This window comes from Leptothoe sp. EHU-05/26/07-4, assembly GCF_043421015.1.
GTDB classification, from domain to species: domain Bacteria; phylum Cyanobacteriota; class Cyanobacteriia; order Phormidesmidales; family Phormidesmidaceae; genus Leptothoe; species Leptothoe turfae.
Map to the genome: position 1 here is coordinate 1,903,020 of NZ_JAXSQV010000007.1, position 57,671 is coordinate 1,960,690.

General features: G+C 46.8%; 45 protein-coding genes, 1 pseudogene and 1 CRISPR repeat array (2 of these 47 cut by a window edge). Of the genes and pseudogenes, 21 read left to right on the forward strand and 25 right to left on the reverse strand.

Features of this window, described 5'->3' with window-relative positions:
- The 8 genes in view from cas10d to cas2 are tightly spaced (at most 47 nt apart) and all read left to right on the forward strand, a layout consistent with a single transcriptional unit that may run on beyond the window.
- Positions 1-2,418, forward strand: partial view of a type I-D CRISPR-associated protein Cas10d/Csc3 gene (cas10d, locus tag U2F10_RS32865; RefSeq protein ID WP_499874423.1) — the 3' portion only. The gene continues 543 nt to the left of window position 1, outside the view; only the last 2,418 of its 2,961 coding nucleotides appear in the window; its start codon lies off the left edge, out of view; its stop codon occupies positions 2,416-2,418.
- 47 nt (positions 2,419-2,465) lie between these two features.
- Entirely contained in the window at positions 2,466-3,455 is a 990-nt protein-coding gene (gene cas7d / locus U2F10_RS32870; RefSeq protein WP_163696313.1) for a type I-D CRISPR-associated protein Cas7/Csc2, read from the forward strand.
- Between the two features lie 12 nt (positions 3,456-3,467).
- On the forward strand, positions 3,468-4,199 hold the full coding sequence (cas5d, locus tag U2F10_RS32875) for a type I-D CRISPR-associated protein Cas5/Csc1 (RefSeq protein WP_163696315.1): 732 nt from the start codon (positions 3,468-3,470) through the stop codon (positions 4,197-4,199).
- A complete protein-coding gene (gene cas6 / locus U2F10_RS32880; protein WP_250565576.1) occupies positions 4,183-4,983 on the forward strand; it encodes a CRISPR system precrRNA processing endoribonuclease RAMP protein Cas6 in 801 nt (266 codons plus the stop codon). The genes cas5d and cas6 overlap by 17 nt, the downstream gene beginning before the upstream one ends.
- 40 nt (positions 4,984-5,023) lie before the next feature.
- Positions 5,024-5,635: a hypothetical protein gene (locus U2F10_RS32885; RefSeq protein WP_499061951.1), complete on the forward strand. Its 612-nt coding sequence runs from the start codon at positions 5,024-5,026 to the stop codon at positions 5,633-5,635.
- Between the two features lie 2 nt (positions 5,636-5,637).
- A complete protein-coding gene (gene cas4 / locus U2F10_RS32890; protein ID WP_499874425.1) occupies positions 5,638-6,225 on the forward strand; it encodes a CRISPR-associated protein Cas4 in 588 nt (195 codons plus the stop codon).
- 9 nt (positions 6,226-6,234) lie between these two features.
- Positions 6,235-7,212: a type I-D CRISPR-associated endonuclease Cas1d gene (gene cas1d, locus U2F10_RS32895; RefSeq protein ID WP_499874427.1), complete on the forward strand. Its 978-nt coding sequence runs from the start codon at positions 6,235-6,237 to the stop codon at positions 7,210-7,212.
- Positions 7,212-7,505: a CRISPR-associated endonuclease Cas2 gene (gene cas2 / locus U2F10_RS32900; RefSeq protein ID WP_499874428.1), complete on the forward strand. Its 294-nt coding sequence runs from the start codon at positions 7,212-7,214 to the stop codon at positions 7,503-7,505. Before cas1d ends, cas2 begins: the two co-directional genes overlap by 1 nt.
- Positions 7,506-7,735: 230 nt before the next feature.
- Positions 7,736-11,347: direct repeats of the CRISPR family, unit length 37 nt; unit sequence CTCGCCAAACACTAATCCCGACAACCGGGACTGAAAC.
- 382 nt (positions 11,348-11,729) lie between these two features.
- Here cas2 and U2F10_RS32905 read toward each other — a convergent pair.
- Positions 11,730-12,625: pseudogene (locus U2F10_RS32905) on the reverse strand (hypothetical protein).
- 130 nt (positions 12,626-12,755) lie between these two features.
- The gene (locus tag U2F10_RS32910) at positions 12,756-12,956 is read right to left on the reverse strand and encodes a hypothetical protein (RefSeq protein WP_499061947.1); all 201 of its coding nucleotides are present in this window, start codon (positions 12,954-12,956) and stop codon (positions 12,756-12,758) included.
- 93 nt (positions 12,957-13,049) lie between these two features.
- Here U2F10_RS32910 and U2F10_RS32915 point away from each other — a divergent pair, with 93 nt between their 5' ends.
- Positions 13,050-13,289, forward strand: coding sequence for a helix-turn-helix domain-containing protein (locus tag U2F10_RS32915; protein ID WP_163696326.1), 240 nt, complete (start codon positions 13,050-13,052; stop codon positions 13,287-13,289).
- 252 nt (positions 13,290-13,541) lie between these two features.
- Here U2F10_RS32915 and U2F10_RS32920 read toward each other — a convergent pair whose 3' ends face one another.
- The 3 genes from U2F10_RS32920 to U2F10_RS32930 all read right to left on the reverse strand — a co-directional run bounded on the left by U2F10_RS32920 (position 13,542) and on the right by U2F10_RS32930 (position 14,712).
- Positions 13,542-13,931: a type II toxin-antitoxin system VapC family toxin gene (locus U2F10_RS32920; protein ID WP_163696328.1), complete on the reverse strand. Its 390-nt coding sequence runs from the start codon at positions 13,929-13,931 to the stop codon at positions 13,542-13,544.
- Complete coding sequence (locus U2F10_RS32925; protein WP_163696329.1) at positions 13,921-14,142, reverse strand: hypothetical protein; 222 nt, start codon at positions 14,140-14,142, stop codon at positions 13,921-13,923. Before U2F10_RS32925 ends, U2F10_RS32920 begins: the two co-directional genes overlap by 11 nt.
- 81 nt (positions 14,143-14,223) lie before the next feature.
- The gene (locus tag U2F10_RS32930) at positions 14,224-14,712 is read right to left on the reverse strand and encodes an ureidoglycolate lyase (protein WP_163696331.1); all 489 of its coding nucleotides are present in this window, start codon (positions 14,710-14,712) and stop codon (positions 14,224-14,226) included.
- Between the two features lie 297 nt (positions 14,713-15,009).
- On the opposite strand from U2F10_RS32930, the gene U2F10_RS32935 reads away from it, so the two are divergent.
- Positions 15,010-16,161, forward strand: coding sequence for a pyridoxal-phosphate-dependent aminotransferase family protein (locus U2F10_RS32935; RefSeq protein ID WP_499874429.1), 1,152 nt, complete (start codon positions 15,010-15,012; stop codon positions 16,159-16,161).
- A gap of 204 nt (positions 16,162-16,365) precedes the next feature.
- Here U2F10_RS32935 and U2F10_RS32940 read toward each other — a convergent pair whose 3' ends face one another.
- The 11 genes from U2F10_RS32940 to U2F10_RS32990 all read right to left on the reverse strand — a co-directional run bounded on the left by U2F10_RS32940 (position 16,366) and on the right by U2F10_RS32990 (position 30,800).
- A complete protein-coding gene (locus U2F10_RS32940; RefSeq protein WP_163671351.1) occupies positions 16,366-16,899 on the reverse strand; it encodes a DUF192 domain-containing protein in 534 nt (177 codons plus the stop codon).
- Between the two features lie 115 nt (positions 16,900-17,014).
- Complete coding sequence (nblR, locus tag U2F10_RS32945) at positions 17,015-17,704, reverse strand: response regulator transcription factor NblR (protein ID WP_006518405.1); 690 nt, start codon at positions 17,702-17,704, stop codon at positions 17,015-17,017.
- Positions 17,705-18,352: 648 nt separating this feature from the next.
- Complete coding sequence (locus tag U2F10_RS32950) at positions 18,353-18,502, reverse strand: hypothetical protein (RefSeq protein WP_006518404.1); 150 nt, start codon at positions 18,500-18,502, stop codon at positions 18,353-18,355.
- A 120-nt stretch (positions 18,503-18,622) separates the two neighbouring features.
- The gene (locus U2F10_RS32955; RefSeq protein WP_499874431.1) at positions 18,623-20,722 is read right to left on the reverse strand and encodes an FAD-dependent oxidoreductase; all 2,100 of its coding nucleotides are present in this window, start codon (positions 20,720-20,722) and stop codon (positions 18,623-18,625) included.
- Between the two features lie 279 nt (positions 20,723-21,001).
- The gene (locus U2F10_RS32960) at positions 21,002-21,724 is read right to left on the reverse strand and encodes an RNA methyltransferase (protein ID WP_490793320.1); all 723 of its coding nucleotides are present in this window, start codon (positions 21,722-21,724) and stop codon (positions 21,002-21,004) included.
- Positions 21,725-21,804: 80 nt separating this feature from the next.
- A complete protein-coding gene (locus tag U2F10_RS32965; protein WP_163671348.1) occupies positions 21,805-23,658 on the reverse strand; it encodes an ATP-binding cassette domain-containing protein in 1,854 nt (617 codons plus the stop codon).
- Between the two features lie 121 nt (positions 23,659-23,779).
- Entirely contained in the window at positions 23,780-24,448 is a 669-nt protein-coding gene (locus U2F10_RS32970; protein ID WP_163671347.1) for a response regulator, read from the reverse strand.
- Positions 24,449-24,505: 57 nt separating this feature from the next.
- Complete coding sequence (locus U2F10_RS32975) at positions 24,506-25,603, reverse strand: sensor histidine kinase (protein ID WP_163671346.1); 1,098 nt, start codon at positions 25,601-25,603, stop codon at positions 24,506-24,508.
- Positions 25,604-26,139: 536 nt separating this feature from the next.
- Positions 26,140-26,649 (reverse strand): pentapeptide repeat-containing protein, encoded by a 510-nt coding sequence (locus tag U2F10_RS32980; protein ID WP_163671345.1) that lies wholly within the window; start codon positions 26,647-26,649, stop codon positions 26,140-26,142.
- A gap of 123 nt (positions 26,650-26,772) precedes the next feature.
- On the reverse strand, positions 26,773-28,764 hold the full coding sequence (locus U2F10_RS32985) for a cache domain-containing protein (protein WP_499874432.1): 1,992 nt from the start codon (positions 28,762-28,764) through the stop codon (positions 26,773-26,775).
- Positions 28,765-29,003: 239 nt separating this feature from the next.
- A complete protein-coding gene (locus U2F10_RS32990; RefSeq protein WP_163700084.1) occupies positions 29,004-30,800 on the reverse strand; it encodes a cache domain-containing protein in 1,797 nt (598 codons plus the stop codon).
- 442 nt (positions 30,801-31,242) lie between these two features.
- Here U2F10_RS32990 and U2F10_RS32995 point away from each other — a divergent pair, with 442 nt between their 5' ends.
- The gene (locus U2F10_RS32995; protein WP_499874433.1) at positions 31,243-31,959 is read left to right on the forward strand and encodes a cytochrome b/b6 domain-containing protein; all 717 of its coding nucleotides are present in this window, start codon (positions 31,243-31,245) and stop codon (positions 31,957-31,959) included.
- A 301-nt stretch (positions 31,960-32,260) separates the two neighbouring features.
- Positions 32,261-32,710: a nucleoside-diphosphate kinase gene (gene ndk / locus U2F10_RS33000; RefSeq protein WP_499874434.1), complete on the forward strand. Its 450-nt coding sequence runs from the start codon at positions 32,261-32,263 to the stop codon at positions 32,708-32,710.
- A 95-nt stretch (positions 32,711-32,805) separates the two neighbouring features.
- Here ndk and U2F10_RS33005 read toward each other — a convergent pair whose 3' ends face one another.
- Positions 32,806-34,119, reverse strand: a complete 1,314-nt coding sequence (locus U2F10_RS33005; protein WP_250565238.1) for a cytochrome P450 — start codon at positions 34,117-34,119, stop codon at positions 32,806-32,808.
- A gap of 134 nt (positions 34,120-34,253) precedes the next feature.
- Positions 34,254-34,727: a tetratricopeptide repeat protein gene (locus tag U2F10_RS33010; RefSeq protein ID WP_499061937.1), complete on the reverse strand. Its 474-nt coding sequence runs from the start codon at positions 34,725-34,727 to the stop codon at positions 34,254-34,256.
- Positions 34,728-35,443: 716 nt separating this feature from the next.
- On the opposite strand from U2F10_RS33010, the gene U2F10_RS33015 reads away from it, so the two are divergent.
- Complete coding sequence (locus tag U2F10_RS33015) at positions 35,444-36,202, forward strand: AfsR/SARP family transcriptional regulator (RefSeq protein WP_499061936.1); 759 nt, start codon at positions 35,444-35,446, stop codon at positions 36,200-36,202.
- A 346-nt stretch (positions 36,203-36,548) separates the two neighbouring features.
- The gene (locus U2F10_RS33020) at positions 36,549-38,786 is read left to right on the forward strand and encodes a S8 family serine peptidase (protein WP_499874435.1); all 2,238 of its coding nucleotides are present in this window, start codon (positions 36,549-36,551) and stop codon (positions 38,784-38,786) included.
- 70 nt (positions 38,787-38,856) lie between these two features.
- Here U2F10_RS33020 and U2F10_RS33025 read toward each other — a convergent pair whose 3' ends face one another.
- Both U2F10_RS33025 and U2F10_RS33030 read right to left on the reverse strand, forming a co-directional pair.
- The gene (locus U2F10_RS33025) at positions 38,857-41,802 is read right to left on the reverse strand and encodes a two-partner secretion domain-containing protein (RefSeq protein WP_499874436.1); all 2,946 of its coding nucleotides are present in this window, start codon (positions 41,800-41,802) and stop codon (positions 38,857-38,859) included.
- A gap of 34 nt (positions 41,803-41,836) precedes the next feature.
- Positions 41,837-44,605: a hypothetical protein gene (locus tag U2F10_RS33030; protein ID WP_499874438.1), complete on the reverse strand. Its 2,769-nt coding sequence runs from the start codon at positions 44,603-44,605 to the stop codon at positions 41,837-41,839.
- Between the two features lie 70 nt (positions 44,606-44,675).
- Here U2F10_RS33030 and tnpC point away from each other — a divergent pair, with 70 nt between their 5' ends.
- Positions 44,676-46,166, forward strand: a complete 1,491-nt coding sequence (gene tnpC / locus U2F10_RS33035) for an IS66 family transposase (RefSeq protein WP_499870809.1) — start codon at positions 44,676-44,678, stop codon at positions 46,164-46,166.
- Between the two features lie 6 nt (positions 46,167-46,172).
- Here the strand turns inward: tnpC and U2F10_RS33040 are convergent, their stop codons facing one another.
- Positions 46,173-46,574 carry a two-partner secretion domain-containing protein gene (locus U2F10_RS33040; protein WP_499874439.1) on the reverse strand — a complete coding sequence of 134 codons (402 nt, stop codon included), beginning with the start codon at positions 46,572-46,574 and terminating at the stop codon, positions 46,173-46,175.
- A gap of 303 nt (positions 46,575-46,877) precedes the next feature.
- Between U2F10_RS33040 and U2F10_RS33045 the strand changes: the two genes are divergently transcribed.
- The 5 genes from U2F10_RS33045 to U2F10_RS33065 all read left to right on the forward strand — a co-directional run bounded on the left by U2F10_RS33045 (position 46,878) and on the right by U2F10_RS33065 (position 51,561).
- Positions 46,878-47,567, forward strand: coding sequence for a hypothetical protein (locus tag U2F10_RS33045; RefSeq protein ID WP_499874440.1), 690 nt, complete (start codon positions 46,878-46,880; stop codon positions 47,565-47,567).
- Between the two features lie 198 nt (positions 47,568-47,765).
- On the forward strand, positions 47,766-48,425 hold the full coding sequence (locus tag U2F10_RS33050) for a response regulator transcription factor (RefSeq protein WP_163671334.1): 660 nt from the start codon (positions 47,766-47,768) through the stop codon (positions 48,423-48,425).
- A 12-nt stretch (positions 48,426-48,437) separates the two neighbouring features.
- Positions 48,438-50,312 (forward strand): CHASE2 domain-containing protein, encoded by a 1,875-nt coding sequence (locus U2F10_RS33055; RefSeq protein WP_499874441.1) that lies wholly within the window; start codon positions 48,438-48,440, stop codon positions 50,310-50,312.
- A 128-nt stretch (positions 50,313-50,440) separates the two neighbouring features.
- Complete coding sequence (locus tag U2F10_RS33060; protein ID WP_163671332.1) at positions 50,441-50,674, forward strand: hypothetical protein; 234 nt, start codon at positions 50,441-50,443, stop codon at positions 50,672-50,674.
- Between the two features lie 26 nt (positions 50,675-50,700).
- On the forward strand, positions 50,701-51,561 hold the full coding sequence (locus U2F10_RS33065; RefSeq protein WP_499874442.1) for a DUF928 domain-containing protein: 861 nt from the start codon (positions 50,701-50,703) through the stop codon (positions 51,559-51,561).
- Between the two features lie 41 nt (positions 51,562-51,602).
- Here U2F10_RS33065 and U2F10_RS33070 read toward each other — a convergent pair whose 3' ends face one another.
- Both U2F10_RS33070 and U2F10_RS33075 read right to left on the reverse strand, forming a co-directional pair.
- Entirely contained in the window at positions 51,603-54,200 is a 2,598-nt protein-coding gene (locus U2F10_RS33070) for a CHAT domain-containing protein (protein WP_499874443.1), read from the reverse strand.
- Between the two features lie 287 nt (positions 54,201-54,487).
- On the reverse strand, positions 54,488-54,646 hold the full coding sequence (locus U2F10_RS33075) for a hypothetical protein (RefSeq protein ID WP_499874444.1): 159 nt from the start codon (positions 54,644-54,646) through the stop codon (positions 54,488-54,490).
- Positions 54,647-55,064: 418 nt separating this feature from the next.
- Between U2F10_RS33075 and U2F10_RS33080 the strand changes: the two genes are divergently transcribed.
- Positions 55,065-56,753 (forward strand): ShlB/FhaC/HecB family hemolysin secretion/activation protein, encoded by a 1,689-nt coding sequence (locus U2F10_RS33080; RefSeq protein WP_499874446.1) that lies wholly within the window; start codon positions 55,065-55,067, stop codon positions 56,751-56,753.
- A gap of 63 nt (positions 56,754-56,816) precedes the next feature.
- Here the strand turns inward: U2F10_RS33080 and U2F10_RS33085 are convergent, their stop codons facing one another.
- Together U2F10_RS33085 and U2F10_RS33090 are read right to left on the reverse strand one after the other, a co-directional pair.
- Positions 56,817-57,455 carry a vWA domain-containing protein gene (locus U2F10_RS33085; protein WP_499874448.1) on the reverse strand — a complete coding sequence of 213 codons (639 nt, stop codon included), beginning with the start codon at positions 57,453-57,455 and terminating at the stop codon, positions 56,817-56,819.
- Between the two features lie 113 nt (positions 57,456-57,568).
- On the reverse strand, positions 57,569-57,671 hold the 3' portion of the coding sequence (locus U2F10_RS33090) for a GNAT family N-acetyltransferase (RefSeq protein WP_163671326.1). The gene runs 413 nt beyond the window's last position; 103 of the gene's 516 nt are visible here — the last part of the coding sequence; the start codon falls outside the window, past its right edge — the gene reads right to left on this strand; the stop codon is at positions 57,569-57,571.

Consider the following 57,671-nt stretch of genomic DNA (forward strand, 5'->3'; position numbering starts at 1 on the left):
AACTGGCCAGACTTCAACATACGTAATCGCCGTTTACTCAATCCATTACGACCACTACTTGCTTTTGGTGATGTGGCAGTCCATATGACTAATCCTGCTGAAATCGCCACAACAACCCGTGGTGATCGGCTGCAGGATCATTTAGATAGCCTCGGTATATCAGGGAAGCTTGTTTATCATCGCCTGCGGGATGTCACAGGTATTTTAAGTAATGGTATCCACAACGCTGTTTTAGCCTTTACTGCACAAGAAGACTGGCAGCCTATCTTGTATTTTGCTCAAGGGGCTGTGTACTTAGCCCCCACAGAAACAGAGGTGCCAGAACCTGACAATCTTAAACATGCTCTATGGAACTCTGTTGAGGCAATACTCTCTGGAGCCATGTTAGGAGGAGATATTGGCTTCAAACGTGATGGTAAAGGTGTGAAGGTTTCACCTCAAACGTTAGAGCTATTTCCCCCTGAGCAACTTATTCGAGGGTTGCCAGAAGTCATTATAGCTAAAGTCAGAAATGAAAAAGCCCCAGCAACACCAAAACGACTTGCCAGTCTAGAACTAAGTGAAACTGAGCGAGAACGGCTTGGTGCGGTGGCTGATATTCGCAGTGACCGTTTAGCTGAGCTGATTGGTCTTGTTCAAAAGGAATTTTTTAGTAAAATTTCTGAATTCACACCATGGGTACTAGAGTGGCTAAACATTCAGGATGAAATAACACCTGAACAAACTCAGGTACAAAAAGGTGGTGTCAACTATGGTTGGTACCGAGCTACCGCTGAATATGTTCTGAAACATCAAACATTGGACACAGAGCAGTTTTCTGAAATATTAGAGGAGTTCGTTACAGCCCTTGCTGACTGGGCAACAGAGAAACAATTATTACCAGGAACTGTTAATCCGACTAAAGATGCCTTTCTTAGTTATCTCGATCAGTATCTTGAAATATCGGGTTGGGATAATACAAAAGGATCATTTCAGCAGGAACTAGAACGCTATACCATTGCTAAAACTAAAGCCTCCAAGCAGCCCATTTGCTCTCTAAGTTCAGGTGAGTTTATCTCAGAAGATCAGATGGACTCTGTAGTTCTTTTTAAGCCTCAGCAATACAGTAATAAGAATCCATTGGGGGGTGGACAAATCAAACGGGGCATTTCCAAAATCTGGTCTCTGGAAATGCTTTTACGGCAGTCAAAATGGGCTGTACCCTCTGGCAAAATGGAAGACCAGCAGCCTATCTTCCTGTACATGTATCCCGCTTATGTATACTCGCCTCAGGTAGCCCAGGCAGTGCGTGTATTAGTCAATGACCTCAAACGAGTGAATTTTTGGGAATTACATAAGTTCTTGCTTGAGCACGATTTAGATATCAACGCACTAAAACAGTTTCCATGGCTTTCGGAGACAGAGCCTGAGGAGGGGCGATTTAATGACGAAAAATATGCTGGGCAAGACTTACCTTTCTTAGGTATCAGCTATACCACTACACGGGGTAAAACTCACACCGATGCTTGGGCAGAGCCTGCTTTTCTATCTCTTTTAATTGCCAAGTTCTTAGGTATTAAGGTCGTGGCCACAGCTAGCCAAACGCCTCTATATAGAAGTGACAGTGATTTTAGAGAATCTATCAAATTAGATGGGCTTGCTAACTTCTGGAGTGTTCTCAACTTACCTGATTCTATTCACCTAGAGGAATACCACCAGGGCCGTATTCAACGCATCGAAGATTTTATGCAGCGTCTACTGATCGCCTACAGTGTGCATCTCGAAAATCAGGCTGATAAACCAGACCCACGCTGGCGAGCCTTGCCAGATACTGCCCGACAGCTAATGAGTAACGTGCTGAACCTATTTAGTCTGGCGGAATCAGGCTGTCGTAAACGAAAACGTGACCCTACACCAGACGACGCCCAACGTTATTGGAAATATGCTCAACTTTGGTCTCAAGGAGATGCCATCATGGAAGAACAGATATCTCTCGTTAAACGTTTAGCCCAAGAATATCGACAGTTTTATAAAGTCCGTAGCACCGCTTCAAGTCATGCAATTTTGTTACCTCTAACAAAAGCCCTTGACACTATTTTGTCTGTACCGCCAGATCTTCCTGAAGAAGACTTGATTTTAGAAGGGGCTGGCCAGCTCAAAGATGCGCTTGAGCGTCAGGAAGTTTATACCAGACCTCTCTTGCTAAATAAGTCCAAAGATATTGCTCTACGTAAAGCACAGGAACTACAAGCCATCCAACAATTTATGACTACCTGTGTTGAGCAGTTGTTTAAGGGACAGTACCAAAAGGATATTGCCTTACTTCAGGAAAATCGAAACAGAATCAAGTCTGGTGTTGAGTTCGCCTATCTGATGCTGAATTTAGAAGACGTACAGCAAGAAGCGGAATCAGAAACAGAAACTGAATCAGCAGCCTAATTTTGTCCAAAGAAGCCCACCAAAATTCATCAAAGGAACTTTGTGTTATGTCTATTCTCGAAACGTTAAAGCCTGAATTGCATAGTGCCTTTCCCCGTCTTGCCTCTGGTAAATACATTCACTTTTTGATGCTACGTCATAGTCAGTCATTTCCAGTGTTTCAAACGGATGGTGTACTAAATACAGCAAGGACACAGGCTGGTGCTAAAACTAAAGAGACAATTAGTCGCTTAGTCATGTTCAAACGGAAACAGACGACACCGGAACGACTAGCTGGAAGAGAACTGCTAAGGGCATTGGACCTGACCAGTGCAGACGAAACTGATAAAGCCAAATATTGTGAATACAATGGCGAAAAATCTTGTAAACATTGTCCAGACTGTATTATTTACGGCTTTGCTATTGGTGATAGTGGCTCTGAACGATCTAAGGTTTATTCGGATTCTGCTTTTTCGTTAAGCCCCTACGAAATCTCTCACAAAAGTTTTACCTTTAATGCACCGTTTGAAGGTGGAACCATGAGTGAAAAGGGTGAGATGCGGAGTTCTATTAATGAGCTGGACCATATTTTGCCTGAAGTCACCTTTCCAACGGTTGAAACTCTGAAGGATTCGACTTTAGAGGGCTTTATATATGTATTGGGTAATTTACTGCGCACCCGACGGTATGGGGCTCAAGAGACTCGAACTGGAACGGTCAAAAATCATATTGTTGGCATTGTCTTTACTGATGGTGAAATATTCAGTAACTTACATTTTACTCAAGCTCTATACGATGCCAGTAAGTCAGATCTATCAGCACCGATTGACACACTCTGCCAACGTGCAACTGGACTAATTGAGCCACTATTAGAGAATGAACCTGTGCGTAAAAATCAAGTCATTCTTGGTGATGAGTTAACCCAGTTACTTGGAGAGGTTTCTGCCATTTATCAGGATGAAACTCAACTTAGCGAGAAGCTTCAGACCCTATATGAGCAAACCACTGCCTATGCCACGACCTATGGCGCAATGGCCAAAGGCAAAAAGAAGAAATAGGGAGTCAAAGACATGCATATTTATCAATGCAATCTCACACTCCATGACAATGTTTTTTTTGCCACCCGTGAAATGGGGACACTCTATGAAACTGAGAAGTACTTACATAATTGGGCATTAACCTATGCTTTTTTCTCAGAAACTCATATTCCCCGTCCTTATCGAATGCAGGGTAAGACAGCCCAACAACCAGGCTATCTTGATCCAGACCATGAGCAAAATCTATTGCAATTGAATGGTTCAGGGCTGTATCTCTTTCCTGCAAAACCATTGCGGTGGAGCTATCAAGTGAATACGTTTAAGGCGGCTCAGGTTGCCTATTATGGCCAGTCTAAACAGTTTGGTGCCAAAGGAGCCAAGCGTAACTATCCAATCAATTTTGGTCGTGCCAAAGAGCTAGCGGTGGGGAGTACCTACCGCACATATTTAATCTCACCTCAAGCGCTAGAGATAAAGACTCTACCGCAATGGATTCGATTAGGAAAATGGGCCGGGAAAATCCATGTGCAATATTTTCCTCTGGCTGATATCGAGCGAAAACAAGGAACCTTCATCTGTACTCATCCTTTGAACCCTATGGATTTACCACCACAGACCCAGCTAAAGCTCTATGACCGCATTGTGATGCCACCTGTGAGCCTCGTGAGTCAGGCCCAGCTAGAAGGAGCCTACTGGCAATTGCCTAACGGGAAAAATTTACCGGCTGATTTAGCCTATGGAGTTGGATATGCTGCCACAGCTTAGTGAATCAGATAATTTGCATGCGATCGCAATACAACTAGTCGCATCAAAACAAGGTGCCTTACCCAGAAACCTAAACCGTGCTACCCATGCTCAGATTATGACCTGGCTAAGTAATGCGGATCCTGAGTTGGGTAGTCAAGTGCATAACATCCAGGGAGCCCCCCTGAGTATTTCAGGGCTGATTGGGCATCGCCGTAAAAAAAACTTTGTCAAGGCGGGTGATGAATTCACCTTAAGAGCAGGCATTTTGCATGGAGACCTGATTTCACCCCTACTAAAGGGACTAGAAAATCATGGACTAGGGAAAGTTGTCATGGTAGATTTCCCGTTTTCCATCAAGGCAATATATGCCATGCCAGGAAGTCATCCTCATGTCGGCTCTTCCCAGTATTCACTTTTAGCGAAAGCCCCCAGTCTTGGTCAGGACATTACCCTTGAATTTCTCTCTCCCACCAGCTTCAAACAAGACCAACACATTCAACCCTTTCCTTTAGCCCATAGCGTCTTCGGTAGCCTCCTCAAACGCTGGAACACCTTTGCCCCAGAAGCCTTAGCCTTTCCCAAAATCCAATGGAATGGTTGGGTTGCCGCCTACGACCTTAAAACCAAAGCCATTCGAATGGAAGGAGGTCCCCAAATCGGCTCAGTTGGCTGGGTTAAATATAACTTTCCCGATCCAGAGCAAGCTCGGATTGCCAATATATTGGCCCACTTTGCCTATTTTGCAGGCGTAGGCCGTAAAACCGCCATGGGTATGGGCCAAACCCGTCTTAAACAACGATAATGAAACCAGATCAAGCCCACAGCAAGTCAAGGAGTACAGCATGACTCAGGTGCTTAAGCCCGATCAGTCTTATACCTTTAGCAAAATCTTTGAGCTGAAGATACCGGCTGATGAACTGGCCCAGGAGCTAGGCTATACCTTGAGCCGCAAACGGCTGGACCTACCTCGCTTTCCAGGTGGACTAGACCGGATTCAGGAACTGTGCGATCGCATCGAAGAAATCCTACCCTACGTAAACCTGGCCAGCGAAACTTCAAGACGCGAAGTACTAATTTCACGTGTGGTATCCGAGTTAGTCCATTACACAAAAGCCCAGTTACGGATCGAATACCCCATTAAAGTCAGTACCCAACTTCAAGGTTATCTAGACTATTTACTCAGAACCCAAACAGAACTACTTGTTATCGAAGCAAAGCGCCAAGATTTAGACTACGGATTTACCCAGCTTGTTGCAGAAATGATCGCCCTGGATCAATGGGAGAAAACCCCAGAACAATCGATTTTACTTGGAGCTATAACAACCGGAACAGTTTGGCAATTTGGTCAGCTCGACCGTAACACTAAACATATCGAGCAGGGGCTTGATAGTTATCGTGCTCCTGAAGACTTAGACGATCTTATGCGTATTTTAGTCGCTGCTCTTTCACCCTAATCATGAATGAACATTATCTTCCCCTCGCATATCTAAATGCGTGGGAATATTGTCCTCGCCGGTTTTACCTGGAATACGAACTTGGCGAAATGCAAGACAATGCCCATCTTGTTATGGGTCGTCACCTCCATCGTAACATTGATGAAGAAACTATTCGTCAGGAAGGCGATACGCGCATTTACCAACAACAATGGGTCTGGAGCAATCGTCTGATGGTCTCCGGCAAAATCGATGCCGTCGAAGAAACCCATGGTCAGCTGGTGCCGCTTGAATATAAAAAAGGTCGTATGGGCCAACACCTTAGCGATCACTTTCAGCTCTGTGCCGCTGCCCTATGCATCGAAGAACGCACAGGTCGAACGATTGACCATGGCGAGATTTTTTACCATGCTAATCGTAGACGTGAACATGTGCCCTTTACTGAAGAGTTAAGACAGGCGACTGAGGGTGCGATCGCGAATGCTCAAGCAGCTGTTACTCAATCGATCCCTGCCCCCATCGATCATCGCAAAAAATGTCAAGCATGCAGCCTTCAGGAAATTTGTCTTCCGATGGAGACCAAATCTCTCCAAGCTTGTGTCCACCGCTAATTCTTCACCATGTCTTCTCTTTATATTACTCAACCAGACGCTGTTCTTAGCAAAAAGTACGAAGCTTTCAATGTTGTTCTCAAACAAGAGGATGGTTCGTGGAAAAAACAATCGATTCCTGCTCAGACTGTAGAGCAGGTAGTGTTAATGGGCAATCCCCAGGTAACGGGCGATGCTTTAATGTATGCCTTAGAGCTAGGCATGCCAGTGCACTATCTATCGACTTTTGGTAAGTATTTGGGTGCTGCGTTGCCTGGCCACTCACGGAATGGTCAGCTACGGCTTGCTCAGTATGGAATGTATCGCGATACTGAGCAACGGTTAATCCTGGTAAAGGCAATCATTACTGCCAAAATCCATAACCAGTATGCGGTGCTTTATCGCCATGGCCAAAAAGATAATCCACTAAAACAACGCAAGGGCATGGTTGATCAACAGAAAACCTTGGATAAAGTACGTGGGATAGAAGGGTTGGCGGCTCGCGAATATTTTGCAAATTGGGCAAACATGTTAGACAAGTCCTGGCAATTTACAGGACGCAACCGTAGACCGCCTACTGATCCGGTCAATGCGTTGTTAAGTTTTGCCTATGCGCTTTTACGCAGTCAAGTTACGGCAGCGGTCCATATTGCTGGCCTTGATCCTTATATTGGTTATCTTCATGAGGTTCATCATGGCCAGCCTGCTATGGTGCTAGACCTGATGGAAGAATTTCGCCCATTGATCGCTGATAACTTGGTTCTAGCAGCAATCAACAATCGTGCGATTCAACAAAAAGATTTTACTGAGAGTTTGGGGGCTTATCGATTATCAGATAATGGTCGCAAGTCGTTTTTGCAGGCTTTTGATCGTAAAATGAATGATGAGTTTAAACATCCTGTTTTTGGTTATCGGTGTAGCTATCGACGGGCAATTATTTTACAGGCAAGATTGTTGGCTAAATATCTGCAAGAGGGAATTGAGTATAAGGGTTTGATGTTGCGATAATGACGACGCTCTTTTACCTAATTATTTACGACCTACCTGATTCTAAAGCTGCTAATAAACGCCGTAATCGGTTGCATAAGCTCTTATCTGGCTATGGTACCTGGACCCAGTACAGTGTGTTTGAGTGTTTTCTGACGGGTATGCAGTTTGCTAAGTTACAGACTCAAGTAGAGACGTTGATCAAGCCAGATGAGGATTCTGTTAGAGTCTATGTCTTGGATTCGGGAGCCGTTAAGCGGACGATTACCTATGGGTCTGAGCAACCGCGTCAGGAGACGGCTATTATTCTGTGATGCTAATTTTTCTAAATGGCTAATGCCTGATTTCTGATTTGTTTGGCAAACTGAAGTGAGGGCAAAATCCCTTGGGGTTTGCCAAATGGCTAGAACCTTGATAATTGAATAGTTTTAGGTTTCTTAGATGGATGGGTTGCGATCGCAATCAGATAAATCTACTGCTTGGTTTTGACCTTTGCCAAAATTATAGGTAGAAGCCTTATCTGATAAGCGTTTGGGCCTACGGACTCGCCAAACACTAATCCCGACAATCGGGACTGAAACAAGGTACTAAGCCTGTCATTACTCTAAATTTTAAGAATCTCGCCAAACACTAATCCCGACAATCGGGACTGAAACTGACACACAGCTGATCAGTATCCTCTAATGAATCATCTCGCCAAACACTAATCCCGACAATCGGGACTGAAACTCTTCCAGATGAAATACTTGCAGAGTTGTACGGAGCTCGCCAAACACTAATCCCGACAATCGGGACTGAAACCATAAATGATCTAAATATTCATTAGGAGTTTCGAAAACTCGCCAAACACTAATCCCGACAATCGGGACTGAAACAGTTGCTTTGCTCTATCTATGTAGAGGAGAGTCGTCCTCGCCAAACACTAATCCCGACAATCGGGACTGAAACCCTCAAACTTTTGCGATCGCAAAACGTGATTAACCGAGCTCGCCAAACACTAATCCCGACAATCGGGACTGAAACCGGACCTTCATCGGTAAGGGGGAAAACCTGGACAACTCGCCAAACACTAATCCCGACAATCGGGACTGAAACTGTGTCGTGTATCGTTTCGATATATGTATAGTAAGACTCGCCAAACACTAATCCCGACAATCGGGACTGAAACTAGCTAGGTTGGCGGCTCATGAAAGGAATGCCTCGCCTCGCCAAACACTAATCCCGACAATCGGGACTGAAACGACTGCTTTGGTGGAGAGGCTTTCGGGGGAGAAAGCTCGCCAAACACTAATCCCGACAATCGGGACTGAAACACCAAAGCCACATTTAAGCCACAATAATTCTAAAGACTCGCCAAACACTAATCCCGACAATCGGGACTGAAACGGTTGCGGCCTCTCTCAGAGTCTTGGCTATACTGGACTCGCCAAACACTAATCCCGACAATCGGGACTGAAACGTTCATAGTTTGCAGTGGGCCTAAATCGTGAAACCACTCAAACTCGCCAAACACTAATCCCGACAATCGGGACTGAAACCAGTAAGAGAAAATATATTTGCTGGTGGTATCAATTCTCGCCAAACACTAATCCCGACAATCGGGACTGAAACAGGGCAGGATAACAGCAGCCTCAGACGGCGGGGGTGGCTCGCCAAACACTAATCCCGACAATCGGGACTGAAACCTCATCCAATTCTGCTAAGGAGATCTCACGCATCCCCTCGCCAAACACTAATCCCGACAATCGGGACTGAAACTCACGCTGAGGCAGTTGTAAACGAGGAAGATATTTCTCGCCAAACACTAATCCCGACAATCGGGACTGAAACATGGTTGCTACAGGAGAGCAACTTCCTGGTTATTGGCTCGCCAAACACTAATCCCGACAATCGGGACTGAAACACGTGCATTTATCCGTGATTACGAACAAATTGTTACTCGCCAAACACTAATCCCGACAATCGGGACTGAAACAGCAGGTGCGGGCCGCAATCTTTAAGTCGGAAGAGACTCGCCAAACACTAATCCCGACAATCGGGACTGAAACTCTTTGATAAGTCTCAATGAAATTTTCATTAAAAGCTCGCCAAACACTAATCCCGACAACCGGGACTGAAACAAGAAAGTGATTGTTTCTTTCTCGTCTGGGATAACCTCGCCAAACACTAATCCCGACAACCGGGACTGAAACACCTTAGGAGACTTTACGACAGACGTTGGGTTTGTCTCGCCAAACACTAATCCCGACAACCGGGACTGAAACTTACGTTCACAGACACCGAGAAGTTGGACGGCGATGCTCGCCAAACACTAATCCCGACAACCGGGACTGAAACTTCACGACACTCACAGGACGGGGGCAGCCAAGGCAGGCTCGCCAAACACTAATCCCGACAACCGGGACTGAAACAAGGAGCGCTGCTCCCTCACCCAGTTGCTCAAACGCTCGCCAAACACTAATCCCGACAACCGGGACTGAAACGATCTAGCTCTTGTAGAATCTCTATACGCTTTAGGCTCGCCAAACACTAATCCCGACAACCGGGACTGAAACACCACTGTGGGAGTATTGACCACGTTCTTGTGAAGCTCGCCAAACACTAATCCCGACAACCGGGACTGAAACATGATCGCTGTTACGGAGAGACTGAAGTCCGCTATGTCTCGCCAAACACTAATCCCGACAACCGGGACTGAAACCTGATCGTTGGCTTCCAGTCCGCAGTCTCCCACCCACTCGCCAAACACTAATCCCGACAACCGGGACTGAAACTCTCCTCCGGCATAGGGTGGGTACTTGATAAAGCCTCGCCAAACACTAATCCCGACAACCGGGACTGAAACAGCCAAAGCCTCTGAATTGGCAGGACTAACGCCACCTCGCCAAACACTAATCCCGACAACCGGGACTGAAACCGAGAACACCGTAAACATCCTGAATAAGGCTATATGGCTCGCCAAACACTAATCCCGACAACCGGGACTGAAACATGTAATCTGTCTTCAGACTACGAACAATCAACCCTCGCCAAACACTAATCCCGACAACCGGGACTGAAACAGGTGGTTGGGGATATCACCATTATGCCCGCTCAACGCTCGCCAAACACTAATCCCGACAACCGGGACTGAAACCACCACAGGTCGTCGAAGTCCGACCATGGAAGACACTCGCCAAACACTAATCCCGACAACCGGGACTGAAACGATTCCAATCTTTCCAATATGCCATCAGCTCCCACTCCTCGCCAAACACTAATCCCGACAACCGGGACTGAAACATGAGACCCAACGTGACCAGTCCTCAGGAAAACGAGCTCGCCAAACACTAATCCCGACAACCGGGACTGAAACTCTAGACTCAACGCCAACATTTCGTAGTAACTCTACCTCGCCAAACACTAATCCCGACAACCGGGACTGAAACAAATCTCCGAAGTCGCCGAGTGGACGAGGCTCAACTCGCCAAACACTAATCCCGACAACCGGGACTGAAACAAGTATATCGCTCAACAGAGGATTACGTAAGTGATGTGGCTCGCCAAACACTAATCCCGACAACCGGGACTGAAACTGGGTCTCGGGGGGCAGTTATCGAGGATCGCAGAGCTCGCCAAACACTAATCCCGACAACCGGGACTGAAACTGGTCTGTGTCGTGCGCGATGACGACAGAGAACCAACTCGCCAAACACTAATCCCGACAACCGGGACTGAAACGTGTTGTTTTTGGGCCACCGCTAATCTCTGTTTTGCCTCGCCAAACACTAATCCCGACAACCGGGACTGAAACCTTTTCAGCTGGCTGTTGATGCGGGGTGCTTGTCCCTCGCCAAACACTAATCCCGACAACCGGGACTGAAACTGGCGTTATCAAAATCATCCTTAACTGAGTGAATGACTCGCCAAACACTAATCCCGACAACCGGGACTGAAACCTTTTCGTTAGGAAGAATGTAAGCCATGGTCTAATCTCGCCAAACACTAATCCCGACAACCGGGACTGAAACTATCAAGATTGACACATGATGGGGAGTTGTTCCGACTCGCCAAACACTAATCCCGACAACCGGGACTGAAACACTTCTATGGCGTATTCAATCTTTTGAATGGCCTCAGCTTGCCAAACACTAATCCCGACAACCGGGGCTGAAACCTGCATGGCACACCTGCTCCCTGGGAGCGAGTAAGCCCTGGAGTCTTTTGGTAGGGCGTGAAGCACAGGCAGACAAGAAAAAGCCCAGCACTTGGCTGGGCGTTAGTACTATCTGCGCATAAGTGAGCGGCATGATCGTACTATAGGACATAGACTGCCAATTGGGTAGTCTACGTTACGCAGCTAGAGTCACGGCAAAACAGCTCTAGCTGCTGCAACGCACCTGTTCCCTGGGGGCGAATAGTCGCTCTCAGGGTTTTGTTTAACAGCGCTTGCTCGCCAAACACCAATCCCCACAACTACTTTATCGATAACAAAGCGACGATAGGCGAACCTCTATGGGGTGATCAGGTTTGGTATACCCGATTCATTACTATAATCTCTACGCTCGAATGATGGTAATTGACCGCTGCCCATTTGACCGTATAGTTTCTGTGGCTGAACGTTCTGCCATGGGGAGTGCCTGAGTACGACGATCAAAGATCACTAGCCAACCGTGGTCTTGATCTAAGCGGGTCAAATAGCGATCTAACTGTTCCAAACCTTGCTCTAGAGGATCAGCCTTTTTGTCTCGCCATACTTTTAGCTCAATACCCAGGATGACATCGCCATAACATAGGCAAAGATCCATGAGATCGCTACCAATGGCTTATTCGCGATCCAATGTGCCCCCACTGTTTACCACCCGGTGTAAAAATGCCATCAACACCAGATGGGGAGCAATTTCGTGATACGCCGCACTATTGAGCAATGGTTCACCATGCTGTCGCCAAAAAGCTAAAAATGCATCTAGCAGCGCTTTAGTATCCAGCTGGCCTGCTGCCGTCAGCCAGGTGGGTGCAATCATTGGCAAACTATTTCGTCGATAAAAAGGACTAGCGGCCTTGGAATCGCCTGACTCCAAGCTGTTAAAGCAGCTTCAATGCGTTGCCCCGTTGATGATTCTGGCCAGGATGGCGGCTGACAATCTTTGGGTAAGTGCATGTGGGCATTGCCGCGCTAACTGTTTAGCATGGCTAGCTCGGTCACTCCTGGATCGTCTGAAAAGGGAGCCCCTAGTTCTGCGGAGACGACCAGGGCGGCATACTGCCCTGAGTCGGTTAGTTTTTTAGCCAGGGCAAGCATAGCGGTCGTTTTACCCACTTGCCGGGGGGCATGGAGGACAAAATAGTTGCGCTGAGCGCTGAGGCGTTCTAGATTTGGCAGACGGCTACTGGATGTCACGGTGTAGTGAATCTCGGTATCACAGGGACCTGTTGTGTTAAACCAGCGAACCATAGGGTGTTTAGCGAAAAGCTTTTAATAGTCTACTAACGGGGCAAATACTTCACCAGTGCCCGCATAGATTCGCCGGATTGGGGCTGAATGGGGCGGTCGGTGGGTAAAAACTGAGTCCATTCGCTACGCTTTAGCGCATGCCCCTTGGGCTATAGGGGTCGGCAAAGTGGTGATGGTGAAGGCTGTGGATGATGGTGTTGACGGCGGCCTGGGAACCGATGATAAGGATTTTGACGGGCTCGCGATCAGGTTTGGGAACTGAGTAGAGCTGGAGGACTGACTCAGGAGAAATAGCAGGATCAGACAAGGCTACAAAGCTTCGGAGTTGCATAGTCGACACACATACCTAATGGTTCACGCTTTTAATTTAGTTGTCCACTAGGTATACTTTTGTGGTGCATGATCCTCTGACACGATGTGTGTCATGGGAAAAGCTGGACGTGTTTTAAAGCAGGTTTTAGAAACCTACGACATTAGTCAATACAGCCTCGCTGCCACATTGGGTATCGAGCGTACAAATGTGTATCGTTGGGTACATGAGATGCGTGATCCTACCTCTGAGACGTTGGTGGATATTGTTAAAGCGCTACGAACACTTAACTCAGAGGCCGCTGAAACATTTGTTCAGAAGTATTTAGGTGATGTAGCTCAAGGTCTAGATTGAAAACCCTTGAATTTACTTAGGATAATGAGAATAAAAAGTTACTCAAGTAATGGAGCCACGCAGAGAGGATTATCAAAACCTTGAGCCTATTTTGGTAAGTATCCAGAAGTTGAAATGCGATATGTATGACGATGCTATTGTGCCAGTGGCTTTAGCTAACCAATTAGTATCTCTATCTAACAGACCGAGCAAAGTTTTACTTGAAAAATTTGCCTCACAAAAAACATCTGGAAGTTAATAGAAAAGCTTGTTTTACCAAGAAGCAATTTGAATACCATCAATATGCTCAAAATGCTTATCTCGAGTTACCAGAGTCCATTGATTTTCCAACGATTGAGCACCAATCCAAACATCATTCTCGGGAATGGGTTTACCCTTTCGCTTGAGGCTCAGCCGTACCTGTGAGTAACAAAGCGCTGTCTCACGGGACATAGGAACCACAGTACACGCTTCGATAAACTGTAAATACCGAGCTAGATTTTTAAGTGGCCTACCAGAGTTCTCAGCTCCAAACAACAACTCGCCAACAACAGGCAACGGTAAAAGAACATTGGATAGCTGACTCACTTTTTCAACAACAGCCTCGTTACCGTTAAGCAGCTGAATCGCTACTGAAGTATCCAAGGCGATTTCACCACGCATTTAAATCAACCTGTTCAAATTCCTGAGTGATAACCTCTTGAATATCTTTAGCCTCAGCATCATCCAAAATGCCTACAAACTGCATCCATGGTTTATCGTTTGCAGCCTGAGTTTGCTTTGGCCTTAAAAGAATCAAAAAGTCCAGCACAGCCTTTAAAAGCGTTTCAGGTAGCTGCTCCAACTCTCGCAAAATTAACTCTTTGGTGGTCATCACACTACTCCAAACCTACTTAAGGGCTTGCCCAAATTATACCCAAATCAAAATCAAACCACCTTGTTACGATTTTGACCGCTATTCAACAATCTCAAAACTCATCCTATAGGTCTGACTTAAATTGCACGTATCGTGATCCACAATATTTGTATCACTTAGTTCTAGGTTATAGAAATTAATCACATCTGTCTCAAACAAAGGTCCTGCATGCCAGGTGCCCACTTCAAGTTTAATAAAACAATCTCCAGGAATCTTAAACGCTCGAATTTGCTCCGGGTCTGGTGCACTGCCCTCACAGGCAGGAGCCACTGCCATCAGCCACTCTTTTCCCTCCAGCGAACCCAAACACTGCGTACAGGCCAAATGCCGCGTAATCTGATCAAACCGCCTACCTTTACGCTCTAGCTGCATGATGTAAAAACGCGGAATACCCCCGTCCAGTTTTAGTTGGGCCTCCTCAGAGTCATAGGATTTACCATCCCACTGGGGGCGTAGCACCTGCCCAAAGGGCCGAAACAATTCAGCAGTCAAAGGTTGAGCCGTCAGCTGTTGCAAAGTAGTTTCCATGGCGATGTTAGGGGGAGCAATCCCTATATTTTGCTGACTATTTCAAGTTGCAACAAGTCAGTTTGACGGTACGTAATCTTCCACTAACGCTTATATATCCAGAGATCGGTCAGGGGCCATCATCCTGCACCAGGTTCAAAACCTAGCACTAATTTGATTGCTGTCCAATAAAGGGACAACGTCGCTTGTGCCATTTGCGATCGCACCCAAACCTTACAACACATCAAAAATGCGGCAAGGTACGTCAGAACTTATGCGATTCTGGGGAATGCACTTTTGATATGCTCTCCCAACCCCATGGATAATAAAGCAATGCTAATGATTCCGGGACCCACACCGGTGCCCGAAAAGGTCCTCCAATCGATGGGCAAACACCCCATCGGCCACCGCAGCGGTGACTTTAGCAAAATCATCGGCGAAATCAACGAAGGTCTGCAGTGGTTATTCCAAACCAAGAATGAAGTCTTAACCCTATGCGCCAGCGGGACCGGCGTTGTCGAAGCAGGCATTATCAACTTCCTCAGCGCTGGCGATAAGGTCCTCGTCGGCAGCAACGGTAAGTTCGGCGATCGCTGGGCCCAGATTTCTAAAGCCTTTGGCCTGGATGTACAAGTCATTCAAGAAGACTGGGGTGTCCCCTTAAAGCCGGAGGACTTTGGCGCAGCCCTGACCGCCGATACTGACAAGGCGATCAAGGCCGTCATCGTCACCCACAGCGAAACTTCCAGCGGTGTGCTCAACCCCGTAGAAGCTATCAATGAGCACGTCAAAGCCCATGGTGAAGCCATCATCATTGTCGATGCTGTGACCAGTCTGGCGTCCTACGATCTGAAGGTGGATGAGCTGGGTCTAGATGTGGTTGCTTCCGGTTCTCAGAAAGGCTTTATGCTCCCCCCTGGCATGGGTTTTGTCTCCGTCAGTGAAAAAGCCTGGGCTGCCTATGGGAATGCTACGCTGCCTAAGTTCTATATGGACCTGGGTAAGTACCGGAAATCCTTTGCCAAAAACAGCACGCCCTTTACCCCACCGGTTAACCTGTACTTTGGCCTCCAGGCCGCTCTGGAAATGATGAAGGCAGAAGGACTGGAAAATATCTTTGCTCGCCACGAACGTCAGAAGCAGGCTTGCCGCGCCGCAATGAAGGCTCTGGGGCTGCCACTGCTGGCTCCCGATGATTACAGCAGCCCGGCGGTTACGTCTGTTATTCCCGGTGACGTTGTCAGTTCTGAGGATATTCGGTCCACTATGCGCAAGCAGTTTGACATTGCTCTAGCAGGCGGTCAGGACCATCTGAAGGGCAAGATCTTCAGAATTGGACACTTGGGGTTTGTGTGCGATCGCGACATCCTCACCACCATCGCGTCCCTAGAAACGACGCTACAAATCCTCGGGTATGAAGGCTTTGCCCCCGGCAGCGGCGTATCGGCGGCAAGCCAGGTATTGCGGTAGAGCAATGGTCTCGGCAAAATGCTAATGCTTTCAGTTGTCCAGGCTCCCTAAATCCCCCTTTCTTGAATGCCCCTTGGGCTATATGTTGGGGGGCTTTGAGTTCCCTAACGATGATAAATCCTAAGGAAATTAAATTGCTGAAGCCCCCATTATTGGGGGGTGGGGGCCTCCAACCAAGTTTGCCTTTTGACAAAACCTCTAAGCCTATTCCCCCGCCAAAAACGTGATCTCAACTTGATCACCTTCTTTTAACCCCAACTCCGCTGCCCGACCCAGGCGCAGCTCAATGACATTGTCCACCAGCAGATTGCCTGGACCATAGGTAGGGCAAGGGTCTGCCCCACAGGGCGGGGCCTCGAAAATGCCCTGCACTTCACCTCGATATAAAAACACCATATCCAGCCCCACGGGCACATTTTTCATCCAGAACCGGGCAGGTCGTGGTCGACTAAAGGGAAATAACATCCCTCGGTTATCGGGTAGAGCCTCGCGAAACATCAGACCTAGCTGTTGCTGGCGCGGGGTTGCAGCCACCTCTAAGTCAAAGGTTTCACCGACAATGGTCGCTTGAGCGGTAATGGGAAGCACTTGGCCAGGTCCAGTGAGTACGATTGAATCAGAGGCAGCGTCTGTCACAGAAGTGCCAGAGGAAGCTGTAGGTTCTGTGCTACTACAGGCCAGCAGCAGACAACATAGAGCGGGTAACAGAAAATATTGCTGCTTATGCCAATCGGCCACGCTTGTCTTCCTCTAATGAACATCACAATTTTTGTAGGCTACGTGGCTGTGTCCCTTCGGCTCCTGGTTACCTCAGGGCACCCACAAGAGTATGCCCCTACCAGATTTGCCCACCCTACGTTTCACGTAATACGTATCCAACGCCGCGAACGGTTTGGATTAAGCGCTTTTCGCCTTCTCCATCGATTTTTAAGCGCAAATAGCGAATATACACTTCAATCACGTTGGATTCACCCATGAAGTTGTAGCCCCACACATTTTCTAGAATCTGTTCGCGGGTCAAGACTTCGCGAGGGTGCTCCATTAAATATTTGAGCAGCTCAAATTCTTTCATGGTCAGGTCAATGACCCGGCTGCTGCGCATGGCCTGACGGTTGGTGATGTTGAGGGTAAGCTCACCAAACACTAACTGTTCAACACCGTACTCACTAGGCTGTAAATACGCGCTGACCAAGGCTAGAAATTCATCGCTGCGGTAGGGTTTGAGAAAATAATCGTCGGCCCCAGACTCAATACAGGCCACCCGGTCGTCCAGGTTGTCACGAGCCATCAGTAGCAGCATGGGGGTACGATCACCTTGCGATCGCAACTGCTGACACAGGTCTAATCCCGACTCGCCCGCCAACATCCGATTGACCACAATCAGCGCCGGGTGACGAGTTTGAACTTCCTTAATGCCTGAATCTATCGTGGTCGCTACCAACGGAATGTAACCGGACTCACGCAGATCGTTACTGACATCCTGGGCCAATTCTTCATTGGCCTCCACTAGTAAAACACAGGGGGCCGCATCAGATGCACCCATAGGATCAACCTCCCGCTTTGTATACGCGCATCGCAAACTGTAACTTTAAATTCGCGGATTATTACTACGCAAATACTAGCGCGTGCTCATCCAAACACCATAAGTTAAAAAATGTATACAAAAGAGCGACCCTGTAAAGGGCGTCAGTATCCCCCCTAAGCAACGCACCGCCATCGAGACTTATGCAAACCCAGGGTCGGATGAACTGTATTCTCAAGAACCTGGATAAAATGTCCGCAGAAGAATATACAACAATACGAGAGAATGCTCACCCATGGTATCAACAGCAAATCTCTTAGTAACACTTCATAGTTCCTAGACATTACATCTAGTTACTTTAGGCAACCATAAAGAATGCTCAGAATAACGGACATGAGGGTTTACAGGAGATCGTTTTCTCCTATTATTATTAACAAGCGTAAAAAGCTCAGTAAGCCATCTGAGCTCGGACTCAGAGTGTACTACCAACAAGCAGCTCTTATGAGCAGGACACAAACCATTTAGGGTGCATCTCTTTTACTCCTTGCTCTCGCTTATAGAACACAAGTTTGTTGCTAGCTAAACACAGTATCGTTTAACTAGGCCCAGAGTTGTTAACTAACTGAGCCCAGAATTAAGCTTACATAGCATTTTTACGCTAGGTGTCTATTAAACATTTTGAGCAGACCAGGCGGCAATTGCCAATTCTAGCGCCTCAACAACAACTGTATTCATAGACTGTTCTTTATCACACGCTAGTTGCTTGATTGCCTTCTTCACCCGAGGGGGTACATAAATTGTCATTTGTTCAGTTGGCATGGTTCGTTCTGGCTATGACCTATAAATTGAGTTTAGGACACTCAATTAGGCAACAGTACGGGCAAATGGCCGATATTAGTCGTCACAAAGGCGCAACTAGTCCTGTTATCAAAAAAATGTTCAGATCGCGAGCTTAGCTTTCAATAACGCATACAATACCCGTGAGAGATCTCGACGCTGAACAATGCGCCGATCCCTTGGCGTACCGACAAAGGCGGCTTCATGGTGCTTAGGCATTGCTTTTTTGACTAAGAAGCCCAGCTGCTGACGAGTCATGGCCTGGTCTGGAGCAAACCGCCCCCGCCCCACACCCGCCACCATATTTTGGGCCTTAAGGGTTTCAATATTGCTATAGGCCCAGTGCTGGCCAGGCTGTACATCTCTGAAAGATGGCTGAGCTGGAGTATTTTTTTCTAGCCCTAAGAGACTAACTAAGGCTGTACAAACAACCGCACGGCTAACGCTGGCATAGGGGCGAAAATGCAGGTTTTTCTCATTCTCGCTATTGACGATTCCCGCCGCTGCCATTACCTGAATGGCTTCAAAATCTTGGTCCGTATGGGCTACATCATCAAACCATACAATGGGAATACCATTGCGGGTCAAAAAGCCCTGTAGCTTGCGTAATAAGGACTCATTCCGAACAATCTCACGGGGTTGTTTTCCAGTCCACACACTAAAGGCTGCCAAAAAGCCACCGGCCTCACCAATCGCCCATTCCACCGGGTGCATCCGATAGGCGGCATTGGTAATGTGGGTGGTGCCAATACTTTTAGCTGATAAAACTAAGCCATCTGTATTGATAGGAACCAGTGCCCCCGCTGGTAAAGTGAAGGGTAAGGCAATGACATCTTTCCCGGTAGGGCTCACATGACCATCCACCAGATTGCCATGGAGGTCTAAGTAATGATATTGACCAATGCCCAGTGTATCGTTAAAAGTACGGGCACGTGCCTGATTCGGAAAAAAGCTAGCAGCCACGTCTTCATGGCGAATGGTGGTCATAGCAATGCCTCGACGGGCCTCTCGAATGTAGGGTTCCAGGGCAATGCCATCCTTGGTCCAGGTGAGATCTCCTCGGGGTTTGAGATCAGGTGAGCCATTGGTTTGCAAGTAGTGAATATAGGCCTGCGCTCGGGTACGTGCCCGGGCAATCTGTTGTTGTCGCTCTGAGCGATCAAGCCCCACCAGGTAGCCAGTGCGATAGTCATTACCACAGCATTGACCCCGCTCCGGGTGGCTCGATGTTCCCCAATTAATCACGGCCACATCGCCAGGGGAGATTGTTTTTTTGTACAGAGAACGTCGTAACAAGCGACGATAGCGAAAAATACCAAATGCATTAAAGAAATCGCGTTTTTTCCAAACTGTGTTTTTGCGAACCCAAAAGTCTCCAGTAAATTCTTGTAGGTTGAGCCATGGTACCCGTCCATATTCTGTTGGCATACCAATGGGCACCCCTTTCCCAGGCTGCGTACGTTCCACTAACACATCAAAGGTAAATGACTGTTGGCACTGGGGTCGGGCGTCCTCTGGCAAAATTGCTTCGTCTGTTTCGCTGCGGGCCTCTTGTCCCACCCGTGAGGGTACATCGCCCACCTCTAGCAGATCGCCTAAATCAGTGGCTTCTACCACGACCTTGGCATACACCGTAAACCCATGCTTGGTTTTGGTGTCTTGACACATCACCCCGGTCACACGGCGCACACTCGTCTCGTTACTGGCCGCTGCCAGCACTAATGAAGTGGGCTCAGCATAGGGAATTAGGGTGAGCTTGCCGGACTTTAGATAGGGCAATAGCTTTTCATTTAAGGCCGTTGACGCCGCCACTGGGGTAGTCGAGAGGGGGCATACCCACGAGCCGCCTGGATCCTCTACAATCTGACCGGCCACAGGCTGTAACTGTCGCTGCCGTCGACGGAACAGGCGTTGGCTTTTGGAAATGGCAAATTCTTCTCCATTCAGCGTGGTCAGATCGGCCTTGTGGCGCAGTAGGTCCCCATCGTCAGATGCGGGCAATGCCTGGGCAGTAAACTGGCCCCCCACCATTCGCTGGGGCTGCACCAAACACACATCTAATTTGAGCTTAAGGGCGGTCAAAGCAGCCATATAGGCAGCTGTTGAACCCCCAATCACCGCAATTGAACACTCATAACTGGCCCCATCCCAGGGGCGGGTTAAGGCATCATCGCTAAGCAGACCGTTTTTCTGATGCACCATAAATGTCTCACTCCTAGACCATTCCATCATGGATCAAGGTGGCAAAACTGGGCCAAATTTATCCGTAGTTTTTCATAAATCACCTGCTAACTAGGGACGTCAACACCCCAGACCATGGACATGCCAACAGATGAATTGTTGAGGACAGCTAACATGCAGTACCCTCAGATCATTAAATCATCACCATCAGAACCATGTCTAAGAAGCCTCCTGTCATTGACATTGACCCGGCAACGCTGTTGTTTATTGGCTTTCTGTTGATATTGCTGCCCTTAATTTTTACGGGGTTTCTTGCCCAGTGAGGGCCTGATCTAAGGCGTGGTTGAACGCCGATCTCAGCTTATGGATAACATAGAGATCCTCACGGTCTAAGCGGGCAATACCATGCATGACATAGCTTTGATAGCGTTCTGGTAAACTCACCCGTGTCATTAGTTGCTGTAACAGTTGTTTAAGGCTGGCATATTCTGCAGCAGGCATCGGCTCACTATTCAGCCGTTGATCCGTAATCTGTACCTGGGTCTGCTCAGCTGACAGCACAAAGCTATACACCATTACGGCCTGGGCAAGATTCAAGGACGGCTGTAGCTGATGCTGGGGAATGGTTGTTAGCAGATCACAGGCTTCAATATCGGCAGACTTCAGTCCGGAGCGCTCCCCACCAAAAACAATGGCCACTCGATGCAGCCATTCTCCCTTTGCTTGCAGATGGGAGGGGAGGTCTCGCACGGAGGTGTAGTGGTGTTTTTCGTAGCGGTGGCGGGCGGTGGTTGCACAGGCAAAGTCGCAATCTGCGATCGCATCCCCCAGATTTTCATATACCTGAGCGGTTTTGAGCACATGCTGAGAGCCATGGGCCAGGGCAAAGGCCTTTTCACCCAGGTAATCGGCCTGGGGTCGTACTAAACGTAAAGCGTTGTAGCCCATGGTATGCATCGCACGGGCTGCTGCGCCAATATTTTCCGGTTCTTCGGGGTCGACAAGGACAAAGATGATTTCCATGGGAATTTATTATACGGGGCGAGGGCATCGCCCAATGTCGGGGCATTCCATGGAACGCTCCGACATTGGGGCCGATTGGATTATTTTGCCTCACCCAAATAGCTCTCGGCTTGGAGGTCAAACATTTCAGCATAGCGCCCTTGTTGGGCCATGAGCTGGTCGTGGGTGCCCACTTCGATGATTTGCCCCTGCTCTAACACAACAATGCGGTCCGCCATGCGCACGGTGGAAAACCGATGGCTGACCAGGAAGGTCATTTTGCCCTGGGTCAGCTGCCGAAAACGCTGGAAAAGATCATGCTCTGCGATCGCATCCACCGCCGCTGTCGGTTCATCTAAAATCAAAATCTGGGCATCACTCATAAATGCCCGCGCCAGACCAATTTTTTGCCACTGCCCCCCGGAAAGATCCACCCCCCCTGAAAACATTTTGCCAAGAATAGTGTGATAGCCCTCTTCTAGCCGCTCAATCACCTCGGTGGCACCAGCTCCCTGGGCGGCTTGAGCCACTAAATCAATATTCTGTCGCTGGGGCAAGTTACCAAATCCAATATTGTCTTGTACATTCAAGGCATAGCGTGCAAAGTCTTGAAACATAATGCCAATTTGACTACGCAGTTCGCTGAGAGAAAATGTTTGCAACGGAATATTATCGATGATAATTTGCCCTTGCTCAATGTCGTAAAGACGGGTCAGCAGTTTTAATAAGGTTGTCTTCCCAGAGCCATTTAACCCCACCAGCGCAATACACTCCCCTGGGGCAACCGTCAGATTAATCCCCTGTAGTGTGGGCTGTTCTGCCCCTGGGTAGGTAAAGTACACATCCTGAAACCGCAACCCCTGTTCCATGGGTTTGGGAAAGGGGTTAGGGTGACGAGGACTGACCACCTGGGGAGAGATATCCAACAGTTCAAAATACTGTGACACGTAGAGATTGTATTCATAGAGGGTGGCAAGACTCAGGAGAGTGGACTCAATTAATCCCTGGGCCTGTTGAAATGCACCTGTGTATAGCGTGAGATCGCCCAGGGTCACCATCCCCTGTAGCGTTTGCCATAGCACTAAACCATAGGCTCCATAAAATCCAATAGCGCCCAGCAGTTCAGTGCTCAACTGGGCTAGCGACTGCTGCCGCGCCAACCGCCGTGACTCTTGATTAAATTCATGACGAATCGTGCGGTACTGCTCCACCATATGTTGTCCCAGGTTAAACAGCCGCACTTCTTTGACATACTGAGGAGCCGTGAGAATCTCGTAAAAGTAGTCTGACAGACGACGAGACGGTGTTTGGCGACGGTTCATCCAAAATCGCCGATAGGAGTAACGAATACCCACCCAGAAAGTAGGCAACACACTGAGTAACAACAGGCCCATCACACCAGAGCTAAACCGCAATAGTAATGCCAGCAGTCCCACCAACCGGGTAATGGAACCTAACAGCCGAGATAGTAGCTCCACGACCCGCAACGGATAGTTACTGCCACTTTGCTGCGCCCGATTTAGCACATCATGGAACTCAGGTGATTCATAATGGGCCAGGTCCAGGCGCATCGCCTGCTGTAACAGTTGCACATTGGCATGGAGTAAAAACTGATCGCTCAGCACTCGGCTCACATAGCTATTGAGTTTATTCAGCACTTCTTGCAACAGCAACAGACTAAATCCTGCTATCACCAGGAACAACAGATAAGATGTAAAACCAGACGTATCACTGGCCAGAATCGACACCACTTGATCAACAATCAGCTTACTCACATAAAGCTGGGCCGTTGGTATTAACGCATTGACCAGAGTGATGCTAATACTGAGCATCAGCCAACCTGGAGACGCCGACCATACTAGCCGCACGAGCCGGGGGGTATTCCCCAGCAAGCTCAGGAAGTTTTGATAAGAGCGTCGCAGTCGAGATAGAAAATTGTAAAAAGTAGAATGCACGGATAGCAAGAAGACGGTTTGAGTTTTAAAGGCTCAGTGTTGAGTCATCATTATCTACTTTTTATCTACTTTGCTCACACCCGTTACACCATCATCAACTCAAAATTCACAACTCTCCAACCTAAGCCTTCACCAATCCCAGCTTGATCGCCTTCACAATTGCCTGGGTTCGGCTACGCACTTTAAGCTTCTCAAAAATGGCCGTCAGATGGGCTTTCACTGTTGCAACAGTGATATATAACTGTTTTGCAATCGTCTCATTCGAGGCCCCTTGCACCAGCCAATGCAGCACATCCTGTTCTCGCTCTGTTAAGTGAATATCTTCAGACACTTGAGGCAGAGGGCTGGAAGTGGCATGAAATAACCGAAAAAAACCACTGGCTAACGCCGGATCAAGATACACTTCATCCTGCAGTACTGTTCGTATGGCTTCATAGAGCTGGCTGCCTAGCTTATCCTTGGCGACGTAGCCCTTGGCTCCAGCCTGCATAGCCTGAAAGATCCATTTATCTTCTCGATGGGCCGACAGACTCAGTACGCGCGTATCTGCCCCCAAGGTTTTCAGCTGCCGTAATACCTCAATGCCAGTCCCCTGGTCTAACTCCATATCTAGCAGCGTGATGACAGGATGATGGGTCTCAACCATCTCAATGGCTTGCGCCACCGATGCAGCTTCTGCCACGACCTCAAACTTAGCAGGCCCATCGACATAAAACCCCAGCAAGGTACGCAAACCTTGCCTAAAGTCAACATTGTCATCAACTAATAAAACAGAAACAGCATCAGTCATTGAGAATGTACCTAATACTGAAAAACATATGAAGTGAGCCTTCAAAAAACAAGTAAGTTATGGGCGTGGCAGAAAAATCGAAAATTGAGCCCCTCCCTGGGGGAGAGTTTCAGCCCCAATACTACCCTGATGGTCCAAAATAATTTTCTTTGCGATCGCCAGTCCCAACCCAGTCCCCCCAGATCGTTGTGAGTAAAACGGTCTAAACAGCTCAGAGATATCCACATCTTCCAGACCAGGCCCCTGATCGCTGACAGTCACCAACACCGCCTCGTCAGCGATTTGCCAATCAACGGTAATAGTCCCGCCCGTATTACTAAAGTGCACGGCATTGTCAAGCAAGTTTTGCAAAACTTGTTCAAACTGCCAACCATCAACAACAACAGAAATAGATTGCCCAGGGCACACTATATTCAACTGCTTTTGCTCAATCTGCGGTTGCAATAAGGAGAGGGCATTTTTCAACAAGGTGAGTAAGTCATGGTCCCGTTTTTTCAGACACGCTTGTTTACCACAGTTGAGTAAGTCTACTAAATGGGCTAAAAGCGTCTCAGACGTTCGACGAATACAGTCCGCCTGAGCCTTTTGAGTTTCGTTTTCAGCACCCAAAGCAAGGGTCTCTGCATAGAGTTGAATCAAAGAGAGGGGATTACGCAATTGATGGTCAGCCTGTTGCAATGTCTGCTCTAATAGCTGAATCTTTTCCTGCTGACGCAGGTTCTCTTGATACAAAATGAGATATTGCTGGAGTAGCTGCGCGTACTCCTTAATTAACGTCTGCTGTGGATGGGAAATATGCTTTTCGGTCCACAACAGTAGATACTCACATTGAGTTTCTGTTTGACGCAAACCACACACATAGGCACAGGAATCACTTGAATTGAGGGATAGGGGCATCAGCTCTAAAAACGGCAAATTCTTAGTAATCCAGCGCTCTGGCTCAAGATACGACGTAATTTCGTTGTTTATCACATGATGGCGACGATAAGACATCATATCGCGCCTATTTTCAAGCTGATCCCAACGAACTAGCCAAACGTCTAAAGCTGATAACTTCTCGCTTAGGCGGTCAATTTGCGCTTGGCACAGCTGGCGAATGTCAGCAGATGCCAATTTTGACTGGTGGCTCGCTATTGAAGGAGGCGATGTATACATCCTGAATCCACTCCTACTTCACCTGGGAACTGTGGTGTTTATGCTGATCATGAATACCTGTGTCCTTATCTAGAATCAACATTTTTTTGTCAATATGCAAGCGTCTAAAGGAAATTTGGGTGTAAACACGCAGTCTTTCAAATTCATAAAAACATCCCCTCTCTCGCCCTTGAAATTCCTGATGGGTTGCCTTGTTTTTAACGTTTAACCTCCTTCGATTTTCAGGCTGAGATGCACTACGCAGCAGACTAGGCGTTATGGCTATTAGACCTTTGACCAATTGGCCCCAGGGCTGTCAAGACTTACGCTAATAACAAGCGCATTTCGTTGACATGTTCGCTATCGTAGACTCGCCATCTTTGCGTGAAGGGGCGAGTCTTTTTATTGCAACAGTGTCTTGCCACCTCTATTGCGGTAAATACGGTTGGTTTAAAAGAAATATGCATCCCACCACGCGCCTACGTAGGGAACTTGCCTAGTACATTTGGCTGATTTTAACTACGCCAAATGTATGAGATGAGAGAAGTCAGGTAAAGCTACCCATCGCAACCTAGACTTTCCCGCGTTGACACACCTGTAACTGGGTTCATCCCGTCAGCTCGTTCGCACAGGTACTTCACCTGGAATCGGTCCAGAATCGTATAGGAAAAGTCTGCCCCCGTAATCGTTGCGTCAGCAAATGTACTGCTGGTCATCAGGGCGTCAGTAACAACGGCATTGGTTAAATCAGACCCCGTAAACTCTACCCGGTCGGCAAAGGTTTCTGACAGGTTAGCGCCGGTTAGGTCAGTACGGATAAATTTTGCCTTGGTCAAAATGGTGGCACTGAGGTCTGCACCTCGAAAATTAGCGTCTCGCACCTCCGCTGCCGCTAAGGATGTACCCGCTAAATTGGCATTTTCGAAATTGCGCCCGGTGAGGTCGGTCAGGGTGTAGTTGACGACGCCAGGTTCTGCGATCGCAACCGATGGCAACGTCGTTAGTAGCAGTGAAATCGCAACGAGCATTCCGACTAGTTTGAGACTCAGCCACTGCCATCTAATCATCTGCAAGTACTCCCTGTCTGCGCCAAGTCTAATCATAGGCGAATTTAGGAAACCGCAGGTGGCCCACACCGACATTCAGCTAGCCTGCTTTTTCGACCGCAGGTGGCTCACACCGACATTCAGCTAGCCTGCTTTTTCGACCGCATTAACCATTCCCTCTTGCCATGAATTTGCCACCCCATAATGTTCCGTAGCTAGCGGATCAACCGCTGGCGGCAATGCAGTCTCTTGGGACCGAGCCAATATGTCCGGTTGACCAGGCAGCTTTAAGCTACCCTGCTGTAGATCGCCCCAAAGCATTTCTGACACTTGCTGAGCATCTCGGTTGAGGGTATCGGTGATCGCATCAATTTCCGTCAGGATCTGGGTAATCGTTTGGGCCGCAGTTGCCATCGCTTGCGAGTTGGCAATAGTTGCCTGTCTAGATTGGGTCAGATTGCTCGTCTGATGATGTAGCTTTTCTAAGGAGTGACGCTGGCGATCGTACGCCTTAAGATTGGCCACATCCGCAATCAGTTGAGCGATCAAGGCTTGAAACTGGGATTTGTCTGCCGACTGAGCTGACTGATTGACAGAGCCTGTCAGCGCCATAATCCGTTGATCTAGGATGTCAAATATCTGGTTTGCTTCCGATTCTGACGGCATACTCTCCAGATATCCCCCCAGGGTTTGAGCCAGGCTAAATAGGGCATCTAATCGTCTGTCTATAGACTGATACTGATTAGATTGCTCATCCAACTGCTGCTGCACCTTTTGAATCAACGCCTGTTGCTCACGCGCTTCTTCATCCACCTGCGCTGTGAACGCTAAAAATTTCTCAGTCAGTTGATCAGCATGAAAGTAGCTTTGGGTAATGGTTTCTTCATGACGACGAATCGTCTCCTGGTGCATGTTGAGCTGGTTGAGAATGTTAAAGAAGGAAACCGATAGCTGCTCTAGCTCGTCTTTCTGAGCGATCGCAACTTCCTCCAGCAAATTTCCATGGGTACCCACAAACTGTTTGCCTTGCAGCAGGATGGGTTTGATCCGCTGGTTTAACTTTCTAATGGCCAGATAGACCACCACTGCCAGCAATAACACCATTAACCCAGTCGTCACAGCTGCAATGCGTAGAATCCGACCATAGATCGCTTTATAAGGCACAAAACCAAACAGTAACCAGTCCTGGCCAGGCACCGTAGCGTAGGCCCAGTAGCCAGAAGCGGTCTTCAAAAAGCCCGGTGCCTCTGTGTCAATCTGCGGCCAAATAGCCTCCAGCCCAGGAATAGTTTGGTAGGTTTGGGCTTCAGCCGTTGGGTTGGTGGGATCGGCAATCACCTGGCCTGACTGGGTAAGTAGCAAGAAATATCCGGCTTGTTGAAAGACCACATCATCTAGCAAATTCCCTAAATAGGCGCTGTCAATCTCCACCAGGCTAGTGCCCAACCAACGACCTTCAGAATTGAACAGAGGATAGTAGTAAGTCAGTAACCGATTTCGGTCCCCTTGATAAGGCTCCGTCCACACACTGGTCTGGGGTTCAAAATAATCGCGGTAGCGATCAGTGTCAGGGTAGAACTCGCCAACGTCATCGGCAAAGTCTTCGTAGCGGATAGCGTCTGGATCAAACGATGTCGACTCCGCAGACGTAATCGCTGAATAGTAGGGGAATAACCAGGGCTGCTCCTCCAGGATGCCATTTTTGCTCTGCCCTAGCCCCAAGCCAACCACAAACTCTGGGCGACGCTGAAACAGCTGCAGCACCAACTCACGATAGGTATCAGGAAACTGTGCCCCTCTCTCATGCAGCGTAGTGGCGCTGACACCCAAGCTATAGGCCAGCGTTTCAGCTGAATCTGTAACTGATGCGATCGCATTGACCTTACTATCAATACTGCTACGCACCTGGTCTTCTGCCTGACGTCTTAACATTTCACTAAAGAGAAATGCCATGCCCCCCATGCCAGCAAGGGCACCCAGCATGATCATCCAAAACAGACGACCACCAAACGAATTTAGTTTGAACCATCCTTTAGCCTTATCCACTAAAGTCGGCTGATAACTTTGGGGTGTACGCGGGAGTTCTTTAAACGGTGAAATTGACTGCTTAGACGTTGGCAATTTAAAGGAACACATATGCGTTGAATAACAAGTTCTATATAGATGAGGCTATAGAGCAGATCCAAGCCACAGAGCAAACCCTTGGCCATTCCCCATAGTAGTTCATAACTCTTGTAGATTGAGGTTCACTAGATCACCATATGTGTTAGAGAATGAGCGACTTCATCATATAAATAAATAAACCCGACAAAATACATTTAAATCGACAACTATATTCTGTCGGGGAACATGATGACTGCGATCGCCTTTGGGTCTTAATTTACACCTTCTACCCGTTTCAACAATGTTGTTGAGATCTGCTCAATATCTGACAACATGGGGGCAATCGACTGCAAGGAATCCACCACAGCACGAGACTCTGATATCGCCACCCCACTGGCCTGGGTAATATGTCCCATTTGTTTTTGTAGGTTATCTATAGACGGCCAGCGGCGTTCCAATGCTTTGAGCGTAACAATATTCTTCGTCAGTTGCTCTATCAGCGTATGTAACTGTTCGGACTGCTGTTCACTAGCTCCATGGCCCAGGACACGGGTCAAAGCACCAACCTGTTGTTCTACCAATGCTAATGTTTCTGTTGAATGGGTTGGTATCCGACGCAGTTCACTATTTAGTGCACGCCCCATGGTGTTAATGGCATCTACTTGAATATCAATTGTTTGGGAACTCTTAGCAATATCGGCCATCAGTTGTTGCAAATCACGCATCAGTATCTGTTGTTCACCCGCCAACCGATTCAAGAGGGCTGTGAATTCTGTAAACTGCGCAGAAACTTGAGTAGATCGGGACGTCTCTGTTTCAAGTTTGAGCGCATGGCGACGGATTGTTTCTTCATTTAAATTGAGCTGCTCTAGCATATTGAAAAAAGCGAGGGACAGCTGATTTAGATCATCTTGCCCGTCCCATTGAGCCAACAATGTAGCATCGGTCTTAGCCAGTTGATTGCACTGATTCAGAACGGGTCTGAGGCGACGATTGAGGCTGCGAACTGCCAAGAAAATTGCTGTTGACAGCAGGGCCACCATGATCACTGTCGCTGCCAGGGTAATCAGAGCAATACGGTTAAATACGGCTGAGTAAGGGACATACCCCAACACTAACCAATCGTGCTCAGGCACAACCGCATACGCCCAGTACCCAGTTTCTCCTTCTAAGAAACCGGTCTCATTGAGGCTCATCTGCGGCCAGATAGCCGTTAACTCAGGAATATCCTGATAGGTTTTTAGATTGTTCTCAGGATTGGCCGGGTCGGCAACGATATTCCCCTCACGGGTCACCAATATAAAATGTCCCTGCTGACGAAAAACAGGCTGATTGAGAAGATTGCTTAAATACTGTCCGTCAATGTCCACCAGGGTTGTACCCAACCAGCGGCCATTACTGGCAAATAGGGGCACATAGTAGGTCAATAACTGGTTGGCAGCGTTTTCATAGGGTTCTGTCCAGACAGTCGTCTGGGGAACAAAGTAGTCTCGATACCGTTGGCTATTCGGATAAAACTCGCCCTCACCATCGGCAAAGTCTTCATAGCGAATAGTTTGATTAAACGCAGGCTCGTTTTCTGAAGCATCCACCCAATAGTAGGGAAATAACCAGGACTGATCCACAATCAGTCCATTTTCTCGCTGCCCTAACCCAAGACCCACGATAAACTCTGGACGGCGCTCAAAGAGCTGTAGCGTCAGTTCCCGATAGGTATCTGCATACTGTGCCTGCCGCTCATGAAGCGTAGTCGCACTAATGCCCAGACTATTGGCCAACGTTTCAGCGGCTGCGGTCACCGACGCGATCGCATTCACTTTACCATCCAGGGTACTCCGCACCTGATCCTCAGCCTGATACTTAATCATCTCACTAAAGAGAAATGCCATGCCGCCGATACCCGTTAGGGCACCTACCATAATCATCCAAAACAGACGACCACCAAACGAATTTAATTGCAGCCATCCCATCAACGTTTGATTTAGGCTCTGCTGCTGTTTTGTGTGAATAGATATCTCGGAAGCAGCAGACGATCCAGCCTGTGTAGCACTCGATAATTCAGAAGGCATAATAATATAGGAAAATACAGGGAAAAAATCAGTAGGATTTAGTTCAAGAACTTCAGTCCAAGAACTTCGTTGTTAAAACTGTTTGGATGTAACGCTTCTCTATAAAGGCCTATGGGGGGCTTATCGGCCAAAAAGAGACAAAAACAACCATTTTCGCAGATTACTCACTCTGCAAACCAGCAAAAATAACACTTACGGTTATTACCTACTGGCACCATTGTTGATGGCAATCCGTTTATTTGTGAACGGCTTTGTAACAACTTCACCAGATAAATACTTGAGCTTCAAATAATTATTCAAAGTAAACCAGAAACTTTAAGAGAAACATCCGTAGTATAGAGATCCCCTAAAAATCTCATTGATATTCATCTATGGAACATTTTGTTATCATTGAGTGTCACTGAATCTATGCCAACGTGTAAGCCCTCCCCTTAAAGCTTCCATGAAGCCCACTTACCCCTATCAACCTTTTCTCCTACGCCTTTTACACGGCCTCACTGGGGCATTCCTAGTGTTGTCAATCCTGACTGCTTTTTGGACCTACAACACGTACGATGGTCGTTGGGGCACGATTCCACTGCCAGCCTATAAAGCGATTGAAGGGATCCATGGCACCTTCGGACTTTATACACTCTTGATCTTTCCAGCATTTGTTTTCTACGCGTTTAACCGTGGAAAACATCGTCTGGTGCAGCCCGAGGCCTTAACAACATTGACTCAGAAAATTGGTCAGCCTATTTGGTGGGTTACCCTCAGTCGCTTTGTCAATACGCTGACCCTGATAGCTCTCACATTTGCCCTATTTAGCGGCAAAATGATGGATGAAAAATGGTTGCCGAACGGAGAGCTGAAGCATTTTTGGTATTACGGTCATTTGGTATCGTGGGTCGTCATGGTGGTTGCGATCGCCATTCATCTTCTGATGAATGCAAAAGTCGGTGGCACGCCCTTGTTACTCTCCATGATGACGTGGAAATTTCGCCCCCAAGATAGTCCTCGACTTTGGAAAAATCACATCATCGCCTGGTGGAAAAATTTTCAACTTGATACCTGGCCAAATTGGAGGCATATACTCACCCATCGCCCCAAACTAGAACTCGCCATTTGGATCAGCCTCATTGCCGCTTGGCTAATTTCCATAGCTAAAGAACTTGTGTAGGTGGCAGGTGGATTTAGAGGCAACAGGCTACACCACTATTCCCTGTGCTCCACTCCCCACTCCCCAAAAAATCCCCATGCCCATGCACAGATTTAATCTCTATCACACCTGATCTTTAAAGGTGCCCACGTAAAATGACCACAAAGGGATATACCCTAGATCTGGCTCTATTGCCGAGTAGATAGTCCCTATGGTTGGTTAGACCATAGTTGCCTACTGCTGAGCGTAGTGTAGGTCACATCCTTACCCAAGGGTCTAGTGACCCCATTAACTCAATAGATGTATTGTTAGGAGCAAAATTGTGGAACGCACTTTCATCATGATCAAGCCTGACGGTGTTCAACGTGGTTTGGTCGGCGACATCATCAGCCGCTTTGAAACTAAGGGATTTACCCTAGTAGGCATGAAGTTCATGGCCGTTTCCCGTGAACTGGCAGAAAAGCACTACGGCGTTCATAAAGAGCGTCCCTTTTTTGGCAGCCTGGTGGAATTTATCACCTCTAGCCCCGTAGTTGCTATGGTTTGGGAAGGTGAAGGTGTCGTTGGGTCTGCCCGCACCCTGATCGGTGCCACCAACCCCATTAGTTCTGCCCCTGGAACTATCCGTGGCGACTACGGCGTTACCATTGGCCGCAATATTATCCATGGTTCCGACGCCATCGAAACAGCTCAGACTGAGATCGCCCTATGGTTCTCCGACGAAGAGCTAGCCAATTGGGACTCCTGCGCTAAGAGCTGGATTTACGAGTAAATTATCTCAAAATCCCTCTCCCTAGGGAGAGGGATTTTGGGTGAGGGCTAACCCTACAAGCAAAGAAACCGTTTCTAGCGACCTCTTGACAAGCCTCACATCCGCCCAAACTGTACCCGCAGGTTATCGCGAGGGTGCGGCGTTGGCACCACCACCATGGATAAATCTTGATCAGGCAATAATTCCCAGCCATAGCCCCGCAGCAAATGCACTGCAAATAGCTTCATCTCCAAGCGGGCAAACTCCTTCCCAAGGCATTCACGAATCCCACCGCCAAACGGCACATAGCTGTACTTATTAGGCTGTTCCCCTTTAGCAAAGCGCTCCGGTCGAAAATCATCAGGAGCCTCATAATCTGTAGGATTCAGGTGCGTTTGATTAATTTCATAGAGCACCGTCCAACCTTTAGGAATTTGGTAACCATTAAACTCACAGGTTTTTAGCACCTTACGAAAACCACCGCCCACAGGAGGAATCAGCCGCAATACTTCCTGTAGTACCTGCTCTAGATAGGGCATTTGCTTTAAGACATCTAAGGTGATGGGCTGCTGAGGATCAAATGTCTGTTGCTCATCCCTTAATGCCGCCAAGACCTGAGGATGCTGCGCCACCAATAGGCAAAAAGAGGCAACAGCCGATGTCAGCGTTTCGTGGCCTGCAAATAAGAGCAGTAATACCTGGTCCTTAAGTTCATCTATGCTCAGGCTATGACCATCGTCATCTTTTGCTTGAACCAATAAGCTCAAAGCATCATTGCCCAAATGTTGGCTTTGTTGTCGTTTACGAATAATTTCTTCTAACAGTAGAAGTAATTGGGTACGAGCTTTTTTGGCTTTACCAAACCGAGTCCAGGGCAGTGTCAAAGGAATCGAAAATAAACCTGCACACCAGGTTTCAAATAAATGTCCTAGATCAGTTTGTGCCCCCTGATCTAAACCCACTAAAAGCTTACAGGCCACATCAAAGGTATAGTTACGCAGTTCTGGGTACCAGATCAGCGTAGTTGACTCCGCCCATTTTTCTGTATAGGCGTGAGTAATCGACTGGACCGTATCAATATAGCCAGACAGGGCTCTGGGCATAAACGCCTGGGCTAGTAGTTTGCGTCGATTTTGATGCTCGCCCCCCGTTTGCAATGCCAGGGATAGATTTCCTAATAACGCTTTTGTACTCGGCGGCCAGCTCACTACAAAATAGTTGTTCTCATTGGTTAGAATAAACTGATTGGCATCTGCTCCTTGAACAAATAATGTAGGGCTGCCTAACAGACGGGTTTTAAAGATCGGTCCATACTTTTTATGTTGTTTTTTACCATAGTTTGGATCGCGAAAAAAGCTTAACGTATCGCCAATTAGAGGCAGGCCAAAATCACCAGGGGGCAAGGGTAGGTTAGAAATAGTCTGACTCATGAAAAAGACATTTATTAAGATGCGTCTTCACTGTAACAAGTAAACTCCAGGTAAGCAGCAGATACAGGCCTTGACGCTCCCTTCGCTGTGATGATGCTCGATTGAGATGGGTATAAGGCGAGTGAACAGAAAGATTATGCTGACCTACTTACTTTTGATGGCCGATTTAATAATAGATAGTGGCCTTCATTCAACTCAATTCTTTCCAGCAGATACATTGCTTGTCGATAGTTTTGCTCAGCCGCCTCCGAGTGGTAAGTCATCTGATAGAGCCTGGCCGCGTAGCATAAATTAAGTACCGTCAAACAAACGGCTTCTTCACGGTGCTTCAGGGCAAGAGAGTTTTGCAGAATTTCTAGCGATGCTTGATGACATGCGATCGCAAACAAATACTGATGAGAAGCCGCATACACCTGCCCCATGTAGATTAAAGTAATCGCCTCATTCAATAAATCACCCATTGTCTGACAACGTTCAGACACCTGTTTTAGCAACTTTATGGCTAACCGATGACAATCTTGATGGTGATAGACCATGGCTACATTGGCGAGTGCTGGAATTGCAGCAATTTCATGTTGCAACTGCCAAACCGTTCGAATAGCTTCCATGCAAAACCATTTTCGACAATCAACATTACCTTGAGAGCCATGTAAGCCACCAATACAATTCAGCATCCTACCCATGTTGAGAATGTCATTTGTATTACGAAATGTAGCTAATGCTTTTTGGTAGTGGTTTAGTGCAATATCAAACTGTCCAAACAATCTATGTAAGGCACCTAACGTCCAATAACGGTAACCATAAATACACATACGGCAGCCTCTAGAATCCCTGACCCAGCAATGTCTTTGGCTCTAAAGGTAGAAAGATTCCACCTATAAATCAAGTAATCTATCTGTGATATGTGATGTACTTTTCAACCACCAATCTTGCAGAAAAGTGCATAGAACATTCGCAATCACCAGCAAAGGCACAGTGTTATTTAGTTTTTACATTGGTGCCATAACTGACACCGATGGAGTCATCAAAATAGATGAGCATTTGGACTCTTCAGCTACTGGGGCAATTCCAGGTAAAGAATTATGCTGGCGTAATACAATCTTTCCGCACTCAAAAAACAACAAAACTGTTAGCTTTTTTAGTCTACTTCTATAAAACAAGACATTCCCGCGAACAACTCGCTGAACTATGACAGTCAATGACATTTTTGGTCAGTCGCATTACACAAAACTGCATACAGGTTGGGCAACATCAGCAATGGTCTACTTACAGGAGTTTTATACAGTTTGAGGTAATCGTTCATAGTTTATGGGGTGACATCGATATGAGCACTTGGACAGTAAAGCTACTTGGAGAGTTTCAGATAAAAGACTCCACCAATGTTACAAAATCCTTGACAACACCTGAAGCCATCAGATTGCTAGCTTACCTTTTATACTTTCACCAGCAAACACATCCTTGTGTAAAGCTTGCAGAAATTTTGTGGCCTGATGTAAGCCTTGAGGAAAGAAGGCAGAGGCTACAAATAGCATTGAATGCCTTAAGCCAAGAGTTTTTTACTGCTAAAGAGCCAGTCATTATCTGTCAAGGAAATAAGCTCAAGTTGAATATTCGTCACTTTGATGTCGATATCTTAAACGTTAAAACACTCATTCAACAGGCCAATCATTGTAGTACGCCTCAGCAAAAATTAATTTATTTACAGCAAGTTATCCAGCAAGATTACGGTATCTTCCTAAGTCGGTTCGAAGATAATTGGATACTCTCAGAACGTCAACATCTACATACCCTATATTTAGCGGTCTTGCATCAACTGGTTAAAGTTTGTTTGCAGTTGAGGAAGCTTTCTGCAGCTACTGCTTATGCTCACCTGGCTGTTAGCACAGAGCCTTATAGCGAGCGTACACATCTTGATTTAATCAAGGTATATGTAGCCAGAGGATACTATGCTTCTGCTAAACAACAATATGAAGAACTGAAACACATCTTTAACCAAGAGTTGAAACGACCAGTCTCCAAGTTTTCTACAGACTTGGTGCAAAAATTAGGACTATATCAAACAACAGCAATGGTGACGCATTAATTAATGTAGCATGCTAATCTGTGTCCCAGAAATCACACATCTACATTTGTTTCGAAATCACCAACTGTTACCGTGGTGCCTAGGGATGTAGGTCCGTTAGATTTAGTCTTTTTACAAGATGTATCGTCTTTCTCATTTGGTCTTCATTGAGATAAATTTTGGGCATTACATAAACATGTAAGGACGCAGACTATTGGCTTTGCAGGTTTATGCAATCACGATGGCATATCTCTTCACAAGGAATGACTTAAAGTCTCCATATCTCTACATTTAAGGAGATTTATTGTGAACCTATAAACAGATAGGCAAAAAAAATCTATCTACTGCTCTCAAAACAAAAAATATCATGGCTAGAATTCCATCTGATCCTCTCTTCTCAACTCAGTGGCATCTTCAGAACATAACCCCCGGATTACTTGACCTCAATGTAGTTGATGTCTGGGATGACTATACAGGCGCTGGAGTTGATGTCGCGGTTATTGATGATGCTGTGCAGCGATCGCATCCAGATTTAGATGAAAACTACTCTATTGATAAGGATTGGGATTTTGATAATAATGATACAGACCCAACTGGCGTAGATGGCGAAAACCATGGAACTGCAGTAGCAGGAATTATTGGAGCTAATGCGAACAATGGTATCGGTGGTGTTGGCATAGCCTACAATTCAACTCTGTTTGGTTTTCAGACCCATGGGTTAATCTCTAATCGGTTTATTGGACAACTAGCGCTTGCCATTGATAATACGTCTGGTCTACGACAAACATCCGGCAGAAATCGTGAGGCTGACATTGTCAATCTGAGCCTAGGAACAGGAAGGGGCGAGTTTAACTTCTTTGATAGGCCCTTCAACCCTGCCACTATGGCTGCACTCAATACCGCCATAGACAATGCTGTCGTAGCAGGACGTAATGGACTAGGCACAATTTTAATAAAGTCAGCCGGTAACTCACGGGCTCTCAATTACGATACCAACGCTGTCTCATGGAATGCCAATCCCCATACTATTTCAGTTGCAGCCGTTGATCAGAATGGATTTATTTCTGACTATAGTACCCATGGCGCTTCAGTGTTGGTATCTGCTTTTGGCACTCCTGGAGAAGTAGTAACCACAGATCGAACTGGCAGAAGTGGTGAGACTCCAGGTGATTATAGACCTAACTTTAATGGCACTTCAGCGGCAGCTCCTATGGTGTCTGGCGTCGTAGCACTTATGCTTGAAGCAAATCCATGGTTAGGATGGCGAGATGTCCAAGAGATTTTAGCCTATTCTGCTCGGCATGTTGGCTCTGCCGTTGGCACAGGCACTCGTGGGGATGAAGAATATGCATGGAACTTTAATGCAGCAACTAATTGGAATGGTGGCGGCTTACATTTTTCCAATGATTATGGCTTTGGCTTAGTCGATGCAAAAGCAGCCGTACGTCTCGCTGAGACCTGGTTCAATACCCCCCAAACGAGCGCCAATGATATTGCCATATTTCGAGACTTCTTAGATACCTCCGTCACGATTAATACTGGCGGTACTGCATTAAGTCAAACAGTTGCCACTAATATCGATATTGAATTTGTCGAAGTAGACGTAAGCTTTGCCCGATGGGATGACCTTGGTGATCTATCAATGCGTTTAATTTCACCTGATGGGACATCTAGTGTGCTGATCCAGAATAGTGGTGAAAATAACGGTCTCTCTTCTGGGGGGTTTGGCACAGGTCGCTGGAGTTTTTATTCCCATGCATTTCGTGGAGAAGATACATCTGGCACCTGGAGATTAGAACTATTTGATGCCGACAGTTCACTGTCATCTCCTATAACCATTAACGATGTTGATATCACTTTTCATGGCAAAACGACTTCAGTCAATGACACATTTATCTTTACTGAAGAGTATTCTGATTATGCTGGCAGGTTGGGGCATAGCCGGGCTATTAATGGAGGCTTGGGAATAGATACCATTAATGCAGCCGCCATAGACTCTAGTACCTTTGTGAACTTAGCAGTTGGCTATGGGTTTATAGATGGCATTGCAGTTAATGTTAACAGCATTGAGAATGTGTTTACTGGTGATGGGGCTGATTATCTCATTGGTAACGCTGTGAGTAATCAACTAGTGGGCATGCGAGGAAATGATAGCCTCTATGGCAGTGGAGGAAACGATGTGTTGTTAGGTGGTGATGGAAATGACTTAGTGAATGGTGGGACTGGTAATGATTATTTAAATGGAACTAATCATTTTTCCCAGGGTACTGGTGAACGAGATACTTTAGTTAGCGGCAGTACAACTGATCGAGATCTCTTTGTCTTAGGAGAACGCCAAAATGGGAGTGGTCGTGTTTTCTACAATGACCAAGGTCGCAGTGATTATGCAATACTTCAGGATTTTGATGTTTACGATTTTGCTGGCGATATTGCAGACACAATCCAGCTGATGGGTAGCGCTGCATCTTACTCGATTTCCAATGTGCGAGTCGATGGCATTAGTGGTGCAGGCATCAGTTTTGTTAATGATCTAATTGGTATTGTCCAAGGAGTAAGTGCTTCTCAGCTGAATTTAGCAAATTCCAACCAGTTTACTTATGTCTAGTTGGGATATTCCAATCATCAAGTCTAAGTCCTGATAGTTTTAGCCGTTTTTCAAAATAACATCAAAATGTTTAGCGACATTCTTGACTCAATACTAGACGACCATCTGCTAGTTGATAAGCACCGCTAGGTTCAGAGATAGGAGAGCTTTCTAATAGTATGGACCCATTAAATGACTCTGTACTATCAGCAATCGGTTTAACAGTATCAAGAGATAGTGGGATCACTACATCTGACCTAGGATTACTGGCTAACCCATCACTGCCAGTCAAGACAAAACTGCTGGCCGTATCATTATCACGAACGATACAGCTATTAGCGACTAATGTTTCAGAATTAACAAGCTCATCAGGTAGTTCATTGAGACTATTTTCAATAAAACTGACATCAGGCAGTAAGATATTGCCTGATGCTAGGCTACCGGTAGCATTGATATCAACACGATCATTCTCATCGAAAGGTGCTGGTGAATTAGGTTGGTAGTCTTCACCAAAGAAAACATTAGTTTTAAGGGTGATATTACCACCACGACCATCAGCAGCAAAAGCAAGGATATCGCTATCATCAAAGGCTACTATAGAATCAGCTTCTATGGTGATACTACCAGCATCATCCACACCACTATCAACATTAGTCTGAATATCACTATCACCAATTAAGCGAACACGATCAGCATTAATGTTGATAATACCCCCTGCCGCCTGAGATGAACTGGCTCTGATACTACCATCGACCATAAATAAAGTATCTGAGAGGTTAATTGTTATATTACTGGCATCACCAGTCCCAACACTTTGACTAGATATAAATGCATCAAGAAGTAATACTAGTGAATTAGAATCTAAAAAAATATTACCGGCATCACCTTGATCTAATGAGAGCGAGCTAATAAACGCACCATTTGCAACAATCACGTTATCAGAATAAATTTCAATATCACCCGCTTGACCACGCCCAAGGGTAGCTGCTGATAGATTACTAGGCAATCCACTAGGTGATTGGCCAGATACTAAAAGTTGATCAGCCTCAATCAGAATAGTTCCACCCATACCTTCACTATCAGACCCCGTCCCTGCAGAGATCTCACCGCCACCAGTTATGGACAATTTATCAGTGATAATGGTTAAATTTCCGGCATCCTGACTACCATCAGTTTGAGTCAGAATACGACTTGGTAGATCAAATGAAGATGTTCCATCTACGGTAATATCTTCACCAAAAATTATGATGTCTCCTGGTATTCCATCCTCCAGAGCAGCCGCAGATATTTGTGCTCCATTGAGTATTTCCAAAACATGAGAGTCAATAAAAATATCGCTGCTATTACCTGTACTCCCATTACTTTGGGCAAATACTCCACTAGGGAATCCATTAATTGATGTACCACTCAACTTAATTTCTTCAGCATCAATCAATAATTCCCCTGCATTACCTGGGCCAAAAGTAGACGCTGATAATTGAGCACCATCCGTCACAACTAGCTTTGGTGTCAAGATTGTTAAGCTGCCAGCATTAGCCTCTACTGTTAATCCTTCCGTTCTCGCAGAGATGGCACTGGGTGTTAGGCCAAAACTTGATCTACCTAAAACCCGTAGTGACTCATCGGCACTAACAAAAATGTCACCGCCCTGACCATTACCAAGAACTTCTGTTGATATTTTTGCACCATCTACGATGGTAATACGATCAGCTTCGACAGAAATATCACCGCCGTCTCCTGTGCCTCTGGAACTAACCCGCGAAAATATACCACTAGAGAATCGACCATTTTCAGTTGTTCCTTGCAAATTAACATCTGAAGCTGTAATTGAGATATTGCCCGAGTTCCCTGAATCAAAGGTTGAAGTTGAGATCGAACTTTGTCCATTAATAGCAACAGTCTCTGATGAAATATTAATATCACCCGATCTGCCATCTCCAAGTACTTCGGAGCTTATTTCCGAAAAATTATCAAGCGTTAGGTTTGAAGCATCAATATTGATTGAACCGCCCGTAGCTGAACTAAATATAAGAGTCGTTTCAATGTAAGAAAAATCAGACAAGTTTAATTCAGAGGCTTTTATATCAATTTCACGACCATCTGCTTGGCCAAAAATAAAAGAGAAAATATACGAGGCATCATCGAGAGTAATTTCATCTCCTCTAACCAGGATTCTACCTCCGTCTGGTTCAATAAAAAATTGGCTTCCACCAACTCTGGATGAACCAATAAGACTAATATCTGATAGTTGCGCATTATCAGAAAAGTCTAGCTGAGACGCATTATTAACTTCACTTAATCTAATTGTTCCAAGAGATTTTATGCCCCCTATAACAACTTCGCCTCCAGGAGCAATCAAGCTACCACCGTTAAAGTTAATATCACCCCCTAAAAAAACAAGCTTATTGCCTGGAACCGCTTGTAAATCACCAAAATTTGTAATGGAGCCATTAATTCCAGGATCATTAAACAAAAAAGCCGATGGATCAACGACCAATAGAGATGAAGGAGCCATTGCGTTGGTAGTTCCCCAGATACCCTCATCTGAAAACTGTAGGTCAGTGGCAGTACTCACTATTAATGCACCAGTAACATCTAACTCAGATGCAGGTCCAAAAAACACTCCGTTCGGGTTGATGAAATATAAATCTACTACTTCCCTAAGAAAAGAATTGTCAAGTTTTACAGCTCCCAATAAACCTAAAATATCTGACGTATCGTTCCCTGTTACTCGTGAAATAATGTTTTCAATATCTGGATTAAGCGTGATAAAATAAGCAGCCTCAGTATCAGCAATATTAAATGCTGAAAAGCTATGAAACAAATTCTGCCCTCGCTCGGCACCACCCTGAATAAGTCGTAACGTATCAATGGGCGAGCCAGGCTCATTAATAGGAGTATCTAAAACTTGAGATTGTTCTTCTATTGGCAGAGTATTGTCAGGTAGAATGTTATTCTGAGCAATTGCTTGTTGCCAGAGACTCACACTTGCAATAAACCAGAGAGTTAAATGTAGTGTTTTTAATGATATTTTCATACCTCTTGTAAGGGCTAGGCAACATCCTAATCAGCTAATCATGACAATCACGACTGATAACTAAACGTCCATCAGCCAAACGATAAAGGCCTTGTGGTTCAGAAATAGACGTACTGTTAGTTGCCGTCTCTGTTATGGGCTGAACGGTGCTAAGACTGTAGGTAGTTTGAGTACTATCGGGTTGTTGGGGTAGGCTATCGTTCCCTGTAAAAACAACACTACTACCGATATCACTACTCTGGGCAATGCAGCTAGCGGCAACCAGAGTTTCAGGATTGACTAGCTCGTCTGGCAGTTCGGTAATGCTGTTTTCAATAAAACTGACGTCTGCTAGAGAAATTGTTCCTGAAGCAATCCCCCCTGTGGCATTGATATCTACTCGACCGTTACCATCTAAAGTATTTGGATCAGTACCTGGCTGGGCAAACTGAAAGTCTTCACCAAAGAATGCCGTGCGACTTAGATCGATATCGCCACCTCTCCCATCAGCAGCAAAGGCAAGAATATCACTATCATCAAAAGCTACTAACGCATCAGCAACAAGGGTAATATTGCCACCATCATCTACACCAGAACGAACGGCAGAGGTAATATCACTGTCTCCGAAGAGAAAAATATTATCTGCCAAAATATCAATTTGTCCTCCAGCATTACTTTCAGAGGTCGTACCAACATCGCTATTCCTAGCCCGAAAGGTATCTTGGAGAACTATCAGGATATTGCCTGCATCACCTGTACCAGTATTGCTAGCAGAAATTACACCTCCAATAAGGTCTAAGTTGGCAGATGTAATATTGATATCTCCACCTCGACCTGATGCGCCAGGATCAACGAAAGTCAGGACTCTACTAGGGAAGGGCAAAAGGGAATCTTGACTCTGCCCGGCAATCGTAATATTTTCTCGAACATTCAAGAAAATGTTGCCAGCATTAGCAAAACCATCATCAGAGCGGACAGAAGTGCTAATGGCCGATCCATTTAGAACTTCTAAATTGGTTGCGGTCAAGCGAATATCACCATTCATTTGAGTTGTTTGACCGTCAAAAAAGATACTTACTATATCACTGAATCCATCAAAACGTGCCGTCTCACGAACATTTAGAGTGATATTACCTGTGTCACCTACGCCTCCTAAGTTAGAAGTTTCTATAGAAGCACCATTCAAAACCTCTAGATTACGAGTTTTGAGTTGAATATTTCCTGCATTTCCAATAGCATCTGAAAGAATACGGCTACGTAAGGAACTGGGAAGCCCAGAGACTGAGCTAATACCTTCGAGCCGAGTCGTCTCAGCAATCTCTAATATAATATCACCTGCATCACCTAGACCCAGCGTAGATGCATCAAGCTGGGCACCATCCAAAACAAGGAGATTTTTAGCTGAAATTTGAATATCACCGCCACGCCCTTGACTACCCGATGGAAGCACCGTAGAAATTCCACTAGGAGAACGATTGACGGGATTGGGACCTTCAAAGAGAACGGTCTCTTCTATATTAAGAACAATGTTGCCGTTTTGACCTATCCCAAATGTTTCGCTAGCTATTAAAGCACCATCTACGACTGAGAGATTTTGAGCGGTAATATTTATACTACCAGCCTCTCCTTGCCCTACAAAACTAGTAAAGAGCCCTGACAATTGTAGTCGCTCATTACCACCTACAAGATTAACTGAGTCATCGGCAACTAAAGTAATATCACCTCCATTACCTGTATTGATACTAGTGCCAACAATATCAATATCACCACGTGACTCTAAAAAAGCAGAACTACCAGTTCCAGCAATGGGAATAATGCTTATTCCTATTCGGCTAAAACCAAGCCCCAAGGGGTCATTACCTACAATCTGAATATCTCCTGACAGTTGGTCATTAGGCTCATAAAGATTGGTGATTAACACCAGACCATTTGATTGACCCATAGTAATACTCCCAATCTCAATGTCAGCGCTAGATGGATTGGCTGTTATGGAAGGGGTAAGTGGCAAAAAGAAACTATCAACAAACAAGTCTAAGAAACCTTGACCTGATGGATTCTCAGCAGGGATTACACCTACAGCATCTGGTCTAACGCCTGCTCTGATATCAATGGTTGGCTGTGCGCTACCATCCACCTCAACAATTGTTCCATCAGACAGCTCAATGGTTTCTTGCAAAAAATCAACACCTGCAATGCCTGGGTCAGGAGCTGTGATAGTCGCACTCGTAAACGTTACTGAACCTCCAGCCAGAATATGTAGCGAGCTACCAAAGTAATTATCAAACTCAACATCTCCAAGGCTCCGAATAATGGGGTCAACCGGACTATTCAAATTACCTGGAGTATTGTCTAAATTCTCAATACGGAAATTACCACCACTAAAAAAGTAGGCGTCACCATTAACGGGTTCTGGTGAGCGTAACACCATATTGCCATAGGAAAATAACTGACTGTCTGGGTGGGTTAAGGCAACAATATCCACATGCTGGTTGCCCTGCACTAACAAATCTCCGCCTGCCAGGGCAATAAACGGATTGTCTGCCGTATCTCGAATTTTAACGATATCGGTGGCTAACAGCGAGACATCTCCCACACCAGCCACCTGAGCTGCCAGGTCCAAATTCTGGCCTGCCAATACTAAGTCTGCGCCCGCTGTTACCTGACCACGGTTGGTGATATCGCCTGAGTTATCAGTTAGATGGTTCCAAAATAAGACGCTGGGGCTAACGGCTAGCAGCTGGCTTTGCCCAGGCATAACAGCACTAAACACACCCTCACCAACATCAACCGCTGTCGCTGTTGTTGCATAAAATGAGCCGGTCACATCGTAACCGTCCCAGGAAAATAAAGAAATCTTAGGGTCCGTCGTACGTGAGCTTCGCTAAGTTGGTGGCATGAGTGAAGAGATCGAAATTGCTGGAGTCAAGGTACCAAGAGCGGACTGGGAGGCAACCCCAGCAAGTATCCGTGCATTGGTGCTGGTTCTTAGCGAGCGCTTGAAGCAACAAGATGAGCGTTTAAGCCAGTTAGAAGAACGATTGAATCAGACCTCACAAAACTCATCAAAACCCCCTTCGAGTGATGGATTCAGCAAGCCTTCAGACGGTAAAAAGAAATATAAAAAGCGGTCTCCACTAGGCCAACCAAGATCGTCACCCCGTCAGGCTCGTAAACTCAAACCCAGCGACGAGTGTGACCAGGTGCATGACGTGATGCCGTCGACGTGTGCAGACTGCGGTGCACCGTTGAGTGGTCACGATAGTCATCCCCACCGTCATCAAGAAATCGAACTACCGCCGATGGAGCCAATGGTGATTGAATATCGCCTGCATCAACTCAGTTGCGGTGTCTGTGGTCAGGTTACCCGAGCGGCTTTACCGCCAGGGGTATCGCCCTTGGGCTATGGGGAACGATTAAGTGCAATCGTGATGCTGTTGAGTGGCCCGTATCGTCACAGCTATCGTCAAGTGTGCGCGCTCATGGCGGACCTGTTTAGCGTTCGTCTCTCTCGTGGGAGTGTCGGTCGCTTGCGCAATGAAATGAGCGACGCCCTCAGCGTACCCGTGGCCGCTGCCAAGGACTATGTTCACACCCAGCCAGTGCTCCATAGTGATGAAACCAGTTTTCCTCAAGGGAATCGGGATGGTCGAAATCCCAAGCAGACGAAAGGATGGTTATGGGTGTTGGTGACACCCCTAGTGAGCTTTTTTGAGGTTGTTCTGAGTCGGTCTCAGAAGACCGCAAAAGGTCTGATTGGTGAATCCTATGAAGGTATCGTGGCCTCTGACCGCTACAGTGCCTATAACTGGATTGCGTTAGACCATCGGCAAGTGTGTTGGGCTCATCTCAAACGAGACTTAACAGCAATGACAGAGCGTATGGGTGTTTCTCACGAGATTGGGAAAGCGTTGCTGCGTCGCCAGCGTCGGCTGTTTCGGTGGTGGCATCAACTGAAAAATAACACGTTGTCCCGTGAGCAGTTTATCCGTCAAGTCACCCAGCTACGGCAAGGATTCAAAACGACGTTAGAAGAGGCTGCTTCACTACCGATTGACCCTCATGAAAAATCTCCGTTGGCGAAGACCGTCAGAACCTGTCGTCGGTTGCTCAAGGTCGAACCTGCGTTATGGACCTTCGTTGCCATCGGAAATGTTGAACCCACCAATAATGCGGCTGAAAGAGCCTTGCGGCCAGCGGTGATTTGGCGGAAAACCAGTTTTGGTTCTCAAGCTCAACACGGTAGTCAGTTTGTTGCACGCTTGTTGACCGTCACTGCCTCGCTCAAGGCTCAGGGCAGAGATATGCTTGATTTCCTCGCTCATGCCTGCTTGGCTGCACGAACTGGAAAAGAGCCTCCTTCGTTGATTCCACAAGATCAACGCTAGGGACGGTTACGTCACATCTAAACTGACATCTGGCCCAAACACAATGCCATTGGGGTTAATCAAAAATAAATCAGCCGTGCCATCCACACCCAATGTGCCAAAAATGTCGGAGCGATTGTTGCCAGTCACCCGACTTAAAATTGATTCAATCCCTGCTGGATTGGCAAAGTACACTCGCTGATCGTTAGCGACCGTAAACGCATCAAAGCTGTGGAATAAATTTGGACCCCGTGCAGCACCTCCCTCAATTAAGTCTGCTAGGTTACCTTTTACCAACACGTCAGTTGAGACAACAGAACCTTCTGCCCCTAGGGTTTGATCTGGAATGAGCTGTGCCTGGATTGGCTCACTCCAAAGGGCTGCAACCGCTGCTAGCAAACAGGACCAATATAATTGAGGGCTTGACATACACAAGTCAGTAACCGGCAATAACAGAAATCTACCATGGCTTTTTGATGCCTGATGCTACGGACAGATGCCACTCAACAAAACGTTGTATGCACCTGTTGCAAGCATCTACTGTTTTTGTCATGACCATTGACTTTACGGATGATAAAGCTGTCATATGCACAAATAGACAGCGGCGATGGCAGAAACAGGCAATGGGACTTGGCTTAAATCAGCACTGAGCTTGGGCACAAGCGGAACATCATAGGTTTGTGGGCTCGTTACGATCGCAACAAAGAGTTACATCAGTAAGTTGAGGTTTTTGTGATAAAAGCACTTGTAGGGCCAACCGCACTCTATCTCCTCATTCAACGATGGCTACGTCAGCGTCAAGCCTGGCAGTGGTGGCACGATCAACAAATCGCCCGACTCCATAAACAGGCAGAATCCATTCGAGATAACTTACTACAAGAAACGTTTGCCTTTCGACGCTATTTAGAAACCACGTTAACAACTCAGCCCGATGCAGAACAAGCTGAACAATGGTTAGAACGCTTTCAACTGTTTTACGCTGACTTAGAAAAACTGAGTAATCAGCTATCTCCACCGTTTATTGCTGACAGTTTTCCTTTAGCACTACAGCTGATGATACAAAATTGGCAATGCACTCAACCCGGTCTGAGCGTAAAGCTAGAGGTTTTATCAGACTGGCCTGAACAATCCTTTAACAAGAATCAGATTATTCTCTCAGTGATTACAGGATTGATTGAATTACTGATACCTGTGGAAAACTGTACGCAGCAGCTTTCCATAAGCCTAGAGCATCACCATAAGCGATACACTCTGACCTTGAAATACCTCGGCTATCCGTCTATGGATGGCAAATCTTTGATAAATACCCCCGAGATAAAACATCTTAAGGAAATTTTCCATACCTTAGCAGCAGGTCGTTTAGAGATTGTCACTGATAAATTTGGTCTCAAAGGCCAACTGCAATGGCCAGCAGATGACTAACCGTTAATTTGAGTGATTGAAATGGGTACTCCATGATGTTAAATATCACGGACGTCTAACTTAAATCAGTCGAAATTACCGTGTGGATGCCAGCAGCAGCTCTGGGGTTAATCGTATTCTTTATTTTACAATCTAACTAATTTTGATAGGCCACTTGTCTATATAAAGGATGGGTAACTCCAAGGAGATCACTGGAACATGGCTCAAGCATCTACAAAGACATTTGTGGTGGTAGATGATCACGATTCGGTCTTAGAGGGCACCTGCCGTGTATTAAAAGCTCAATATCCGGATGCGCACATTGCAACTACGGGTCAAGCAGATGGTGTTGAAGCTTTGATCCAGGATGTTCAGCCTGATTTGGTAGTGATGGATTTATCAATTCCTGAACGAGAAGGAGATAAAGCACAGACTGAGACGGGCTTACATTTATTGCGATCGCTACTGCAAAATCATCCTACACTCCACTTCGTCATACAAAGTGCCCATGTAAAAAGCCTGGTGCGGCTCAAGTCCATGATTGACAAACACCAAGCTGGCTTCACCATTGCCGACAAAAGTCTATCAAGTTCTGAAATGCTCATTAAAATTGACTGGGCTTTGAATGGACTCCTCTACACCCCCCCCGAAATGCGATTGGGTATCGAGGTCAAACCCGAATGGTTGCAGGTGCTACAGCTAGCATTTACCAACGGCTTAACTGACAAAGCTATTGCCAAGCAAATGAATGTGGCGGAAAGAACCGTCCGTCACTATTGGACCAGAGTGCAGGATGCCCTTGGCGTTTACCCTGATGAAGGCACCAATATTCGCATCCAAACCTACAATAAGGCCCGTCAGATGGGTCTGTTGGACTGAGTGTAGTTACCGATGAAAGTCTCCTGGTCTTCTCCTAGTTGGCAACTCAGGCTTTTGCCAGGGTTATCTATCACTGGGTTCATTGTTTTGACAAGACTACTGGGTTTGCTGCAGCCCCTAGAGTGGAAAACCTTAGATCTCAGTCTAAAATGGCGGCCTGCTGAAGCCACTGACCCACGCATTACCTTACTTGCGATTACCGAAGAAGACATTCAAACAGCCCTTGATTATCCCATCTCGGATCAAGCCCTATCAGAATTTCTTGAGACTGTGCAATCCTATAGCCCTCGCGTAGTGGGCCTGGATATTTTCCGAGATCAGCCGGTGGGTGATGGCTATACAGCTTTGGCCCAAACGCTACAATCTTCCGACAATATTGTTGGCATTCACAAAATCGATCCCCGGGCCACCGTCCCACCGCCCCCATCGTTACCCGACAGTCAGGTAGGGTTTGCCGATGCCCTCGTCGATCAAGATGGTTTCTTAAGACGGAGCCTTTTAGGGGCAGCCGACAAAGCGGGAAACTATCAATTTTCATTCACCATTCAGTTGGTGTCCTCCTATTTGGCTAACGATGGCCTCAGCGTCGAGAATGGCATGCGCGATCCTGAAACCATGCGATTTGGGTCAACAGAAATTCCTCGCTTTCAGAGCAACACAGGGGGCTATATTCGTGCCGATCGAGGCGGGAATCAAACCTTAATCAATTTTCGAGCGGGGACTCAACCGTTTGAAAAAATCACCTATAAAGCCTTGATGGCGGGTCAGGTAGAATCAACGCTAATACAAGATCGCCTGGTGCTCATTGGCTACACGGCAGAAAGTATTAAGGACTTTGTCAGCTCAGCGGCCATTGCGGGGGTTACCCCCAGCCTGGTGCCTGGTATGGATGCTCAAGCCCATGCAGTTAGCCAAATTTTGAGTGCCGTCATCGACGGTCGACCTTTTTTGCGTGGGATGCCAGATGGGATTGAATATCTTTTAATTTTGGGCAGTGGCTTAGGCGGTATGATTCTGGCCCAATGGGAACGGAAACCAGCCGTGCATTTTCTGGTGATTATCGTCATCAGCGGCGTTATTTTACTCGTCAGCTACGGGCTGCTGCTGACAAGCTGGTGGCTGCCCGTTGTCCCCGTCGTGGCTGCATTTTTATTGAATGCGGCTGTACTGTACCCGTTTTATCAAGCCCAGGCTCAGTTGCGATCGCAACTCAACGATCGTCAAAAGCTGATTAACCAAACCTACAACACCATTCATAATGGCCCCCTGCAAACCCTGGCCAAAATGATCAGCACCTGGCCAGAAAGCCAGCCAGCCCCAGACGCCCTACGCCCTGAGCTACACACCCTAAATCGGGAACTGCGCGATATCTATGACACCATGCGTCAGGAAATATTGTTGCCCACAGGTCAGCTAGTATTAACCGGGCAACAATCCATTGATTTGCAAATGCCCCTAGACGAGCTACTGCGCGAAGCGTACCAAATCACCCTAGAGCGCCATCGAGAGTTTTTTGAACCCATACTGAAAATTGTTGCCTTTGAACCCCTGGACGATCAGCAGTTGAGTATTGATCAAAAACGAAATTTGGGACGCTTTTTAGAAGAAGCCTTGATCAACATTCAGAAATACGCTCACGGTACAACCCGACTCACCATCGACTGTCGTCAACGGGATGGCAACAACGTTATTCGCGTCCTCGATAATGGGAGCGGCCTTAAACCGTCTGCACCCAAGACGTTAGGAGGGTATGGCACTAAACAAGCAGAAACCTTAGCCCGTAGTCTCAATGGCACATTCAACCGCACCCACCACAAACCTAAGGGTGTTTGCTGTGAGCTGCGCTGGCCTATTTATCGGCCTCTTTGGCAACGATGGTTGCCTTAAGTAGCCGATAGTTGCATATTTCTGCCACGAAGTTAGACAAACTTGGCAACGAATTTGTCTGGTTTCTTGCATGTGTCTGGTCAGCAGCTTCCGTACAGTAAAGTCAACGACGTAAGGAAGTTAAGGCCATGCAAATCGACAGTTTAAGTGATCTAATTCAAAAAGGATTTTTACTCCTGTTAAACTTTGTGGATGACATTGCAATTTTTACACTGACTCGTTTAGGTTGGCAGTGGGTTTGGTTAGAGTGGTTAAGTACAGCTTTGCTAATCATTACCCTGGTGTATTGGAGTATCCGTCTCTGGAAATACTGCAAACATCTTCAACGTCAGCACTGTGTGCCCAGAGTTGAAATCGTTTAGTTGCTTAGGTCAGTTCATCTACGACTATGATTGCGCCCCAATATCGTTCTGCATTGCTAAGGTTTACGTCGTTTTTTATCCTTAGTAGTTGGTATTTATCACCTGTAAGCGATGGGGCTCCGCAATTTAACACCGTAGAAACCGATACTTATCATCACGCTCAAGCTGAATTCACACCGCCTGATGATGCTGACATCGACAGGGATTCCATTATTACCTCCACTGGCACGTATTTTCGTCCCCCTACGGATCCAACGCCCACATCGGCTCCCCGCACGTCTACAGGCACTCGTCGTGGCGGCTGCTTAGGTCCCACGGCCACAGCATTTACCATCTTTGGACCCAATACTCCCGATACAATTTTGGGTCGTACTACATCTGAGTCTCCTGTATTTGTCTGGCATCTACCTGAAATCGACGCAACGTTTCCAATTATTTTTCGCCTGTTGGCCCCAGATGAGAACGATATTCCCATTCCCATCTATGAGAGCAGCCTCACCTATAGTGCTGGGTTTATGACCCATCAGCTACCTCCCTCGGTAGCTACGTTATCAACGGGTGTGGAATATCGTTGGCAGGTGATTATTGAGTGTAATCCTGAGTATCCAGCCCAAGCGATGCTACAGGAGCTGTCGTTTGAGGTGGTCCCTGATACTGTTGAGCTCTCTCAGGCATTGGCAACCGCTACTACAGCGACTGAAAGAGCCGTAGCCTATGGACAGGCTGGGGTTTGGTACGATGCGATCGCACAGGTTGCCCAAGCAACAAGCTTAGGCGAACAAGAAACCCGCAGCGGTCTGCTCACCGATTTAGCCATGTCCCTGCCACCAGAGTCAGATCAGATCCGTCAAGACATTTTAGAAATCGTCGCAGCGACTGCGCCTTAAAGCCAGCTTTTGCCTTAAAGCCAGCTTTTTAAAACCAGCCCTTAGAGCCAATTGCCAATCAAGATAAACGGAGCCCAACGATAGGGGTGGGCTTTCAAAATATCGCCTGACTTTAACATGGCTATCTGGGCCTGTTGCAAAGCCTCAGCCTTAGTTAATGCTGGCTGTTGCAGCTGATCGTAAAACATCGAAACAATCTCAGGGGTGGAATCATCACTGACGGCCCATAGGGTGGCCACCGCACTACGAACACCGGCCCGCACCGCAACACCGGCCAGCCCTAACGTAGACCGATTGCCGCCAATAGCCGTATCGCAGGCTGTGAGGGTCAATAATTCAATGGGCTCTCGGGTCGGGTCATTAACATTCCGAATCAACTGATCCAATTGTCCAATGGTGAGAGTCTCGTTGTACTGCTCCGTTGCATCCTTAGCGCCTACCACTACGAAGTTATCTTCCGGTGCAAAGCCAAAGGTACCGTGGGTAGCCATATGCAAGATCCGGTAATCGTCTGCGACTAATGCCGCCTGCAAAGTATCGATAGAAAAATTATCGTTTAATAACGTTTTTGTATTGGGTAGCTGCTTAGAGAGTAAGTCCAGCTCTCGCTCTACGGCAGGTAAGGCAGCAAAGGGTCGCTGGGGCACTTCAGAGGGTTCACTCACCCCCACCAGTAAGGCGTTTAACCCACGGCGTTCTAATTTTTCTGGTGTAGTCAGGGTCAAACTCGGGGTTGTCGCCACTGCAAACTTTTCAATCAAAAACTGACTGCCGTCGTATAAGGCAGCCATCGGCACACTACGCAGCAGTCCATCATTGACAAAGACCAGGGTTTTTACATCTGCCAAATCTGTCTCAAACGGTTGAACTAGCCACTGATACAGCTGCTGGGCTGGCTCGGTATTAAAGCTATAGTCCCGTGCCCCCAGTTCTAAGCTACGGCGAAATTCATTGACCTGATCTTCGACCACAGCTGAAGCAACTGGAATTTGCACAATTTCTCGGGCTCCTCCCGGAAGACTCATGATCACCGTGAGCTGATCATCAGATAGTGCGGTGCTCACAACCCCCGTTGCATGGCTCTGGCCCACGGCATCAGCTCGCACTTCGGCAGGCACAATCACACAGTCATTGGCAAAGTAACTCTGTAGCTCCGCCACCTTGAGAGAATCTAGCGTGGTCAATACCTTTTCTAACTCTGCAAAGGCAACGTCATCCTGATTTAGGGTGACTGCTTTAGGCACACTTTCCAGACTTAGAGCAGCATACTGCCGATAGATCGGCTCTACCGTATCTCGAAAATCAAACTGTAGATCGCGATTGGCATTCAAGATATCACTACGGATTTCTTCTAATAATGCAACGGCCTGACTGTAAGACTGTTCTGCTTCACGGTGCTGGTCTAATTCGGTGTAGATGCGACCTAACTGCCATTCCCAAAGATACAGGCTATCCTGGGCAGCCCGATCTTGATCCGCCGCTAGACGGGCCTGTTGAGTTTTTGCGATCGCAGCTTCATAGCGTTTAGCCCGTTCATCTAAGGTACCTAGTTTCCCCAAGGCAAATGATGTAATTCTGGGGTTCTCAGTTGCTTTGCCAATGGCTAAGGCCTGTTCCAACAGTGCCGTAGCCTCCTTCTCGGTCACCGCAGAAAGCGGTTCACGGCTTAAAATTGCCTGGGACTGACGTACAGTTAACGGATCTAACAAGTCAGCGAGTCTAATGGCTGCAAATGCCTTTGCTTTTGAATCGGGCAACTGCTTGAGACTCGATAGCGCCAACTGACGATAGCGGTCAACGGCATGGTTATCCTCCGCCCTTTCATAGGCTGAAATCAGGTTCAGCAACGTCAATAACTCTGTTGCACTTCGCTGTTGCCCAGTGGCTAACCCATAGCTTTCTTCAAAATAAGCAATGGCTTGGCCGTTGAAATCGTCAGCTTTAGCCCTTAATACAGCGATACTTCGTTTTGTAGCTTTGCGCTCTGTCGCTTCCTCTGCTCGGCGATAATTTACCAAAGCCAGGTTCACATAGGTATTCCCTAAACTGTTAAGCAGTGACGCCTCTAACGCTTGGGCACCAGTCTCACGGCTCAAGGCATATCCTTGCGTGAGGTAGGTTTGTGCAGCCTCTGTATTGCCACTCGAACGATAGGCTTCGCCTAAACTCCCCAAAGCTGTAATTTGACCAAGACCATCCTCTAATGCAATGGCTATCTGGAGCGCACTGCCAGTTTTACAATCTCCCTGGTTAAAGGCAGTGCCACAGAGTAAGGAAATCGCTCGGCGGTGTTGACCCAAACGGCTATGGGCCTGGGCTTGTTCAGTGATTAAGCGACCTAATTTCTGGCGATCCCCAAGGGTTTGAACGGTATCAATGGTCTGTTGCCAATGGCTAATTTCTGCCGATGTGCGGCCCATTTGTTGATAAGCCCGTGCCAGGTTCTCGTTAACAATGGCTAAGGCGGGTAAGTCTTGCGTAGTTGTATAGGCCTTGTGGGCCGCAAGCCAAGGGTCAATGGCTGCCCTAAAGTGACCAGCTTGATAGTAGTCAACCCCCGTTTGCACCAGCTGACGTGCATCCGTTGCCTGGGCAATGGGGGCAGCTCTCGTAAGCGGATGCCCTAGCCACAGGGCCACGCACAAGCTCAACGCACATAGCCCTATATAGACACGATGGATAGATAACCGTAAACCAGAGCAACGCATTTAAACAGCTGGGGATAAAAGGCAAAAGCGAGTTTGTTATTCAGGGTATCAGATGTCTTTTGGGCATGGGCGTGACGGGACATTTTTGCAATACGTCGTTATGATTCTCCAGATATATGGCTGTATGTCACCTTAAGGAACTACACAAAAATAAAGACCCAGGTTGGGGCTGGAGATGGGTGGATGAGTGATAATTTTCCCTTAAACACCTGAGGGCTCTACCGACTAATTAATGGGGCGTCATAACAATCAGTATCGACAAGAAACATAGCCACATCTCCTGTTGATATTTCTGCATAAACAACACAGCACAGTGCAACCATGCCAGCAATCATGATAAGAGCTGGCAAGATTTTTTTAACCTTATTTTCTCTCATGGGTAAGGCCGGGGAAGCAACCAATGAGAATGAGTTATCTCATTGCTATGTAGCAACGATAGAAGTATTGAAACCCCTAGTCAGCTCAGGATCCTGAAACGATGGCTGTTCAAAACAGAAGCGTTCCTGGCATAAATCGGCAATGTTCAGATAAGTTCCGTGAGATAAATTCCGTGGCATCTGAGCATGACAGATTCGCTTGGGAGCTGCTTGCACTGTTAACCACAATCCAGATCCCCCCTTAATAGAGGTATTACATCAATTTTTTCAACAATAGTAGGCCCCTAAATAGTTCATATCTTGCGAATATCGTATGATATGCAACGATTCATCTTGCTTAGTACGGACAAATACGGTTGTGCATAGCCCTCCCATAGTATTCGCCATCTTTAGCTGTCTAGCCATTACAAGTTACGGCATGCCGGTTACCGCACAGACGGTTGCCCCTGCACAGCCTGCACCTCCACCCAATATTCCATCTCCCGAAGAGCAATCACTACCGTCTCCAGAGACGATTCCAGAAGAGGTTCCATCGTCTCCAGAAGAGGTTCAAATAGAAATTGAACAGCCATCTGTCAATCCGCCAAATGTCTTAAATTTAGATGTCTGTCCACCCTTAGCTGAGACCTCAGAACTGTCGTTTCTGGTGACTGAAATTAGGGTGGTTGGTAATACGGTACTAGCAGACCAAATTGCTAAGCAGGTGGATTGTTATTTGGGTCAAGAGATTCGATTATCGGATTTGTTTAATTTGCGATCGCGAATCACCAAACTCTACCTGGACGAAGGCTATATTACGTCTGGCGCATTTGTCCCCAACAATCAGGAATTGACCAATGGTAGTGTCGAGATTCAGGTAATTGAAGGAGAAATCGAAGAACTCCAGATCAATGGCTTAGATCGTTTACGGAAGGGGTATGTGAGCGATCGCCTAGCCCGTGCCATGGAGTCACCTTTTAGACAACAAGATTTAGAGAGAGGGCTACAGTTACTCCAGGTTGACCCGATGCTACAGCGGGTTAATGCAGAATTAACAGCGGGCAATGGTCCTGGCAAAAGCTTGTTAATTTTAGATTTAGAAGAAGCTGACACATTTGGTCTCTCTTTCGCTGGCGATAACTATCGTTCTCCCAGCATTGGCTCTGAAGGCATTAATGTAGGACTGTCTGTTAGTCATCCGTTGGGCATCGGCGATCGCTTCAATGCTAGCTATGGCAGGACGGAAGGTCTCGACCTATATGATGTGAGCTATTCTGTTCCGGTGAATGCCCAGGACGGTACGCTGCGCCTGAGGGCTAGCAACAGCGATAGCCGCATTGTGCAGGATGCCTTCCGCGATATCGACATTCGCAGTGAAACCACAACATTATCCGCTGGATTTCGTCAGCCCCTGGTGCGTACACCGTCAGAAGAGTTTGCGCTGGGCTTAGATTTTGATTGGAAACGTAGCCGCAGTTTTATTCTTGACGACATTCCATTTTCATTCTCCCTGGGTCCTGAAGATGGGCGATCTCAGGTCAGTGCGGTTCGATTTTATCAAGACTGGGTGAAACGCAGTCAGTCTCAAGTATTAGCAGCCCGCTCTCAATTTAGTGTGGGGTTAGACTTGTTTGATGCCACCGTCAATGATTCTGGCATTGATGGTCGTTTCTTTAGTTGGCTAGGCCAGTTTCAGTGGATTAAGCAGGTGTCTCCTCGATTTTTGATGCTGACCCGGGTCGGTGCTCAACTGACACCAGATGCTCTATTACCCATTGAGCGTTTTAGCTTAGGCGGCATTAGCACCATACGCGGCTACAGCCAAAACCAAATTGTCACTGATAATGCCATTACCAGTTCGATTGAGCTGCGGATTCCGATCACCAAAGACCCAAATAAGGTGCAACTGACGCCTTTCTTTGAAGCTGGGGTTGGCTGGAACAATGAAATCCCCGATCCCGATCCCGCCTTTCTGGCTAGTTTGGGGTTAGGGGTGCGTTGGGCCGTCAGTCCCTGGCTATCCATGCGGCTTGACTATGGTATTCCCCTAGTGGATGTGGATAATACAGGCGATTCACTACAAGAAGATGGCCTATATTTCTTGTTGGACTATAGACCTCAGTTTTAGGCCTGAGTTTCAGGTCTGAGTCTTAAGAAAAAAGAGATTATATTTGTGCAACCGCCATCACGACTAGTCCGTCAACACACCCATCAGGAATGTGACCAAGTCCTCTGAGGCGATCTGTTGAATTATCTTGTGATCAACAATGTCAAATTTTGCACCTTTCTCTCGAAGATTGTTGTCTAGGGTCACTAAAAACCCTTTAGTAATGTAGTCATCCCCCACTTGAACCCAGCCAATGCCCAGCTCATTGTTGTGGTCAAGCTTTTGGGAGGCGGCTACGATTTGTTTTGCGATCGCAAGCCGATCCGTGGGTTCATTGTCCATCAAAATCAAAACAATCTCACCATTTGCAGGCTGCTGACCCGCCGCCTTCTCATCAAAATACCGATCAAACACCGTCTGTAAGACTGGAGCCAACGCCACCTGCTCTGGCATGGGGGCCGAATCCATCAGGGACTGAAAGTTCTCAACATTTACATTTTGGTGGGCCTGAAAAGTATCGCCTGTGCCTCGATACACCGTTAATCCATTGGGTGCTAGTCCGTGACACTGTGCAGCAATCTCTAAAACCTGGGGGCGAGCCTGTTGCCATCGCTGGTCAAATCCAGGGGGCATACCCAGACGCTTTAACTGAGTAGGGGCATAGATCAATGTGTAATTACGGTTTTGTAACTGTGCAGGCAGGCTAGTACTGGTCTGTACCATCGTCAGGATCCTTATAGTAAATAGTATTCCGTATAGTGTTCCGTACCCTGATTAGGGTGCCCCTGAGTTCAAACTCTGATATCCAAGTATCTGAGAGTGATCACACAACGGTATTACCGCAGCCAGTTATCCACCGTCAATGCCCAGCGCTCATGGTCGCGCCACTCTCCATTGATTTTTAGATATTGGCGTGAGAATCCCTCATGGGCAAATCCC

Coding starts and splice junctions, on each gene's coding strand:
- cas7d (WP_163696313.1), top strand. CDS start 2,466: ATGTCTATTCTCGAAACGTTAAAGCCTGAATTGCATAGTGCCTTTCCC.
- cas5d (WP_163696315.1), top strand. CDS start 3,468: ATGCATATTTATCAATGCAATCTCACACTCCATGACAATGTTTTTTTT.
- cas6 (WP_250565576.1), top strand. CDS start 4,183: ATGCTGCCACAGCTTAGTGAATCAGATAATTTGCATGCGATCGCAATA.
- U2F10_RS32885 (WP_499061951.1), top strand. CDS start 5,024: ATGACTCAGGTGCTTAAGCCCGATCAGTCTTATACCTTTAGCAAAATC.
- cas4 (WP_499874425.1), top strand. CDS start 5,638: ATGAATGAACATTATCTTCCCCTCGCATATCTAAATGCGTGGGAATAT.
- cas1d (WP_499874427.1), top strand. CDS start 6,235: ATGTCTTCTCTTTATATTACTCAACCAGACGCTGTTCTTAGCAAAAAG.
- cas2 (WP_499874428.1), top strand. CDS start 7,212: ATGACGACGCTCTTTTACCTAATTATTTACGACCTACCTGATTCTAAA.
- U2F10_RS32910 (WP_499061947.1), bottom strand. CDS start 12,956: ATGCAACTCCGAAGCTTTGTAGCCTTGTCTGATCCTGCTATTTCTCCT.
- U2F10_RS32915 (WP_163696326.1), top strand. CDS start 13,050: ATGGGAAAAGCTGGACGTGTTTTAAAGCAGGTTTTAGAAACCTACGAC.
- U2F10_RS32920 (WP_163696328.1), bottom strand. CDS start 13,931: ATGCGTGGTGAAATCGCCTTGGATACTTCAGTAGCGATTCAGCTGCTT.
- U2F10_RS32925 (WP_163696329.1), bottom strand. CDS start 14,142: ATGACCACCAAAGAGTTAATTTTGCGAGAGTTGGAGCAGCTACCTGAA.
- U2F10_RS32930 (WP_163696331.1), bottom strand. CDS start 14,712: ATGGAAACTACTTTGCAACAGCTGACGGCTCAACCTTTGACTGCTGAA.
- U2F10_RS32935 (WP_499874429.1), top strand. CDS start 15,010: ATGGATAATAAAGCAATGCTAATGATTCCGGGACCCACACCGGTGCCC.
- nblR (WP_006518405.1), bottom strand. CDS start 17,704: ATGGGTGCATCTGATGCGGCCCCCTGTGTTTTACTAGTGGAGGCCAAT.
- U2F10_RS32950 (WP_006518404.1), bottom strand. CDS start 18,502: ATGCCAACTGAACAAATGACAATTTATGTACCCCCTCGGGTGAAGAAG.
- U2F10_RS32955 (WP_499874431.1), bottom strand. CDS start 20,722: ATGGTGCATCAGAAAAACGGTCTGCTTAGCGATGATGCCTTAACCCGC.
- U2F10_RS32960 (WP_490793320.1), bottom strand. CDS start 21,724: ATGGAAATCATCTTTGTCCTTGTCGACCCCGAAGAACCGGAAAATATT.
- U2F10_RS32970 (WP_163671347.1), bottom strand. CDS start 24,448: ATGACTGATGCTGTTTCTGTTTTATTAGTTGATGACAATGTTGACTTT.
- U2F10_RS32975 (WP_163671346.1), bottom strand. CDS start 25,603: ATGTATACATCGCCTCCTTCAATAGCGAGCCACCAGTCAAAATTGGCA.
- U2F10_RS32980 (WP_163671345.1), bottom strand. CDS start 26,649: ATGATTAGATGGCAGTGGCTGAGTCTCAAACTAGTCGGAATGCTCGTT.
- U2F10_RS32985 (WP_499874432.1), bottom strand. CDS start 28,764: ATGTGTTCCTTTAAATTGCCAACGTCTAAGCAGTCAATTTCACCGTTT.
- U2F10_RS32990 (WP_163700084.1), bottom strand. CDS start 30,800: ATGCCTTCTGAATTATCGAGTGCTACACAGGCTGGATCGTCTGCTGCT.
- U2F10_RS32995 (WP_499874433.1), top strand. CDS start 31,243: ATGAAGCCCACTTACCCCTATCAACCTTTTCTCCTACGCCTTTTACAC.
- U2F10_RS33005 (WP_250565238.1), bottom strand. CDS start 34,119: ATGAGTCAGACTATTTCTAACCTACCCTTGCCCCCTGGTGATTTTGGC.
- U2F10_RS33010 (WP_499061937.1), bottom strand. CDS start 34,727: ATGGAAGCTATTCGAACGGTTTGGCAGTTGCAACATGAAATTGCTGCA.
- U2F10_RS33015 (WP_499061936.1), top strand. CDS start 35,444: ATGAGCACTTGGACAGTAAAGCTACTTGGAGAGTTTCAGATAAAAGAC.
- U2F10_RS33020 (WP_499874435.1), top strand. CDS start 36,549: ATGGCTAGAATTCCATCTGATCCTCTCTTCTCAACTCAGTGGCATCTT.
- U2F10_RS33025 (WP_499874436.1), bottom strand. CDS start 41,802: ATGAAAATATCATTAAAAACACTACATTTAACTCTCTGGTTTATTGCA.
- tnpC (WP_499870809.1), top strand. CDS start 44,676: ATGAGTGAAGAGATCGAAATTGCTGGAGTCAAGGTACCAAGAGCGGAC.
- U2F10_RS33040 (WP_499874439.1), bottom strand. CDS start 46,574: ATGTCAAGCCCTCAATTATATTGGTCCTGTTTGCTAGCAGCGGTTGCA.
- U2F10_RS33050 (WP_163671334.1), top strand. CDS start 47,766: ATGGCTCAAGCATCTACAAAGACATTTGTGGTGGTAGATGATCACGAT.
- U2F10_RS33055 (WP_499874441.1), top strand. CDS start 48,438: ATGAAAGTCTCCTGGTCTTCTCCTAGTTGGCAACTCAGGCTTTTGCCA.
- U2F10_RS33060 (WP_163671332.1), top strand. CDS start 50,441: ATGCAAATCGACAGTTTAAGTGATCTAATTCAAAAAGGATTTTTACTC.
- U2F10_RS33065 (WP_499874442.1), top strand. CDS start 50,701: ATGATTGCGCCCCAATATCGTTCTGCATTGCTAAGGTTTACGTCGTTT.
- U2F10_RS33075 (WP_499874444.1), bottom strand. CDS start 54,646: ATGAGAGAAAATAAGGTTAAAAAAATCTTGCCAGCTCTTATCATGATT.
- U2F10_RS33080 (WP_499874446.1), top strand. CDS start 55,065: ATGCCGGTTACCGCACAGACGGTTGCCCCTGCACAGCCTGCACCTCCA.
- U2F10_RS33085 (WP_499874448.1), bottom strand. CDS start 57,455: ATGGTACAGACCAGTACTAGCCTGCCTGCACAGTTACAAAACCGTAAT.